This is a genomic window from Vibrio sp. D431a, from assembly GCF_030248655.1.
Classification (GTDB): Bacteria; Pseudomonadota; Gammaproteobacteria; order Enterobacterales; family Vibrionaceae; genus Vibrio; species Vibrio alginolyticus.
Genome location: NZ_JAHGAP010000032.1, coordinates 1 through 57,671, shown reverse-complemented (window position 1 = coordinate 57,671; position 57,671 = coordinate 1). Strand labels below are relative to the sequence as shown.

At 44.9% G+C, this 57,671-nt stretch carries 55 protein-coding genes, 1 tRNA gene and 1 rRNA gene (1 of these 57 running past the window's edge); 29 read left to right on the top strand and 28 right to left on the bottom strand.

Annotation, left to right across the window (positions count from 1 at the left end; genetic code table 11):
* The 3 genes in view from KJB35_RS24320 to tldD are tightly spaced (at most 33 nt apart) and all read left to right on the top strand, a layout consistent with a single transcriptional unit that may run on beyond the window.
* Window positions 1-2,220, top strand: the 3' portion of a protein-coding gene (locus KJB35_RS24320) for a YhdP family protein (protein ID WP_213908219.1). It extends 1,662 nt beyond the left edge of the window; only the last 2,220 of its 3,882 coding nucleotides appear in the window; the start codon falls outside the window, past its left edge; it ends in the stop codon at window positions 2,218-2,220.
* A gap of 33 nt (window positions 2,221-2,253) precedes the next feature.
* Window positions 2,254-3,075 (top strand): carbon-nitrogen hydrolase family protein, encoded by an 822-nt coding sequence (locus KJB35_RS24315; RefSeq protein ID WP_136977044.1) that lies wholly within the window; start codon window positions 2,254-2,256, stop codon window positions 3,073-3,075.
* An 11-nt stretch (window positions 3,076-3,086) separates the two neighbouring features.
* Window positions 3,087-4,532 (top strand): metalloprotease TldD, encoded by a 1,446-nt coding sequence (gene tldD / locus KJB35_RS24310; RefSeq protein ID WP_005381134.1) that lies wholly within the window; start codon window positions 3,087-3,089, stop codon window positions 4,530-4,532.
* A 66-nt stretch (window positions 4,533-4,598) separates the two neighbouring features.
* On the opposite strand, the gene KJB35_RS24305 is transcribed toward tldD, so the two are convergent.
* Window positions 4,599-5,975, bottom strand: coding sequence for a PhoH family protein (locus KJB35_RS24305; protein ID WP_005381133.1), 1,377 nt, complete (start codon window positions 5,973-5,975; stop codon window positions 4,599-4,601).
* 561 nt (window positions 5,976-6,536) lie between these two features.
* Between KJB35_RS24305 and rapA the strand changes: the two genes are divergently transcribed.
* Window positions 6,537-9,446, top strand: a complete 2,910-nt coding sequence (gene rapA / locus KJB35_RS24300) for an RNA polymerase-associated protein RapA (protein WP_213908218.1) — start codon at window positions 6,537-6,539, stop codon at window positions 9,444-9,446.
* A gap of 108 nt (window positions 9,447-9,554) precedes the next feature.
* On the opposite strand, the gene KJB35_RS24295 is transcribed toward rapA, so the two are convergent.
* Window positions 9,555-10,820 carry an NRAMP family divalent metal transporter gene (locus tag KJB35_RS24295; RefSeq protein WP_005381130.1) on the bottom strand — a complete coding sequence of 422 codons (1,266 nt, stop codon included), beginning with the start codon at window positions 10,818-10,820 and terminating at the stop codon, window positions 9,555-9,557.
* A 342-nt stretch (window positions 10,821-11,162) separates the two neighbouring features.
* Here KJB35_RS24295 and KJB35_RS24290 point away from each other — a divergent pair, with 342 nt between their 5' ends.
* The gene (locus tag KJB35_RS24290) at window positions 11,163-11,915 is read left to right on the top strand and encodes a pseudouridine synthase (RefSeq protein WP_213908217.1); all 753 of its coding nucleotides are present in this window, start codon (window positions 11,163-11,165) and stop codon (window positions 11,913-11,915) included.
* 102 nt (window positions 11,916-12,017) lie between these two features.
* Entirely contained in the window at window positions 12,018-12,980 is a 963-nt protein-coding gene (locus KJB35_RS24285; RefSeq protein ID WP_213908216.1) for a D-2-hydroxyacid dehydrogenase, read from the top strand.
* A gap of 89 nt (window positions 12,981-13,069) precedes the next feature.
* Here the strand turns inward: KJB35_RS24285 and yjgA are convergent, their stop codons facing one another.
* The gene (gene yjgA, locus KJB35_RS24280) at window positions 13,070-13,597 is read right to left on the bottom strand and encodes a ribosome biogenesis factor YjgA (protein ID WP_005381124.1); all 528 of its coding nucleotides are present in this window, start codon (window positions 13,595-13,597) and stop codon (window positions 13,070-13,072) included.
* 110 nt (window positions 13,598-13,707) lie between these two features.
* On the opposite strand from yjgA, the gene pmbA reads away from it, so the two are divergent.
* The gene (gene pmbA, locus KJB35_RS24275; protein ID WP_206970991.1) at window positions 13,708-15,051 is read left to right on the top strand and encodes a metalloprotease PmbA; all 1,344 of its coding nucleotides are present in this window, start codon (window positions 13,708-13,710) and stop codon (window positions 15,049-15,051) included.
* A gap of 64 nt (window positions 15,052-15,115) precedes the next feature.
* Here the strand turns inward: pmbA and mgtE are convergent, their stop codons facing one another.
* The 11 genes from mgtE to KJB35_RS24220 form a co-directional block, all read right to left on the bottom strand.
* Window positions 15,116-16,474 carry a magnesium transporter gene (mgtE, locus tag KJB35_RS24270; protein ID WP_005381121.1) on the bottom strand — a complete coding sequence of 453 codons (1,359 nt, stop codon included), beginning with the start codon at window positions 16,472-16,474 and terminating at the stop codon, window positions 15,116-15,118.
* Window positions 16,475-16,622: 148 nt separating this feature from the next.
* On the bottom strand, window positions 16,623-16,898 hold the full coding sequence (locus KJB35_RS24265; protein WP_005381120.1) for an HPr family phosphocarrier protein: 276 nt from the start codon (window positions 16,896-16,898) through the stop codon (window positions 16,623-16,625).
* A 2-nt stretch (window positions 16,899-16,900) separates the two neighbouring features.
* The gene (rapZ, locus tag KJB35_RS24260; RefSeq protein WP_005388424.1) at window positions 16,901-17,764 is read right to left on the bottom strand and encodes an RNase adapter RapZ; all 864 of its coding nucleotides are present in this window, start codon (window positions 17,762-17,764) and stop codon (window positions 16,901-16,903) included.
* 14 nt (window positions 17,765-17,778) lie between these two features.
* Window positions 17,779-18,225 carry a PTS IIA-like nitrogen regulatory protein PtsN gene (ptsN, locus tag KJB35_RS24255; protein ID WP_005381116.1) on the bottom strand — a complete coding sequence of 149 codons (447 nt, stop codon included), beginning with the start codon at window positions 18,223-18,225 and terminating at the stop codon, window positions 17,779-17,781.
* Window positions 18,226-18,227: 2 nt separating this feature from the next.
* Window positions 18,228-18,515, bottom strand: a complete 288-nt coding sequence (gene hpf, locus KJB35_RS24250; RefSeq protein WP_005381114.1) for a ribosome hibernation promoting factor — start codon at window positions 18,513-18,515, stop codon at window positions 18,228-18,230.
* Window positions 18,516-18,539: 24 nt separating this feature from the next.
* Window positions 18,540-20,009, bottom strand: a complete 1,470-nt coding sequence (locus tag KJB35_RS24245) for an RNA polymerase factor sigma-54 (protein ID WP_005381112.1) — start codon at window positions 20,007-20,009, stop codon at window positions 18,540-18,542.
* A 50-nt stretch (window positions 20,010-20,059) separates the two neighbouring features.
* Window positions 20,060-20,785, bottom strand: coding sequence for an LPS export ABC transporter ATP-binding protein (lptB, locus tag KJB35_RS24240; protein WP_005381111.1), 726 nt, complete (start codon window positions 20,783-20,785; stop codon window positions 20,060-20,062).
* Window position 20,786: 1 nt separating this feature from the next.
* Window positions 20,787-21,281: a lipopolysaccharide transport periplasmic protein LptA gene (gene lptA, locus KJB35_RS24235; protein ID WP_005381109.1), complete on the bottom strand. Its 495-nt coding sequence runs from the start codon at window positions 21,279-21,281 to the stop codon at window positions 20,787-20,789.
* Window positions 21,262-21,825, bottom strand: a complete 564-nt coding sequence (lptC, locus tag KJB35_RS24230) for an LPS export ABC transporter periplasmic protein LptC (protein WP_005381106.1) — start codon at window positions 21,823-21,825, stop codon at window positions 21,262-21,264. Before lptC ends, lptA begins: the two co-directional genes overlap by 20 nt.
* An 86-nt stretch (window positions 21,826-21,911) precedes the next feature.
* Entirely contained in the window at window positions 21,912-22,883 is a 972-nt protein-coding gene (gene kdsD / locus KJB35_RS24225) for an arabinose-5-phosphate isomerase KdsD (protein WP_005381104.1), read from the bottom strand.
* Window positions 22,884-22,912: 29 nt separating this feature from the next.
* A complete protein-coding gene (locus KJB35_RS24220; protein ID WP_005381102.1) occupies window positions 22,913-23,878 on the bottom strand; it encodes a calcium/sodium antiporter in 966 nt (321 codons plus the stop codon).
* A 374-nt stretch (window positions 23,879-24,252) separates the two neighbouring features.
* On the opposite strand from KJB35_RS24220, the gene mlaF reads away from it, so the two are divergent.
* The 8 genes from mlaF to KJB35_RS24180 all read left to right on the top strand — a co-directional run bounded on the left by mlaF (window position 24,253) and on the right by KJB35_RS24180 (window position 29,694).
* A complete protein-coding gene (gene mlaF, locus KJB35_RS24215; RefSeq protein ID WP_005388422.1) occupies window positions 24,253-25,056 on the top strand; it encodes a phospholipid ABC transporter ATP-binding protein MlaF in 804 nt (267 codons plus the stop codon).
* Window positions 25,046-25,837, top strand: coding sequence for a lipid asymmetry maintenance ABC transporter permease subunit MlaE (gene mlaE, locus KJB35_RS24210; RefSeq protein WP_005381100.1), 792 nt, complete (start codon window positions 25,046-25,048; stop codon window positions 25,835-25,837). The genes mlaF and mlaE overlap by 11 nt, the downstream gene beginning before the upstream one ends.
* 2 nt (window positions 25,838-25,839) lie before the next feature.
* A complete protein-coding gene (gene mlaD, locus KJB35_RS24205) occupies window positions 25,840-26,328 on the top strand; it encodes an outer membrane lipid asymmetry maintenance protein MlaD (RefSeq protein ID WP_005381099.1) in 489 nt (162 codons plus the stop codon).
* Between the two features lie 2 nt (window positions 26,329-26,330).
* Window positions 26,331-26,969 carry a phospholipid-binding protein MlaC gene (mlaC, locus tag KJB35_RS24200; RefSeq protein WP_005381098.1) on the top strand — a complete coding sequence of 213 codons (639 nt, stop codon included), beginning with the start codon at window positions 26,331-26,333 and terminating at the stop codon, window positions 26,967-26,969.
* On the top strand, window positions 26,969-27,289 hold the full coding sequence (locus KJB35_RS24195; RefSeq protein ID WP_005381093.1) for a lipid asymmetry maintenance protein MlaB: 321 nt from the start codon (window positions 26,969-26,971) through the stop codon (window positions 27,287-27,289). The genes mlaC and KJB35_RS24195 overlap by 1 nt, the downstream gene beginning before the upstream one ends.
* Before the next feature lie 3 nt (window positions 27,290-27,292).
* A complete protein-coding gene (gene ibaG, locus KJB35_RS24190; protein WP_005381092.1) occupies window positions 27,293-27,547 on the top strand; it encodes a BolA family iron metabolism protein IbaG in 255 nt (84 codons plus the stop codon).
* A gap of 9 nt (window positions 27,548-27,556) precedes the next feature.
* Window positions 27,557-28,813, top strand: coding sequence for a UDP-N-acetylglucosamine 1-carboxyvinyltransferase (gene murA / locus KJB35_RS24185; RefSeq protein WP_005388419.1), 1,257 nt, complete (start codon window positions 27,557-27,559; stop codon window positions 28,811-28,813).
* 155 nt (window positions 28,814-28,968) lie between these two features.
* Entirely contained in the window at window positions 28,969-29,694 is a 726-nt protein-coding gene (locus KJB35_RS24180) for a 1-acylglycerol-3-phosphate O-acyltransferase (RefSeq protein ID WP_005381088.1), read from the top strand.
* Between the two features lie 85 nt (window positions 29,695-29,779).
* Here KJB35_RS24180 and KJB35_RS24175 read toward each other — a convergent pair whose 3' ends face one another.
* From KJB35_RS24175 to arcA, 6 genes are all read right to left on the bottom strand, one after another.
* Window positions 29,780-30,169, bottom strand: coding sequence for a RidA family protein (locus KJB35_RS24175; protein ID WP_005381087.1), 390 nt, complete (start codon window positions 30,167-30,169; stop codon window positions 29,780-29,782).
* A gap of 130 nt (window positions 30,170-30,299) precedes the next feature.
* Window positions 30,300-30,761, bottom strand: a complete 462-nt coding sequence (pyrI, locus tag KJB35_RS24170; protein ID WP_005381086.1) for an aspartate carbamoyltransferase regulatory subunit — start codon at window positions 30,759-30,761, stop codon at window positions 30,300-30,302.
* Window positions 30,762-30,776: 15 nt separating this feature from the next.
* Window positions 30,777-31,706 carry an aspartate carbamoyltransferase gene (pyrB, locus tag KJB35_RS24165; protein WP_005381085.1) on the bottom strand — a complete coding sequence of 310 codons (930 nt, stop codon included), beginning with the start codon at window positions 31,704-31,706 and terminating at the stop codon, window positions 30,777-30,779.
* A gap of 86 nt (window positions 31,707-31,792) precedes the next feature.
* Complete coding sequence (locus tag KJB35_RS24160) at window positions 31,793-31,888, bottom strand: hypothetical protein (RefSeq protein WP_005381084.1); 96 nt, start codon at window positions 31,886-31,888, stop codon at window positions 31,793-31,795.
* 99 nt (window positions 31,889-31,987) lie between these two features.
* Window positions 31,988-32,992 carry an ornithine carbamoyltransferase gene (locus tag KJB35_RS24155; RefSeq protein ID WP_213908215.1) on the bottom strand — a complete coding sequence of 335 codons (1,005 nt, stop codon included), beginning with the start codon at window positions 32,990-32,992 and terminating at the stop codon, window positions 31,988-31,990.
* Between the two features lie 156 nt (window positions 32,993-33,148).
* A complete protein-coding gene (gene arcA / locus KJB35_RS24150; protein WP_005381082.1) occupies window positions 33,149-34,369 on the bottom strand; it encodes an arginine deiminase in 1,221 nt (406 codons plus the stop codon).
* 583 nt (window positions 34,370-34,952) lie between these two features.
* Between arcA and rraB the strand changes: the two genes are divergently transcribed.
* Entirely contained in the window at window positions 34,953-35,366 is a 414-nt protein-coding gene (gene rraB / locus KJB35_RS24145) for a ribonuclease E inhibitor RraB (RefSeq protein ID WP_005381081.1), read from the top strand.
* Window positions 35,367-35,520: 154 nt separating this feature from the next.
* Complete coding sequence (locus KJB35_RS24140; protein WP_104975633.1) at window positions 35,521-36,321, top strand: hypothetical protein; 801 nt, start codon at window positions 35,521-35,523, stop codon at window positions 36,319-36,321.
* A 19-nt stretch (window positions 36,322-36,340) separates the two neighbouring features.
* On the opposite strand, the gene KJB35_RS24135 is transcribed toward KJB35_RS24140, so the two are convergent.
* The 5 genes from KJB35_RS24135 to pepA form a co-directional block, all read right to left on the bottom strand.
* Entirely contained in the window at window positions 36,341-37,246 is a 906-nt protein-coding gene (locus KJB35_RS24135; RefSeq protein WP_213908214.1) for a bifunctional helix-turn-helix transcriptional regulator/GNAT family N-acetyltransferase, read from the bottom strand.
* 115 nt (window positions 37,247-37,361) lie between these two features.
* Window positions 37,362-37,766 carry a DUF2061 domain-containing protein gene (locus KJB35_RS24130; RefSeq protein ID WP_169628884.1) on the bottom strand — a complete coding sequence of 135 codons (405 nt, stop codon included), beginning with the start codon at window positions 37,764-37,766 and terminating at the stop codon, window positions 37,362-37,364.
* Between the two features lie 203 nt (window positions 37,767-37,969).
* A complete protein-coding gene (locus KJB35_RS24125; RefSeq protein WP_285469857.1) occupies window positions 37,970-40,828 on the bottom strand; it encodes a valine--tRNA ligase in 2,859 nt (952 codons plus the stop codon).
* Between the two features lie 94 nt (window positions 40,829-40,922).
* A complete protein-coding gene (locus KJB35_RS24120) occupies window positions 40,923-41,372 on the bottom strand; it encodes a DNA polymerase III subunit chi (RefSeq protein WP_005432852.1) in 450 nt (149 codons plus the stop codon).
* Between the two features lie 115 nt (window positions 41,373-41,487).
* On the bottom strand, window positions 41,488-42,996 hold the full coding sequence (pepA, locus tag KJB35_RS24115; RefSeq protein WP_005381073.1) for a leucyl aminopeptidase: 1,509 nt from the start codon (window positions 42,994-42,996) through the stop codon (window positions 41,488-41,490).
* Between the two features lie 200 nt (window positions 42,997-43,196).
* On the opposite strand from pepA, the gene lptF reads away from it, so the two are divergent.
* Window positions 43,197-44,297, top strand: a complete 1,101-nt coding sequence (gene lptF / locus KJB35_RS24110) for an LPS export ABC transporter permease LptF (RefSeq protein WP_005381072.1) — start codon at window positions 43,197-43,199, stop codon at window positions 44,295-44,297.
* Between the two features lie 3 nt (window positions 44,298-44,300).
* Window positions 44,301-45,371: an LPS export ABC transporter permease LptG gene (gene lptG, locus KJB35_RS24105; RefSeq protein ID WP_005381071.1), complete on the top strand. Its 1,071-nt coding sequence runs from the start codon at window positions 44,301-44,303 to the stop codon at window positions 45,369-45,371.
* Window positions 45,372-45,458: 87 nt separating this feature from the next.
* Here the strand turns inward: lptG and KJB35_RS24100 are convergent, their stop codons facing one another.
* Window positions 45,459-45,938, bottom strand: coding sequence for an RDD family protein (locus KJB35_RS24100; protein ID WP_005381070.1), 480 nt, complete (start codon window positions 45,936-45,938; stop codon window positions 45,459-45,461).
* Between the two features lie 184 nt (window positions 45,939-46,122).
* The gene (locus tag KJB35_RS24095; protein ID WP_205461577.1) at window positions 46,123-47,391 is read right to left on the bottom strand and encodes a DUF2254 domain-containing protein; all 1,269 of its coding nucleotides are present in this window, start codon (window positions 47,389-47,391) and stop codon (window positions 46,123-46,125) included.
* A gap of 227 nt (window positions 47,392-47,618) precedes the next feature.
* Between KJB35_RS24095 and KJB35_RS24090 the strand changes: the two genes are divergently transcribed.
* Together KJB35_RS24090 and KJB35_RS24085 are read left to right on the top strand one after the other, a co-directional pair.
* Window positions 47,619-48,284, top strand: a complete 666-nt coding sequence (locus KJB35_RS24090) for an SDR family NAD(P)-dependent oxidoreductase (RefSeq protein ID WP_033906213.1) — start codon at window positions 47,619-47,621, stop codon at window positions 48,282-48,284.
* A 190-nt stretch (window positions 48,285-48,474) separates the two neighbouring features.
* Window positions 48,475-48,559: transfer RNA gene (locus KJB35_RS24085), tRNA-Leu, on the top strand.
* 246 nt (window positions 48,560-48,805) lie between these two features.
* Here the strand turns inward: KJB35_RS24085 and KJB35_RS24080 are convergent.
* Window positions 48,806-50,089, bottom strand: a complete 1,284-nt coding sequence (locus tag KJB35_RS24080) for a carbohydrate-binding protein (RefSeq protein WP_005381066.1) — start codon at window positions 50,087-50,089, stop codon at window positions 48,806-48,808.
* Window positions 50,090-50,336: 247 nt separating this feature from the next.
* Here KJB35_RS24080 and KJB35_RS24075 point away from each other — a divergent pair, with 247 nt between their 5' ends.
* From KJB35_RS24075 to KJB35_RS24040, 8 genes are all read left to right on the top strand, one after another.
* A complete protein-coding gene (locus KJB35_RS24075; protein ID WP_025767645.1) occupies window positions 50,337-50,642 on the top strand; it encodes a PTS sugar transporter subunit IIB in 306 nt (101 codons plus the stop codon).
* An 88-nt stretch (window positions 50,643-50,730) separates the two neighbouring features.
* The gene (locus tag KJB35_RS24070; protein WP_005381064.1) at window positions 50,731-52,065 is read left to right on the top strand and encodes a PTS sugar transporter subunit IIC; all 1,335 of its coding nucleotides are present in this window, start codon (window positions 50,731-50,733) and stop codon (window positions 52,063-52,065) included.
* Between the two features lie 51 nt (window positions 52,066-52,116).
* Window positions 52,117-52,428 (top strand): PTS lactose/cellobiose transporter subunit IIA, encoded by a 312-nt coding sequence (locus KJB35_RS24065; RefSeq protein ID WP_031777269.1) that lies wholly within the window; start codon window positions 52,117-52,119, stop codon window positions 52,426-52,428.
* Between the two features lie 12 nt (window positions 52,429-52,440).
* On the top strand, window positions 52,441-53,763 hold the full coding sequence (locus KJB35_RS24060) for a 6-phospho-beta-glucosidase (protein ID WP_005381048.1): 1,323 nt from the start codon (window positions 52,441-52,443) through the stop codon (window positions 53,761-53,763).
* Between the two features lie 18 nt (window positions 53,764-53,781).
* Window positions 53,782-54,537 carry a chitin disaccharide deacetylase gene (chbG, locus tag KJB35_RS24055; protein WP_005381046.1) on the top strand — a complete coding sequence of 252 codons (756 nt, stop codon included), beginning with the start codon at window positions 53,782-53,784 and terminating at the stop codon, window positions 54,535-54,537.
* A 104-nt stretch (window positions 54,538-54,641) separates the two neighbouring features.
* Window positions 54,642-55,640 carry a LacI family DNA-binding transcriptional regulator gene (locus tag KJB35_RS24050; protein WP_213908212.1) on the top strand — a complete coding sequence of 333 codons (999 nt, stop codon included), beginning with the start codon at window positions 54,642-54,644 and terminating at the stop codon, window positions 55,638-55,640.
* Window positions 55,641-55,770: 130 nt separating this feature from the next.
* A complete protein-coding gene (locus KJB35_RS24045; RefSeq protein WP_005381029.1) occupies window positions 55,771-57,024 on the top strand; it encodes an HD-GYP domain-containing protein in 1,254 nt (417 codons plus the stop codon).
* Window positions 57,025-57,590: 566 nt separating this feature from the next.
* Window positions 57,591-57,671, top strand: a 16S ribosomal RNA gene (locus KJB35_RS24040); the annotation flags it as partial.

The window sequence follows — 57,671 nt, the reverse complement described above, 5'->3', positions numbered from 1 at the left end:
GAACATAATGGCATGTTCCAAGCTTGGGTTGGATTAAAAGACGCGAAATTTAGCTTTGATACGGCATGGCCAACCATCACGGATTTGCAGCTAGACTTGCTGTTTGAAAATGATGCCATGTATTTGGATTCAAAATCAGCCACACTAAATGGCGTTCATGCCAAGCGTATCACTGGGCGAATCCCTGAGTTGGCAGAAGGTGGACACATCGAGATTGAAGCGAAAGCAAGCGCGCCGGGTAATGAAGTCCGTGACTACATGATGGCGACGCCATTAGTGGATTCAGTCGGTGCCGCATTGACAGCGCTGCAAGTGAGTGGGCCCGTTTACTCTGAGTTTCAACTCAACATACCGTTTGATTTTGAGAAAGACTCTCGCGCTTGGGGTTATGCCGATTTAACAGAAAATCGTGTTGATATTGAAGCGCCGCCAATGACGCTTGAAAACGCCACAGGACGTATCACCTTCGACAATGATGTGGTTACCACATCGGGTTTGTCGGCCGAATTATTACAACAGCCTATCTCTCTTGATTTCCATGGAGAGAGTGCGGAGCAAGGCTACAACGTGACAATTAATACACTAGGAGATTGGGATGTCGAGCCGCTCAAACCCTATGTCGGTGAGCGTTGGTTAAACCTTGTTTCTGGCCATGCGCCGTGGCAAATGGATATTGACTTGCAACTCAATGATGTTGGTTTCACTTATCAGCTTGAAGTGCTGGCGCAGCTAAATCGTCTGGCTAGTCAATATCCTTATCCTTTAGCGAAAAAAATTGGTGAGTCTGGGCAAGCGAAACTGCAAGCATCCGGCAACCAAGAGAGTATTTCAGCACGACTACAGATCCCAAATGTGAAGTATCAAACTGAGATAGATATCGCTGGCGATGTCCCGGTTCTGACTGCGACTCATTTAATGGTTGGCAAAGGTGGCTTCCGGATTAGTCCTATTGTCGGGTACGATGCTTCGGTGCGTGTCGAAGAACTGAATTTAGACCAATGGGCGGAGCTTGCGCAGGTCTCTGAGAGCAAGCCTTCATCGTCTGTTTTGGCAAGCATGAAAACGCCGACCATTCCATTGCCGACACGCATTGAAGTTGAAACGCCAAACTTACAGCTCGGTGGGATTGAGTTTCATGATGTGGATTTTTCAGCAAGCAAGAAAAATTTGAGTTGGCAACTCGATGTGGACAGTCAAGAGGTTAAAGGGAAAGCTAACTATCTGAAACCCTATGATCTATCGGTCTCTCTAGAGCACTTGCATCTGTACATCCCAGGGTTTGAAGAGATGACCAAAGAGCGCAGTTCAATCTTTGCGAGTGAAGATCAAAACGCACCTTTGATTACCAATTTTGACCGCAAGTTTCACGCAGAGATGCCAAACTTAACTTTGAACATCGATGATTTTTGGCTGCAAGGTTACAAAGTGGGCAAAGTTAATGTTGATTTGCAGCGTCGCGAGAACCGCTTGGAGTGGAAAAATATCACCTTTAGTAGCGGCAAAAACCGCATTGATATGAGTGGTTGGTGGGACCTGACGAAAGAGAGTAGTCATTCCAACTTAACCATGAAAATGAAAGGTGATAACAACACCGATCTTATGGAGCGCTTTGGTATTACATCAGGCATTCAACAAGCACCATTTGAGATCAATGCCAATATGGAATGGGACGGCGCACCTTGGTCAATGAAGACACAAACCTTGCAAGGAAACGTCTCAACGGAATTTGGTAAAGGCGTGATTAGTGAAGTTAGTGGTGCGGCACGCTTGTTAGGCTTGTTTAGCTTGGATTCTATCATCCGTAAGATGCAGCTCGACTTTACCGACGTATTCGATAAAGGCATGGCATTCAACTCGATCACGGGAACGGGCAAAATCCAAGACGGTGTGTTTATCACCAATGATATCGTAATGGATGCGTTAGCAGGGGAAATGCAAATCCGCGGCATCGCTAATATGAACAGCAGAATGGTTGATGCGGAAGTGAAATTCACACCAGACATCACATCAGGCCTACCAATGCTGACCGCGTTTGCCGTTGCGCCTCAAACTGCTTTGTATGTCTTGGCCATCTCTACGGTGATATCTCCGGTGGTTGAGGTCTTCACTCAAGTCAATTATGAAGTGAAAGGCCCACTAGATTCACCAACGGTGAAAGAAATTTCGCGAAGTAAAGGTGAATACAAGCTGCCAGAAAAACTGCGTGAACAGGCCAAATAACTCACCGAATATAATGGAATAGGGAGGAAACACATGGAGCGTGTTGGCATTATTCAAATGACTTCGGGTCCGGATATTAACGCGAATTTGGACTTCATTGAAAAACAGTGTGCTTTAGCGAGCAAGCAAGGTGCCAAACTTGTTCTTACTCCTGAAAATACAGTGCTATTTTCCAGTCGCGAAGCTTATCATCAACATGCAGAGCCACTTGGCAGTGGCATGATTCAACAGCGGCTCTGTGAAATCGCTAGAAAGAACCAGTTAACGCTAATTGTCGGAAGCATGCCCATTCAAACCGCAAAAGGTGTCACCACCACAACACTTGTATTTCCGCCGCACGGTAAATGCATTGCTCACTATGACAAACTGCATATGTTTGATGTCGACGTAGCCGATGGTTATGGTAGTTATCGTGAGTCGGATACGTTTATGGCGGGTAATCAAATAGTCGTTGCGGAAACTGATATCGGCAGTGTTGGATTGAGTATTTGTTATGATTTACGTTTCCCAGAACTTTATAAAGTATTGCGTCAAGAAGGGGCGGATATCATTGTGGTGCCCGCTGCGTTTACCGCTGTGACGGGGCAAGCTCACTGGGAAGTATTATTGCGAGCTAGAGCGATTGAGACACAATGTTGGATTTTGGCAAGCGGACAAACTGGAATGCATCCATGTGGACGAAAAACATGGGGACACTCAATGGTCGTTGACCCTTGGGGACGTATCCATAAACAGCTTCAGGATGAAGTAGGCTTATTGGTGACAGAGATAGATTTGTCACAAAGCCAACAAGTAAGGCAGAATATGCCGCTGACTCAACACAGTCGCTTTCAAAATGAATTGAGACGGAAATAAAAGAGCTAACTATGAGCACAAACCAAATAGAACAGGCACTCCTTGCCCCAAATGGTCTGACAGAACAAGACATTGCTGACACGCTTGCCAGCATTGCGACGCGCCAGATCGATTATGCGGACATTTACTTTCAGTCCAGCTGGCATGAGTCTCTGGTTCTAGAAGATAGCATCATCAAAGATGGCTCTTTTAACATTGATTGTGGTGTTGGTGTCCGTGCAGTAACTGGCGAGAAAACAGGCTTTGCCTACTCTGATCAAATCCAGCCTGAAGGCCTGAAGCAGAGTGCAATGGCGGCGCGCGGTATTGCTCAGCAAGGGCAAAATGGCAAAGTCCAAGCGTTTAAACGCACCGAAAACCAAGCGTACTACGCCGCTGTGAATCCACTAGCTGAATGGGAAAAGCAGCAAAAAACAGAATTGCTCAAATCTCTAGATGCTTACATCCGCACTAAAGAACCATTGATTAAAGAAGTCTCGATCAGCATCAGCGGTGTGCATGAGCAGATGCTTGTTGCGGCAACAGACGGTACTTATGCAGGCGATATTCGTCCTTTGGTGCGTTTGTCTATTAGCGTGCTCGCACAAAAAGGCGAACGACGTGAACGCGGTAGTGCTGGTGGCGGCGGCCGTTTCGGTTACGATTTCTTTTTAACGGAAAGCAATGGTGTGAAACAAGCTTTTCATTACGCAGACGAAGCGATTCGCATGGCGTTAATCAACCTTGAAGCAGAAGCCGCACCAGCTGGCATGATGCCAGTGGTATTGGGTTCTGGCTGGCCTGGCGTGTTGCTACACGAAGCGGTAGGTCATGGCCTAGAAGGTGACTTTAACCGGAAGGAATCTTCGGTTTTCTCTGGCAAAATGGGTCAACAAGTGACGTCTTCGTTGTGTACCATCGTCGATGATGGCACGTTAAAAGACCTTCGTGGTTCACTGAATGTGGATGATGAAGGGGTAAACGGTCAGTACAACACGCTTATCGAGAATGGTGTGCTGAAAGGCTATATGCAAGACAAGCTAAACGCGCGGCTAATGGGTGTAAATCCAACGGGTAACGGTCGTCGTGAATCGTATGCACACTTGCCAATGCCTCGTATGACCAACACTTACATGCTTCCAGGTGAACATACGCCAGAAGAAATTATCTCGACGGTCGAGAAAGGGTTGTATGCGCCAAACTTTGGTGGCGGCCAGGTGGACATTACTTCGGGTAAGTTTGTGTTCTCTGCATCGGAAGCGTACTTGATTGAAAACGGTAAAATTACGCGCCCTGTTAAAGGTGCGACGTTGATTGGCTCAGGTATCGAAGCAATGCAGCAAGTGTCTATGGTCGGTAACGACCTAAGTATCGACAAGGGCGTTGGCGTATGTGGTAAAGCAGGTCAAAGTGTGCCAGTTGGTGTTGGTCAGCCGACCTTGAAGCTGGACTCACTGACAGTGGGTGGCACGGAGTAACTCAGTCGAATCGTTATAAAAAGAGCGCTCATTAGAGCGCTCTTTTGCTTTGTGAGTCGGTGTCAATTACAGGTTTTCTTCAGCAAATTCCGCCAAGCGGCTACGAACCACGCCGTTGAGGTGAATATTTGCGCTGCCTTCAAAGTTCTTGAAGCGCTCAACCATGTACGTCAATCCTGATGTCACTGGGGTGAGGTAATGAGAGTCAATCTGCGCCAAGTTACCGGAGCAGACGATTTTGGTTCCTTCGCCACAGCGGGTAATGATGGTTTTGATTTGTGATGCAGTGAGGTTTTGACACTCATCAAGCAGTACAAACGCATTTTGAATCGAACGGCCACGCATAAAGTTGATCGATTTAAATTGAATGTTGGCTTTATCGCAGATGTACTTCAATGAGCCTTCAGTGCAGTGATCGTGTTTATGTAGTGCTTCCAAGGTATCGGTCACCGCCGCTAACCACGGCATCATTTTCTCCTCTTCGGAGCCGGGTAAGAAGCCGATGGATTCACCGATATCTGGCGTGTTACGTGTTACGATAATTTTATCGAACATGCTTTTTTCAATGGTTTGCTCCAATGCTGCTGCCATTGCCAGTAATGTCTTACCACTACCCGCCGCACCCGTTAGAATCACCAAGTCAATTTCTGGATCGAGTAAGGCATCTAACGCCATTCCCTGGTAGATATTTTTAGGTGTGATGTCCCAAGCCTTACGATGCATTAGACGTTCGCGGCTCAGGTCGAGAAGCGTTAGCTTGTCTTCATTGATGGTTTCTACGCGACCAGCAAAGTCACTGTCTTCATCAATAACGTATTGGTTGATAAAGGTTGGGTCGAAGGGTTCGCGACTGAGTTTGTGGTAAGTTTTTCCGCCCAGAGCATAGCTTTCTACTTCCTCAATACCGCTCCAGAAATCACCTTCACGCAATTGAAAGCCTTTGGTTAGGTATTGAATGTCGTCAATCAGTTGGTCGGTTCTATAGTCCTCAACAAAGCGTACACCAGCCCCTTTGGCTCGCAGACGCATGTTGATGTCTTTCGTGATCAGTACCACTTCACGTGGTGCACGTTTATTTTGCAGATAAAGCACCGCGTTGAGAATACGGTTGTCACCGGCTTTGTCGGCGAAGGCTTTGACAGTTTCCTGCAGTTCAAAATCCGCCAAAATGGAAATAGTACCTTGGTCGGGGTTGTCTTTAGAAACAGGAATGCCTTCAGAGATTTCATCTGGCGTTGCTTCTTTAAACAAATCTTCCAAGGTGCGAATAGCCACGCGCGCATCTCTTGCAACGTCGCGCTTACTGTCTTTGATTCGGTCGAGTTCTTCCAACACGGTCATGGGGATAACGACATCGTGTTCTTGGAAAGAGAAGATGGCAAAGGGTTCATGAAGAAGAATGTTGGTATCGAGTACAAACAGTTTCCGATCGGTATCGCCCATAGCGTCTCCTTGCCGTAGTACGGCTCTGCATGCGAGTTGTTAGGTCGTTTCCAAATAGGTGTGAAGTGACCTAACTCTGATTGCTTGCAATAGAGGTTGTCGGGCTGATGTCGGCTAGTGTGCAACCGAGTAGCAAGACAACTTACTGCAAACCCGTGTTGATCCTAATCGTGTACTAACGCGCTTAAATCATATGCAATGGTTTTAAACGCCCCTCATTAGAAGTATACGTAATATTTACGTTCTACAACTTAATAATTGGCATGAGTATTTTACAATTTGATTGCATTTAGAGTTTGGGAAAAAAAGTTTCTGCTTGGTGCGGTTTCGGCGTGACCTAAATCACAGCTTCAAGTAAGATTAGCGACCTTTTTCTGCGTATAGGCTACGTCCGATTTATCATGTTGAGCTGGCTTAAAAAATACTCAGTTCATACTGGAATGACGAATGCTATCGGCATAGCAGAAGCCAGAATCAGATCTAAACTATTATCCGTGCCTACGGGCATGAGTAGACCAACAAGAAATACGAATCAAGAACTAATAACGAGGTAGTCAATTCATGACATTTGCTTTGGGGCAGCGCTGGATTAGCGATACGGAAAGCGATTTAGGTTTAGGTACCGTTGTAGCAATGGATGCTCGTACTGTGACATTGATGTTTGCAGCGTCAGAGGAAAACCGAGTTTACGCACGTAACGATGCACCTGTTACCCGAGTCACCTTTAATGTTGGGGATGTCATCGATTGCCAAGAAGGTTGGTCTCTAAAAGTAGAAGAAGTACTGGAAGATGAAGGTCTTTACACCTATTTCGGTACTCGTGAAGACACGCAAGAAACCGCTGTTGTTCTGCGTGAGATTTTCCTTAGCAACCAAATTCGTTTTAACAAACCTCAAGATAAGTTGTACGCCGGTCAAATCGACCGTATGGACAACTTTGTTCTGCGTTACCGTGCGCTAACCAACCAGTTTGAGCAGCATAAGAGCCCAATGCGTGGCCTATGCGGTATGCGTGCAGGTTTGATCCCTCATCAGCTTTACATCGCGCACGAAGTTGGCCGTCGTCACGCGCCACGCGTCTTGTTGGCGGATGAGGTAGGTTTGGGTAAAACCATTGAAGCGGGTATGATCATCCACCAACAAGTTCTGTCTGGTCGTGCCGAACGCATTTTGATTGTGGTGCCTGAAACACTGCAGCATCAATGGCTGGTTGAGATGATGCGTCGTTTCAATCTGCATTTCTCTATCTTTGACGAAGAGCGCTGTATCGAAGCGTTTGCGGATGCAGAAAACCCATTTGATACTCAGCAATATGTGCTGTGTTCTTTGGATTTCCTACGCAAGAGCCGCAAGCGTTTTGAACAAGCACTGGAAGGTGAATGGGACCTACTGGTTGTCGATGAAGCGCATCACCTTGAATGGAGCCAAGATAAACCGAGCCGTGAATACCAAGTGGTAGAAGGCTTGGCTGAACGTACTCCAGGTGTGTTGCTACTGACTGCAACGCCAGAGCAGCTTGGTCGTGAGAGTCACTTTGCTCGTCTGCGTTTGTTGGATCCAGACCGCTTCTATGATTACGAAGCATTCGTTGAGGAAGAAGAGCAATACGCGCCCGTAGCAGATGCGATTACTTCACTCTTTTCCGGTGAAAAGCTACCTAATGAAGCAAAAAACCAGATCACTGAGTTGTTGTCTGAACAAGACGTAGAACCACTTTTCCGTATTATTGAAAGTGAAGCGGACGAAGAAGCTAAAGCGTCGGCACGCCAAGAGCTGATCGATAACTTGATGGATCGTCATGGTACAGGGCGTGTTTTGTTCCGTAACACGCGCGCGGCCATCAAAGGCTTCCCTACGCGTAACGTGCATCTGATGCCAATGGATATTCCACCGCAATACACTACATCAATGCGTGTTGCTGGAATGATTGGCGGTAAGATGAGTTCTGAAGCACGTGCGATGAAGAACCTTTACCCGGAAGAAATTTTCCAAGAATTTGAAGGCGATGACGCGAGCTGGTGGCAGTTTGACTCGCGTGTGAATTGGTTGCTTGAAAAAGTAAAAGAGAAGCGCAGCGAGAAAATCCTCGTGATTGCTTCTCGTGCGAGTACCGCACTGCAATTGGAGCAAGCACTGCGTGAGCGTGAAGGTATCCGCGCCACCGTTTTCCACGAAGGTATGTCGATTCTTGAACGTGACAAAGCGGCGGCTTACTTTGCGCAAGAAGAAGGTGGAGCACAAGTTCTTATCTGTAGCGAAATCGGCTCTGAAGGTCGTAACTTCCAGTTTGCCAACCAACTTGTCATGTTCGACTTGCCATTTAACCCAGACTTGCTTGAGCAACGTATTGGTCGTTTGGACCGTATCGGTCAAAATCGCGATATCGACATTCATGTTCCTTACCTGAAAGGCACATCGCAAGCGATCCTAGCACGTTGGTTCGATGAAGGCCTGAGCGCTTTTGCGGAAACCTGCCCAACAGGCCGTGCTGTTTACGATAAGTACTCCGATGATCTGATTGAAATTCTTGCCTCTGGTGATACCAGCACGCTAGATGAGATCATTGAAGCGTCAGCAAAAATGAATAAAGAGCTGAAATCCCAATTGGAGCAAGGCCGTGATCGCCTATTAGAAATGCATTCAAATGGCGGGGAAAAAGCACAACAAATCGTTGAGAAAATTGAATCGACCGACGGCGATACCAATCTGGTCACCTTCGCACTTTCTCTTTTTGACACGATTGGCTTGAATCAAGACGATAAAGGTGAAAACGCCCTGATTGTGACCCCATCTGAGCACATGATGGTGCCAAGCTACCCAGGTCTGCCATACGAAGGAGCGACGATCACGTTTGATCGTGATACAGCGTTATCTCGTGAAGATATGCACTTTATCAGTTGGGAACACCCAATGATCCAGGGTGGTATCGATCTTCTTATGAGTGAAGGGGTGGGGACGTCTGCGGTATCTCTATTGAAAAACAAAGCGTTACCAGTCGGGACTATTCTTCTTGAGTTGATTTACGCGGTAGATGCGCAAGCGCCAAAACGTAGTGGTATCGCACGCTTCTTACCGAAAACGCCAATCCGTTTAATGATGGACTCGCGTGGTAATGATTTGTCTGCTCAAGTGGAGTTTGAAAGCTTTAACCGCCAGCTCAGCCCTGTAAACCGTCACTTAGGTAGCAAGTTGGTTACGTCGGTACAGAAAGACGTACACCGCTTAATTGAAGCCGGTGATGTTCTTATTGAAGAGAAGGTCGAAGAAGTACGCAAACAAGCTCATCAAGATATGCAGCACAGTTTGAATGCAGAGCTTGAGCGTTTGCAAGCACTGAAAGCGGTGAACCCAAATATTCGTGACGAAGAAATTGAAGCTATCGACGCACAAATTAAAGAGCTCACTGGTTACATCAACCAAGCTCAGGTTCAGCTCGACTCGCTGCGTTTGATTGTGGTGAGCCACAACTAAGTAAGTATTTATTGCTCATTAAAAAAGGTCTTCAGTTGAAGACCTTTTTCTTTATTTACGGTTTAGTTTCTTTAAGCGGAATGCATTAATCACTGATAGCTATCTCATTTACATCAACCACTTCCACCAGATAAATACAGCCAAGAAGCCAAACAAGTAAATCAGGCCTGCAATCGACAACCACTTTAGTTTAGGTCCAACAGCCAAAGGCTCAGGTAACTCAGTTTTGCTCACTAATGTGTAATTTAGCAGAGCAAAGAATGGCGTGGTCATAAAGGCGAGGATCATCGCAAAGTTCAGCATAGGCAATAACGCAGAAGCCCAGAAAACCACAATACCCAATGCAAGTAAGGAGACTACCAGCATGATCGCTGAAGTGGTTTTAGGGTTAGTGTCTGGTTGCGAGCGCAGTAAGCGTTGAGAATCCGAAATAACGCGCGAATAGCCATCAATAACGGTAATCGTGCTGCCAAAGATACAGAAAAACGCAATTACCGCGATCAAGTAACGAGACCATTCGCCAATCGTTGCCGCATATAAACCAACCAATTGGTGGGAGAAGCCAACGCCAGAGCTTTCAAGCGCAACGCCAGAACCATAAAGCATCAAAGAGCCTAGCGATACAAAGATAATGGCAAGAAACGCCGTGCCAATATAACCGACATTAAAGTCAAATAGAGCAGAGCGGTATGTTACTTCTTGCTGGCTTGATTGGCGTTTTAGCCATGCTGAGGTTAAACAGGAGATCTCTATCGGTGCAGGCATCCACCCCATTGTCACGACGATAAAACCAATAGCCGCAATAGACCAAGGTGACGGCGGCTCGAAGTTGGCTACTTGCTCAACAGGGTTACCAAAGGCGATAGAAACAGCGAGTAAAGTCGCGATGGTTAACACCGACATGATCACCTTAGATAGCGTATCGAGCGCTTTGTAATGGCCAGCAAATAATATGATCAGGCAGGTGACAATCACAATGATGCTGAGTGATGCCATTGATAGTGAAAACGGAATGAAGTAGCCCAGCAAGCTAGCGCTAAACATCAACAAAGCGGCGGTATTGATGACGGCCGATACCACGCTAAGAAATAGAAATAGCCATAGATAAGGCCGACCTAATTTCGCGTAGCCCTCAACCAAGGTGAGCCCTGTCCCCATGGTGTACTGTACGCCCGCTCGGAAAAAAGGGTATTTAAACAGGTTTACGAGCAGAATCAGTGCAGCCAATTGCCAACCATAAATCGCACCAGCCTTGGTTGATGCCACGAGGTGAGAGCCACCGACCGCAGCAGATGCCATTAATATGCCGGGGCCTAGCGAACGAAAAAATAAGGAAAGTTTGGATTGGGGTTTATCTATAACGGCGGAGTCCATTGCTTATTGTCCTTTTTATCTTATGTATCTTTCTAAAGAGATACATACCGCAGTACATGACAGGCTGAGCGATCGCCCTATACTGCGCAACGGTAATGTCTTTTAAATGCTGTGTTTTGGTGTATTTATTTTAAGTATTCTTTGCGAATATCATGCTGTGTGCATCTAGCACTCTATTCAGTTATGCGTCTTGTTGTCAAACTAAATTTACAACGTGCTATTTTTAGTTTTTATGCTAAAGGATTGACTTTGTTTTATTGGGTTGAACTTTTCTTCCGAACCCTGCATCTGGGTGCTATTTGGGTATATAATCGCGGCGTTTTTATTTTGTAGAGATCTCCCATGGCAATGCTTGAATATACCCCTCCCACCGACCCTTGGGTTGATATCGTTTTTGAGGATGACGACATTCTGGCAGTGAATAAGCCATCAGGGCTGCTGTCTGTCCCTGGTCGCCTTGCAGAGCATTACGACAGCATGTGGAGCCGCCTCAAAGAGTTGCATCCAGAAATTCAAGTTGTGCATCGCTTGGATATGTCGACATCAGGGTTGATGTTGCTGGCGAAAAACAAACCCACGGAGCGAGCATTAAAAAAGCAGTTCCAATATCGTCTCACTCACAAGGTGTATTACGCACGTGTTTGGGGACATGTTGAGCCGCAAGAAGGGAATATTGATCTTCCATTAATTTGTGATTGGCCAAATCGTCCACGACAAAAAGTATGCTTCGACGACGGCAAGCCATCTCAAACTTTATTCCAAGTGGTGAAGCGTGAAGTGCACCCAGATGGCGCCCATACGACCGTTGTGCGGTTACTCCCCATTACTGGTCGATCGCATCAGTTACGCGTGCATTTGATGGCGATTGGTCATGCGATTGTGGGTGATGAGTTTTATGCAAGCGAAGAGGCGTATCAGTTTTCAGAACGTTTAGAGTTGCACGCTGCGGAGCTAAGTTTTTATCATCCAGCTACGGATCAGCTGAGCAGTATTTTTGTACCCTGTGACTTTTATTCTGAAGCCGAGGCGATGATCTTTAACTATTTTTCGCCAGAGCGTACATTGCCTGATTATAAAACGTTGCCACACCCTTAATGCCAATTGCACTAACAGCGGTTCTTTCTAGTTCGCTATTTTTGGCTATTTCGTTACTGTGGTTGATGTATCCTGTCTTTCAGCCGTGAACAAGGAGTTGTTATGTCTTTGCCAAGCATCGTATTTTTAGATCGAGCGACCATCCCAGAACATATTGAGATCCCACGACCTAGCTTTCCGCACCACTGGCGTGAGTACGACCTAACTGCGCCTGGGCAGGTAATAGAAAGGTTAGCCGATGCCGATATCGTGATTAGCAATAAAGTCCTGCTTGACCAACATGTATTAGAGCAACTACCAAAATTACGGATGATCGCGGTTGCCGCAACTGGTTTTAACAACGTCGATGTGAACTACTGTGCTAATCATGATATTGCGGTTGCTAATGTACGTGGTTACGCGACGCGTTCGGTGCCCGAGCACGTGATGGCAATGTTATTCGCTTTAAGACGGAATTTATTTGGGTACCACCAAGATATTGCCGCAGGTGAGTGGCAGCGTAACCAGCAGTTTTGTTTTTTTACTCACCCAATCGGGGATATTGGTGGTAGCACGTTAGGTGTTGTTGGTAGTGGGGCACTAGGGCAAGCGACGGCGAATCTGGCTCAAGCGTTAGGAATGACCGTCTTGTTTTCTGAGCGTAAAGGGGCGGCAGAATGTAGACCAGGTTATGTGTCGTTTGAGGAAGTATTAAAACGCTCCGATGCGCTGACCTTGCATTGCCCGCTCAACGATCATACTCAGAATTTAATTGGTCAAGCAGAGTTGCAACAAATGAAGTCCAACTCCATTTTGATTAATACAGGGCGTGGAGGTTTGGTGGATGAGAGCGCACTGGTGGATGCCTTAAAACAGCAAGAAATTGCAGCGGCTGGTTTTGATGTTTTTACACAAGAACCGGCTGATGAGAGCAATCCGCTGATTGCCAATATGAGTTTACCTAATTTGTTACTGACACCGCATGTTGCATGGGGCAGCGACTCATCTATTCAACGTTTAGCGGAAATCTTGATTGAGAACATTAACGCTTTCGAGCGCGGAGACCGCGTGAATCGCTTAGTGTAACGCTGACTGTAAAACCAAAGATAAAAAAAGCAGACATTGACGTCTGCTTTTTGCGTTTAAATCGAATGCTCATTGCGTGAGCCCTCGAATTAAAACTCTTCTTCGTTTAGACCTTTAAGGATCTGAAAGATTTCGCGGTACGCTTTTGCTGGTTTCCCAGCTTTTTTCTCTTTCGCTGCTTGGCGAGCAAGTTGGCGTAGACGCTGACGATCCGCTTCTGGGTACATTTCCATTACGTCATCAATGGCTTTGTCACCTTCTTCCACTACGCGATCACGCAACGCTTCAAGTTTGTGGAATACAGCCGTTAATTGAGAGTGCTTATTACGAATTTTATCCAGTGCGGCTTGGATTGGCTCTGGATCTTCGTAACGCATCAATTTACCAATACGTTGTAATTGGCGACGACGCGCTTCATTTTTAAAGCGTTGCGCGTCAGCAATTGCTTCTCGCAAATCTTCGCTCAATGGAAACTTTTCTAGAACTGAAGGTTTGAGGCCGACAAGCTCCTCACCTAGCTTTTGCAGTTCTTCCATGTCTCGCTTCATCTCGGATTTACTTACCCAGATGATCTCTTCTTCTGGTTCCCATGGCGCTTTTTGATTCTTACGTGCCATTTCAGTTGCCTGTGTTTTGATTAATATTATGACTATTTTAACAAGAATCATGGGGAGAAAGCGAAATTCTTGTTATCCTATTGTTCATCAAAGACAAGATGTGAAAGACAATGGATATTAAACAGCAGGTTGCTGAGCAACGTACCGAGCTAGAGCAAGCCGTCGCAAGAGCCTTAAAGCTTGCATCGGCAAAATCTGACGCCGCCGAAGTCGCAATTACTAAAAGCACTGGTTTAAGTGTTTCAACTCGTATGGGTGAAGTAGAGAATGTCGAGTTCAACAGCGATGGTGCGCTGGGCATTACCGTTTACCGAGGTCAACGCAAAGGCAGTGCTTCCACGTCTGATTTAAGTGAAGCGGCAATCGAGCAAACCGTTATAGCGGCGCTAGATATTGCACATTACACATCTGAAGACCCATTTGCAGGCCCTGCAGCAAAAGAATACATGGTGCAAGATATCCCTGAGCTTGATCTTTTCCACCCTGACGCACCCGATCCAGACTATGCTGCCAATGTGGCGATTGCAGCAGAAAAAGAGGCGCTAAATTATAATAGTGCAATCAAACAAAGTGATGGCGCGAGTTATGATAGTCATTACGGCGTGAAAGTGTATGGCAATAGCCATGGCTTATTAGCTAGTTATGCGTCTAGCCGACATAGTACTAGCTGTTGTGTAATTGGCGTTGGTCAAAACGGCGAGATGGAACGTGATTACAGCTACACCGTGGCACGTCATCGTGATGACTTATGGACCCCAGAAACGGTGGGTCGTAAGGCGGCAGAGAATACGGTTAACCGCCTAGATGCGCAGCGTCTAAAAACAGGTCAATACCCAATCATGTTTGCGGCTGATGTTGCGACAGGCTTGATTGGCCATCTCGTTATGGCGATCAGCGGTGGTAACCTGTACCGAAAATCTTCTTTCTTACTTGACCATCTAGGCAAACAAGTGCTTCCTGAATGGTTCAATATCTCAGAACGTCCGCATGTATTGCGTGGTTTGGCATCAAGTCCATTCGATAGTGAAGGTGTGTACACTCAAGACCGTGAGATCATTACCGACGGTGTGCTAGCAACTTATCTGTTAACCAGTTATGCCGCACGTAAAATGAAGATGACGCCGACAGGTCACGCTGGTGGGATTCATAACTGGTACGTGAAGTCGACAGGCCAAAACTTCGAGCAAATGCTTAAAGAGCTCGGTACTGGTCTTCTAGTGACAGAAGTCATGGGACAAGGTGTGAACGTGGTAACGGGTGATTACTCTCGCGGTGCCGCAGGCTTCTGGGTTGAGAATGGCGAAATCCAATACCCAGTATCAGAAATTACCATCGCAGGTAATCTAAAAGACATGTTCACCAAGATTGTGGCGGTTGGTAGTGATATTGAAACGCGCTCACAAATCCAAACGGGCTCTATCCTACTGGATAGCATGAAAGTGGCGGGTGAATAAGCTTTTCTAGCAATTCAGAATCAAAAAAGCCTGATGTGTTCATCAGGCTTTTTCGTTTTTTCTGTTAGGTAATCAGTATTGTGGCAAGCCCTAAGAAGACAGATAAACCAATCACATCCGTCACCGTTGTTAATGCCATACCACCAGCTAAAGCAGGATCGATGTTCATTTTTTTCAATAGGATTGGAATCGTTACTCCGGCAATACCTGCGACCAATAAGTTGGTCAGCATGGCGGCGGAAATGATTCCTCCGAGCATCCAGTTACCTTTCCAAGCAACAACAATACCACCAATAATCAGCGCCCACATGATACCGTTGAGTAAGCCGATCGAGGCTTCTTTCATTAACAGTTCACGTTTGTTTGAGTCACCGATATGACCAAGAGCAAGACCACGAATCACTAGTGCGACAGTTTGGTTACCAGCGACACCACCCATGGACGGAACAATCGTCATCAATACCGCAATGGCGGCCATTTGGTCTAATGTGGCCTCAAACATATTAGAAACGGAAGCAGCAGCAAGAGCGGCTAATACATTAGCACCAAGCCAGATACTGCGTTTGCGAGCTGATTTTACAACAGGCGCGAAAGTATCTTCGTCATCGTCCATACCCGCCATACTCATCATCGAGTGTTCCGCGTCTTCACGAATAACGTCAACCACGTCATCGATGGTGATACGACCGACCAAATGCAAGTTTTCATCAACAACAGGTGCAGATACCCAATTACGGCGTTCGAACAGACTCGCAACATCTGAGTCGCTAGTATCGACGGTGATGGCCTCGTCCGCGTCTTCCATTACATCAATGATTTTTACGTCTGGCTGAGTGGTAATAAGCGTCGTGATCGGCAGTTCACCGATGAGCTTACTCTCTTCATCGATCACATACAGGGCATCCGTAGCTTCTGGAAGCTCGCCTTTCATACGTAGATAACGCAAAACTACGTCCACATCGACGTCACCACGAATTGTGATGACGTCGGTGTTCATCAGTCCACCCGCAGTGTCTTCTGGGTAGGATAGGGCGGTTTCGACCCGTAGACGGTCAGAGGAGTCCATTTGCGACAGGACTTCGCGTGACAGGTTGTCAGGCAAGCTACGTAGTACGTAAGCCACGTCATCGGTATCCATGCCTTCTGTCGCTTCTGCAAGCGCTTCTGGTGCCATTTTGGATACGAGGCTGTCTTTGACATCTTCGTTCAGCTCGTCAAGGATTTCACCATAATCTTCAGGGTCGGTGAGTTGCCAAAGAACTTCACGGCTCTTCCGTGGGGAGGCTTCTAAAAGGTGAGCGATATCCTCAGGTTCCATGTCCTGTAATTGACGACGAACATGGACGAAGCGACCATTTTCTAGCGCTTCTGTGACTTCTTGGAGGGCTTGGTGAGCTTGGTCGAATTCAATTTGCTCTGCCATTCATTCCTCCCAATTCCTGATATTTACAATGCGTTGAATAATAACTTAATTCTAGGCGCCTTTTAATAACAACTTATGATACTAAGCAAATTTATTTATTAGGTCAGGGAAGAGAAAGATAATGGGAGGTAAGAAAAAAGCGAGTAAACTACTCGCCTTCATCAAATTTATCTTCGATCAAGTGGCAAACGGCATCCAGTGCTTCTTCCGCTTGCCCACCCGTTGCGTGGATCGTGACGTATTGTCCTTGAGCGGACTCTAGCATTAACAGGCCCATTACGCTGTCTGCTGTGGCGGTTTTGTCTTCTTCATTGTCGATGGTGATGACCGCTTCAAAGCTCTGTGCCAGTTCGACCAGTTTGACTGCTGCACGAGCATGTAAGCCAAGGCGGTTTTGAATCAATACTTTACGACTTAACTCCACGGCTACTCCTTAGCGTTTTTCTCTAGTGAGGTATGGCGAATTTGTACTTGGTGTCCTTTGTTGGCGAAGTATTCACCGATTTGCTGAGTTAAGTACACCGAGCGGTGCTTACCACCAGTACAACCGATTGCAACGGTCAGGTAGCTGCGGTTGTTTTTCTCAAGCAGAGGTAACCAATTCTCTATAAAGCTTTCAATTTGATATTTCAAACTTAACACCGATTGGTGTTGCTCTAAAAATGCGGCGATAGGAGCATCCAGACCTGTAAGCGGGCGTAGTGCTGGTTCCCAATGTGGGTTAGGTAAGAAGCGAACGTCAAATACGTAATCGGCATCGGAAGGCAGGCCGTATTTAAAACCAAAAGACTCAAATACCATAACGAGCCCTTTGCGATCTCTGCCTTCAACGCGCATACGCACGGTTTCACTCAATTCATGCAAAGACTGCCCACTACTATTTAGGACCAGATCTGCATGCGCTTTGAGTGGCGTCAAAATTTGTTTCTCACGCTCGATGGCTTGATCGAGCGAGAGGGAGGTGCCACCTAAAGATAACGGGTGAATTCGGCGTGTTTCGCTGTAGCGTTTGAGTAGCGTTTCTTTATTGGCGTCCAAGAAAAGCATGGTCACATCAAGCTCAGTTTTTAACTGTTCTAGTGTACTCGTCAGTTCTTTTAGCTTTTTAGGAATATTACGAATATCAATGCTGACTGCAACATTCTGTTTGCTGTCAGCAACAGAATGAACAAATGCGTCCAGCAAGTTAACTGGCAGGTTATCAACACAGTAGTAACCTAAGTCTTCCAGTACACGAAGCGCAATACTTTTACCGGCACCTGAGTGCCCGCTAACAACGATTAGTCGCATGGAGTTAGTCCTGCTTATTGGTGAATCATGATGTCGTAAAGTTCTTCATCACTCTGAGCATTACGCAGTAGTTTTAATACTTGCTTATCGCTCAGACGTTCTGCCATAGAGGATAGAGTCTTGAGGTGCTCTTTGCACTGTTCTTCTGGTACAAGGAGCGCAAAAAGAAGATCGACAGGTCGATTGTCAATCGCATCAAATTCGATTGCTTCATCACATTGCAGTAAGACAGCAATGGCCTTGTCGCTTGATTGCATTCTCGCGTGAGGGATCGCAATACCGTTTCCGATACCGGTACTGCCCATTTTTTCTCTATTGAGCATGCATTCGAACAGCTCGGTAGAATCTTGGCCCGTTTGATCAGCCACGATACGGCTGATCATTTCAAGGGCGCGTTTTTTACTCGTGCAGTGGACCGCACTTTTGGTGCAGTCCAATGACAGTATTTCGCTCAGTTGCATGATTAATGACTGTTTAGTTTTTCTTTGTGCTTATTAAGTTGGCGAACCAATTTATCTACCAGCGAATCGATCGCGGCATACATATTTTCGTCATCGGCTGATGCGTGGATTTCGCCTTGATTTATGTGAAGCGTAGCTTCCGCGATTTGAGTAATTTTTTCAACTTTTAGTACAACATGCACTTGATTGATATGGTCGAAGAACCTTTCGAGCTTCTGAAACTTAGAATTTACATAGTCTTGCATTGAATCGGTAAGATCAACGTGATGGCCTTGAATATTGATTTGCATAGACTTTCCTTTTCAGTTAGTGCCTTATAATAGGCGTTTACGCTGACTTGAAGGGGCAATTCCCAAGGATTCGCGATATTTGGCTATCGTACGTCTTGCGACCTGAATCCCTTGGTCAGCCAGAAGAGCAGCAATCTTGCTATCACTCAGTGGTTTGGCAGTATTCTCTGCTGCGACCAGTTTTTTAATGAGTGCACGAATTGCTGTTGACGAACATTCTCCGCCGTTGTCAGTACTAACATGGCTAGAGAAGAAGTACTTCAATTCAAAAATACCACGTGGTGTATGCATAAATTTTTGCGTTGTTACACGAGAAATCGTGGATTCATGCATGTCCACAGCCAAAGCGACATCATTGAGTACCATTGGCTTCATGGCTTCCTCACCATACTCGAAGAAATCTTGTTGATGTTCAACAATACATCTTGCAACTTTGAGTAGCGTCTCGTTTCTACTCTCTAAGCTCTTAATTAACCATTTTGCCTCTTGCAAATTGCTGCGGATGTACTGGCTATCCGCGCTATTACCTTTGCCTAATTGAGCATATTGTTGATTTACTTTTAATTTTGGCACGCTATCCGGGTTTATAGAAACGGTCCATTTGCCATTGTCTTTAAAAACGGATACGTCTGGAATTACGTACTCGGTATCATCAGGAGTGATGCGACTACCTGGACGAGGATCTAACTGTTGGATAAGCTTTAAGACTTCACGCAGATCGGCTTCTTTCAGCTTAGTCTCTTTGATGACGAGCTTGTAGTCACGGTTGCCTAGGTGATCAATATGATCCGCAAGTATCATTTTGGCTTCAGCAAGCCATGGCGTGTCTTCTGGGAAGGTCGTCAGTTGCAGTAACAAACATTCTTGTAAGTTACGCGATGCAACGCCAAGAGGATCGAATTGTTGAATGCGTTTACGAACGGCTTCTACTTCGTCTAACTCTATCTCTTCATTATCGAAGCTCTCATGAATCTCTTCAGGCGACAAAGTTAAATAGCCGTAGTCGTCAACAGCGTCAATAATCGCTAATGCAATCGTGCGGTCGGTTTCACTGAATGGTGTTAGGTCAAGCTGCCACATGAGGTAATCATGTAATGATTCAGTGGTTTCGCCCTGGTAGACGGGCATATCATCATCAAGAGCTAAGCCAGTGCTACCAGTATTCGCGCTGTAGACGTCATCCCAAGTCGTGTCGATTTCAAGTTCAGAGCTAATTTCTGATTTCTCTATCACATCGGAGCTATCTGGAACGTCAATTTCTGTTGGTTCGCTAGCACTGTTGCTATCAGCAGCCTCGACCGCTGACTTATCTTCACCGTTTGCTAGAGGCTCGTCTTGGCCTTCTTCAACTTCCAATAATGGGTTTGAGTCCAACGCTTCTTGGATTTCTTGTTGAAGATCGAGTGTCGACAATTGCAATAAGCGAATCGCTTGCTGCAACTGTGGCGTCATGGCTAACTGCTGACCTAGCTTGAGTTGTAATGAAGGTTTCATTCAGTGTTACTTACCTTGTAATGCTCAGAATCTTACCGTTCCTAATATAATCATAGACGGAATTGTTCGCCGAGATAAACTTGTTTCACCTGTTCATTATTGAGAACTTCTGCCGGAGTTCCCGATGCAATTAGGTGCCCTTGGCTCACGATATAGGCTTTTTCACATACGTCCAGTGTTTCACGTACATTATGGTCAGTGATTAACACTCCGAGACCACGATCGCGCAGATGCTCAATGATTTTCTTGATGTCATTAACCGAAATTGGGTCAACACCAGCGAAAGGTTCATCCAATAAAATGAACTGAGGGTTGGCCGCTAAAGCTCGAGCGATTTCCACCCTGCGTCGCTCACCCCCTGATAGTGCCATACCAGCACTGGTTCTGATGTGCTGGATGTGGAATTCTTCCAACAAATCTTCCAGTTTATCTTGGCGCTCTTCCCTCGTCATTTCTTGACGAGTTTCAAGTACGGCCATGATGTTATCTTCTACTGAAAGCTTACGGAAAATCGACGCTTCTTGCGGAAGATAGCCAATGCCAAGTCGTGAACGGCTATGCATCGGCAAAATACTGATGTCATTGTCGTCAATGGTAATGGTGCCTTCATCGCGAGGTACTAAGCCGACAATCATGTAAAACGAGGTGGTTTTACCCGCACCGTTTGGACCGAGCAGCCCAACAATCTGACCAGATTCAACTTCTAAGCTAACATCAGTGACGACTTTGCGTTTTTTGTAGCTTTTCGCCAAGTTTTTCGCACTCAGTACTGCCATATTAGTTCTCTATCTGATTGGGTTGCAAAATGGTCGTAACGCGCTCTTCCTTAGAGCTATCTGCGACTAGCTTTTGTTTACCAATTTGGTAACGAATCGAAGAACCTTTGATGGTGTTGTTGTCTTGCGCCAGCTGCGCTTGACCTTTCATGGTCAGTTCGTCTGTAGAAATACGGTAATCCAACTCCGTAGCTTGACCACTAAGTGTTTTACCATCGTCCATCAGCTGAGAAAACTTCGCAGGTTTACCAAATGCTTGAATCTGTTTAATTGCTTCGGTTTTAGGATCGCGAGTTACCACGATTCTATCAGCATCGATATTGATGCTCCCTTGCTTAAGAGATACATCGCCTTCAAAAACAACCTGGTTACTCTTCATATCCACCTGTTGGGTGTCAGAGTTTATGTAAACCGGCTGTTGAGTATCCGACTTGAGTGCCAGCGCTTGAGGCGCCGCCAATACCAGTGCCAGTAGGCTAAGGTGTAACGGTTTCATATCGACCTTGAACTTCATCTGTCAGAGTCGCAGTATGCTGTTTTAAGTTGCCTTGCATTGCGCCTCCAGTAGTTTCAAATTGTGGTCCAACCAACATCACTTGTTGGTCAGCTTTAAAATCACGATTGGTTAGATTAATGACCAATTTGTCTGTTGCCATGGTATCAAAACTCGCACCAGGCAGAAGATTTTGCATTAAGACTTTGTCATATAAAGTCAAAACTTGGTCTTCATCTAACACTGCTCTTGTGGCAGTCACCTTCCATTCAATGACGCTACCTTCACGGTAAACCATCAAAGTCGGGTTATTAAAAATAGTATCTCCACTCTTAGCATAATGGTCTAAGTTAGTGGAGCGAATGATGTAACTGCGGACACCATCTTCACCGTAGGTGATGTTTTCTAATCCAGAACCACTGAACATGGGCAGTTCAGAATCTGGTGCTACTTGAATTGCGTCGTTGCCTTTAGGGGTTAGTAGGTAATAACCGCACCACGCTACAACGAAGATCAAGAGCAAATAAATAAGGCGAGTAAAACTCATATAATGAAGGCCTATCGTTTAGCTCAGTACTTCCCTGACCATTGCCTTTATTCGTCTAATAAATGATTTAAATGTTTGTGCTGATATTACATCACGCCAGCTTTTAGTAAATCGTGCATGTTCAGTGCACCCACAATTTTTTCGTCTTTACATAAAATCAGAGCGTTAATGTTTTTATTCTGCATCAAGTTCAAACCTTCAACCGCCAGCATATCAGGGTGTGCTGTGGTTGGGTTTGTCGTCATGACCTCGCCAATTGCCGTCGTATGAATATCGATACGCTTGTCTAAGGTACGACGTAAATCACCATCGGTGAATATACCAAGCATAGCATCGTGCTCATCGACGATGGCTGTCATGCCTAACCCCTTTTCTGAAATTTCAAGAAGGGCATCGCGAATTAATGCGTCAGGAGAAACTTTAGGTAACGCTTCTCCAAAGTGCATAATATCAGACAACTTAAGTAGCAGTTTTCTCCCCAGTGCACCACCTGGATGAGATAGGGCAAAATCTTCGGCAGAAAAACCACGAGCTTGAAGCAGAGCTACGGCTAATGCATCTCCCATCACTAATGTGGCAGTCGTACTGCTAGTTGGTGCCAGGCCTAACGGACAAGCTTCTTGAGGTACCGTAATTTGCAGGTGTAAGTCAGACAGCTTGGCCATATTTGATTCTGGCTTACCTGTCATGCTGATGATCTTAATATTCAGGCGCTTTAATACTGGAAATAGAGACAGAATTTCGTTTGATTCACCAGAGTTAGAAATTGCCAGCACGATGTCACCAGGGCTGATCATACCCAAGTCACCATGTGCGGCTTCGCCTGGATGAACGAAAAACGCCGAAGTTCCAGTGCTTGCCAGAGTGGCGGCAATCTTGTTACCAATATGGCCTGACTTGCCAATACCCATAACGACAACTTTGCCGTTGTTGGAAAGGATAAGTTCACACGCTTTTTCAAATTGATCATCAAAGTAGGTATCTAGCTCTTGCAGAGCAGCAACTTCGATATCAAGAACTTGTTTAGCAGCAGCGCGAAAATCAAATTGATTGGACATATCAGATCTCTACTTATTGATCGTGGTAATTAAGCGGTCATGTTTGCGAATAAGTACACTTGGTAACCTAAGAAGCACACAAACAAGATGGCACCTTCAATACGGTTAATACTGCGTGATTTACCCAAACACATCGCGACAAGTAACAATGAAACGCCTAACATGACCCAGAAGTCACGTCCCATCGCGTACTCACTGAGCACCGATGGATTAATGATGCCAGGAATCCCCATTACCGCCAGAATGTTAAACACATTCGACCCGATAATGTTACCGACAGCCATGTCGTCTTCACCCTTTAAAACTCCCGCAAGTGATGCGGCTAGTTCAGGCAGGCTAGTGCCAATGGCGATAATAGTTAGGCCGATAACAAGGTCGCTCATACCAAAGTGTTTAGCAATGATTACCGCGTTATCAACCAGCATGCTGGCTGCCAAAGGAAGCAGTATCAAGCCAATAACCACCCACATGATTGCTTTAGGGTTACTGACGCCTTCTGGGATCTCTGACTCTTGGTCATCAAGAAAAACATCACCTGATTTTTGCTCTTTGCGGCTGATTTGCAACATAGCAAATAAAAATGCCCCAAAGAGTACAAACAATAAGACACCCTCATAAAAACCGAGATGGCTATTCCAAAGCAGAATACCAGCGAGTACGGTTACGGCTATCATGAGTGGAAGTTCTCGGCGGATGACGGCGGAGCTAATCGACAAAGGCTTGATCAGCGCTGTAATACCTAGGATTAACGCAATGTTCGCTATGTTTGAGCCTAATACGTTACCCACCGCTGTATCTGTTTTGCCATCCCAAGCGGCGGTTGCAGATACCATCATCTCAGGGGCGGATGAGCCCATCGCAAGGATTGTCATGCCGATGACAAGCGGGGAAATACCGACGTTGCGGGCTATCGCTGCAGAGCCAAAAACAAGTTTATCTGCACTCCAAACAAGCAAAACAAGACCGACTATAAGCAACGCAACGGCTTCGAGCATGAGAATTCCTAAGTATTAAATAAGTAAAATGAATAACCGCTAATTTTGACCTTTTGCGGCCTAAAATGGAAGATAAACGAAGAATAAATTAAAGGTTAGTAACGAAAATGTATGTAAATCTCACTCATTTAAATGAGCAATTCTGGTCTAGGATTTAAACACTTCGTGCTAATTAGGTCATAAACCATGAGAAATTGCAGGGATATAGTCGACTTTATTTAATTGAACAGTGCTTTAAATTCAACGCCAATGTGCTTATGATTGCAGCCTAATAAATGTACCGACGTTACTTTATTAAACGTAGAATTCAACTCCGATTAGTATCTGCTTGATGATTCCGTGAGTTGCAACGCTCCTACAGTAGAAGAGATGATATGTCGAACAACGATTTAGTCACCGTGAACAACCTCACTTTTTCACGGGGAGAACGCATGATCTTTGATGATATTGATCTGCATGTTCCTGAGGGCAAAGTGACGGCCATTATGGGACCATCGGGAATTGGTAAAACAACACTGCTGCGTTTGATTGGTGGTCAGTTGTATCCCGAGCAAGGAGAGATCTGGTTTGATGGCGACAATATTCCCTCTCTCTCGCGTAAAAAACTCTACCATGCTCGAAAGAAAATGAGCATGTTGTTCCAGTCAGGGGCTTTATTCACTGATTTGAATGTTTTTGATAATGTCGCCTTTCCATTGAGAGAGCATACCGATTTATCGGAAGATTTGATTCGCACCATGGTGTTACTCAAGCTCGAAGCTGTCGGTCTACGCGGCGCGGCGCAATTAATGCCGAGTGAGCTTTCAGGTGGTATGGCAAGACGCGCTGCTTTGGCTCGTGCAATCGCACTTGATCCTGACCTGATCATGTACGATGAGCCGTTTGTGGGGCAAGACCCAATCACTATGGGCGTTTTGGTTGAGCTAATTAGCAATCTAAACCAAGCGTTAGGTTTGACCTCTATTGTGGTTTCTCACGACGTACCTGAAGTCATGAGTATTGCTGACTGGGTATACCTGATGGCCGATGGAAAAATCATCGCCTATGGTACGCCAGAAGAGCTGACTCAAAACTCTGATCCTCGTGTCCAGCAGTTCTTACAAGGTGATGCCGACGGTCCTGTACCGTTTCGTTTCCCTTCTCAAAGTATCGAAAAGGACTTATTTGATGGTCGATAACTTCATTCACTTTGTCGCCTCGCTGGGTCGACGCACGCTTTCTATTTGCGGAGCATTTGGTCGTGCGACTTTCATGTTGATTGGGGCGCTATTTTCTAAGCCACAACCGATCAGAAGCTTTCCTCTGCTTGTTAAGCAACTTTATTCTGTTGGTGTTCAGTCGCTGGCGATCATCGTCGTATCTGGTCTGTTCATTGGAATGGTTTTGAGTCTACAAGGCTATGTTGTGTTGGTGGATTACGGCGCAGAAGGCAGTTTGGGGCAAATGGTAGCGCTTTCGTTACTCCGTGAATTAGGACCCGTTGTTACTGCACTTTTGTTTGCTGGTCGTGCCGGTTCTGCGTTAACCGCAGAGATAGGTCTAATGAAAGCAACGGAACAACTGTCTAGCCTTGAAATGATGGCGGTAGACCCATTGAAACGAGTGATTGCACCACGGTTTTGGGCTGGGGTTATCTCAATGCCTTTACTGGCTATGATTTTCATGGCTGTGGGAATTTGGGGCGCTCAGCTTGTTGGTGTTGACTGGAAAGGCGTTGATCACGGTAGTTTTTGGTCAGCGATGCAGTCCTCTGTTGAGCTAGGACAAGACATTGGTAACAGTATGATCAAATGTTTTGCGTTTGCAATTACGGTTACTTGGGTCGCTCTATTTAACGGTTATGATGCTATTCCAACATCGGAAGGGATCAGCCGAGCAACTACGCGCACTGTTGTGCATTCTTCTTTAGCAGTACTAGGATTAGACTTTGTACTGACCGCATTGATGTTTGGGAATTAATCATGCAACAAACACGTAAAACTGAATTATGGGTTGGCAGCTTTGTATTAGCGGGAATTTGCGCGATTCTTGTGATGATTTTTCAAGTTGCTGACGTAAAAAGCATTGGCTCTGGTGATACTTATACCCTCAAAGCCGAGTTCGATAATATTGGCAGTTTAAAAGTTCGTTCTCCCGTAAAAGTGGGGGGCGTTGTGATTGGTCGAGTAAGTAGTATTTCGCTTAACCCAGACAACTTATTGCCAGTTGTAACACTATCTATCAATAGCAAATACAATCAGTTCCCAGAAACGTCGAGCGTACAAATTTTGACATCTGGCCTGATTGGTGAGCAATACATTGGTTTAGTACCTGGCTTCGTTTTTGATGATGAAGTCATGCTGGTGGATGGTGATACCATCGAAGACACCAAATCGGCGCTTGTGCTTGAAGACTTAATTGGTCAAGTACTATACAGCGTAGGTGGTTCAGACGACTCAAGTAAGGAATAACTATGTTAGCGAGATTACTACTTTCAGTTTGTGCTGTGTTTAGCGTTTTTGGAGCAACAGCAGCAGAGGTGGATAAAACTGAACCTTATAAGATGATGAAGCAGGTAGCTGAAGTCACGTTCGAAAGATTGAAAGCCGAACAGCCGAAAATCAAACAAGATCCAAATTTACTTAAAGTGATCGTTGAAGAAGAGCTAATGCCTTACGTCAACTACCGCTATGCAGGGTTAAAACTTCTTGGTCCAAACTTAAAAGGTGCTAAGCGTGAAGATGTACTTGAGTTTATCGATGCATTTCGTGCGTACCTGATTGCGTCTTATGCACAAGTGTTGACGCAATACTCTGACCAAAAAATTGAGTTTGGTCCTGAGCCTAGCATTGATGACTCTAAGCGTATTACAAGCATTAAAGTTGATATCATCGATACTCCGCGTCCAAACATCAAACTTGAGTTTAAACTGCGTAAAGACAACCAGTCTGGTGAGTGGGAAGCATTCGATATGATTGCAGAGGGCATTAGTTTGCTTTCTAGTAAACAATCTGAATGGAACAGTAAAATTCGTCAAGAAGGTATTCTATCTGTTGCTAAAGACCTAGAAAAATTGGCCGCAGAACCGATCCGCTTCGAGGCGAAGAAATAATGGCCCAGACTCCCGCTCAGTGGCAATTGGATCAAAACATTCTTAAGCTAACAGGGGCACTTGATAGAGATACAGTGCCTTCATTGTGGGCGTATGCACAGCAATGGCAACCTGCTCAATCGGAGCTGGAATGCTCGCTAAAAGAGATAGAGCGCGTCGACTCTGCAGGAATGGTGATGTTAATCCACTTATTAGAGCATGCAAAAAAGCAAAACTGTCATATAATGCTCAGTTTCGTGCCGGCGCAACTGCGCACTTTGTTTCAACTGAGCAATGTTGAATCTTTAGTGGCCAAACACATACAGAATTATCAGGGGTAAATTGTGGATAGCGCAAAAGTACAACAGTTATTAGAAGAAGCACTAAACCTTCAAGAAGTGCATGTGAAAGGTGAAGGTAGCCACTATGAAGTGGTTGCTGTTGATGCTTGTTTCGATGGAATGAGCCGCGTTAAGAAGCAGCAGCTAATTTATGCTCCTCTGATGGAATACATCCAGCGTAACGACATTCACGCATTATCAATCAAAGCGTTCACACCAGAAGAGTGGGCTCGTGATAAGAAATTGATGTCGCTTTAAGGTTTATTGATGGAAAAGTTTCGAGTTATTGGGTCAGATAAACCACTAGTTGGTGAAGTGACCATTTCAGGTGCAAAAAACGCAGCACTGCCGATTTTATTTGCGTCTATCTTGGCGGAAGAGCCAGTAGAAGTGGCAAACGTACCACACCTTCGTGATATCGATACAACCATGGAATTGCTTAAGCGTTTAGGCGCGAAAGTAAGCCGCAATGGCTCTGTTCATGTTGATCCAAGCAGTATTACAGAATACTGTGCGCCTTATGACTTGGTGAAAACCATGCGTGCTTCTATTTGGGCTTTGGGTCCTTTGGTGGCGCGCTTTGGTCAAGGTCAGGTTTCTTTACCAGGCGGTTGTGCTATTGGCGCTCGTCCTGTGGATCTACATATTTCTGGTTTAGAGCAGCTTGGCGCAACCATTACATTAGAAGATGGTTATGTGAAAGCAGAAGTGGATGGTCGTCTAAAAGGCGCGCACATCGTGATGGATAAAGTCAGCGTAGGCGCGACGATTACCATCATGTGTGCCGCAGCGCTGGCGGAAGGCACAACAACACTAGATAACGCTGCGCGTGAGCCTGAAATCGTCGATACCGCTGATTTCCTAAATAAGCTTGGCGCAAAAATCTCTGGCGCTGGCACAGATACCATTACGATTGAAGGTGTTGAGCGCCTAGGCGGTTGTAAACACAACGTGGTTGCTGACCGTATTGAGACGGGAACATTCCTTGTCGCAGCAGCAGTATCTGGCGGTAAAGTGGTATGTCGCAACACTAATGCTCATTTGCTTGAAGCGGTTCTCGCCAAGCTGGAAGAAGCTGGCGCGCTTGTCGAAACGGGTGAAGATTGGATCTCCGTTGATATGACCGACCGCGAGCTAAAAGCGGTAAGTGTACGTACTGCGCCACATCCTGGTTTCCCGACGGATATGCAAGCTCAATTTACGCTTCTGAACATGATGGCGAAAGGTGGCGGCGTGATCACAGAGACTATCTTTGAAAACCGCTTTATGCACGTACCAGAACTCATGCGTATGGGCGCTAAAGCTGAGATCGAAGGCAATACGGTTATCTGTGGTGATGTTGAGTCACTCAGCGGTGCGCAAGTGATGGCAACCGATCTACGAGCTTCGGCTAGTTTGGTTATTGCAGGTTGCATTGCTAAAGGCGAAACCGTCGTTGATCGTATTTACCATATCGACCGTGGTTACGACAAAATCGAAAATAAACTGGCTGCACTTGGCGCAAATATTGAGCGAGTGAGCTAGGCAAGTTAAACTGCACCGCAGGTAACTTGGATATCAAGAGAGCCGAAACCTGAGTTTCGGCTTTTTTATATCACTCTCATGACCATATTTTCCCTTTATGGAAAGAGAGATATTAATAGCTGTATCTGGCAAAAGCCGGTTCCTGGAGAACAAGAATGATTGCACTGTTACGTGTATTTGCTGTCGCTATCTTTGCGATTGTTATGTTTATTGGTGGTTGTGGTTACTGCCTATTAAGCCCTAGAAACCCTAAGCACGTTTTCACTTTTGGCCGTTTGTTTGCCAAGATGTCTCGTGTGTTTGGGATTAAGTTAGAGTTACGTATCCCTGAAGATGCGTATTCACGCGGCCAACATGTTTACATTGCTAACCACCAGAACAACTGGGACATGTTTACTGTTTCTGCGGCTGTGACTCCGAAAGTTGTGACAGTAGGTAAAAAGAGCTTGGCTTGGATGCCACTGTTTGGTCAGCTTTACTGGCTTACGGGTAACATTCTGATTGACCGAGCGAATCGTTCTAAAGCAAAAGGTACTATCGATCAGGTCGTGAGCAGCATGAAAGAAAGTGATGTTTCGGTGTGGATGTTCCCAGAAGGCACGCGTTCTCGTGGGCGTGGTTTGCTGCCATTCAAAACAGGTGCTTTTCATGCGGCAATTGGTGCAGGTGTGCCAATCATTCCTATCGTATGTAGCTCGACGAATAAAATTAAGCTGAACCGTTGGAACAATGGTCATGTGATTGTTGAAATGCTACCTCCAATCAGCACTGAAGGCTATGGTAAAGAGGGCATTCGCGAGTTAGCGAATATCTGTCGTGAACAGATGAAAGAGAAGCTTGAATCGTTAGATGAAGAAGTCAAACAGCGCAACGCTGCTTAAGTTTTACTGCGATATCATCACGAAAAGACAATAAAAAACGGGTAGCCTGAGCTACCCGTTTTTTTATGTTTGTCAGCAAGTGCAATTATTTGCGAACAGCGATTGCTTCAATCTCGATGCCAACATCTTTTGGTAGGCGAGCCACTTCTACACAAGAGCGTGCAGGGTAGTTTGCTACGCCGTGCTCATCAAAGAACTTGCCGTAAACTTCGTTCACTGTGCCAAAGTCATTTAGGTCTTTAACAAAAACCGTTAGCTTTACAATATCAGATACTTTAAGACCTGAAGATTCAACTACAGCCTTTACGTTTTCTAGAGACTGACGAGCTTGTTCTGCGATATCAGCAGACACTTCACCTGTCGCTGGGTTTACTGGGATTTGGCCTGAAGTAAGAACCATGTTACCTAGATCTACGCCTTGAACGTAAGGACCGATTGCTGCTGGTGCAGACTCAGTGTGAAGTACTTTCGTCATTTGATTTTTTCCATCAGTTGTAGGGAATAAAGATTCTCAGTTTGCCTCTAAACCCTCGGTAGGTAAAGAGCAAAATACCCTGACATTGCAGGGTATTTTAAACGTATCACAGCCTAGTCGTGCGGCGTGTTTATCGCTCGGTTACGATCTCGCGTGAGAACACTTTCTCGCAGTATTTACACTTTAGGCGGATTTCTTGTTTCTTCTCGAACACGCTAAAGCTGCTTTCTACTGGTTCATTATGAGAAATACAGTTTGAATTCGGGCATTCAAATACATCATTGATGCGCTCAGGAAGCTCTAACGCGAGCTTTTTCACCACTTCATAATTCTCGATTTGATTCACGGTCGCGTGAGGAGCATACAACGCTAGCTTGCTCGCTTGCTCTTCATTGATAAACACATTTTCGATTTTGAGTAGATCTTTATGACCGAGTGCTGATGATGGCAAGTTCAGTCCAATCGTTACGCGTTGTGATGAATTGTGCATATCGAACAGTCTTAATACTTTGATACCGATTTGCGCAGGGATGTGGTCGATGACCGTACCATTTTTGATTGCTTCTACCTGCAATTGAGTTTCTTTAGCCATGATTTTTCCCCTCGATTACAGTGTTTCGTTTAGAACAAGCGCCAGCAGTGCTTGGCGAGCATACACGCCATTTTGAGCTTGCTGGAAGAAGTAAGCATGAGGCGTTTTATCAACATCAGTTGTGATTTCATCCACACGTGGTAGTGGGTGCAGTACTTTCAAGTTCTCACGCGCGCCTTCTAGTAGTGCCGCCGTTAGGATGTAAGCCGACTTAATATGTGCGTATTCCGATTCGTCAAAGCGTTCTTTCTGTACGCGTGTCATGTACAGAATATCCAGTTCAGGAATCACACTTTCCATGTCTGTGTGTAGGCTATATTGAATGCCAGCTTCGTCTAGTTCTTCGCAGATGTAATCTGGCATTGCCAGCGCATCTGGTGCAACAAAGAAGAAGCGGATGTTGTTAAACTTTGCTAAGGCTTGAGTCAGTGAGTGCACTGTGCGGCCATATTTTAGGTCACCTACGAATGCGACGTTCAGGTTGTCTAGACGCCCTTGTGTTTCCGCGATGGTGTATAGGTCGAGTAGCGTTTGAGTTGGGTGTTGGTTTGCACCGTCGCCCGCGTTGATCACTGGCACGCCATTTGAAAATTCAGATGCCAAGCGAGCGGCGCCTTCTTGTGGATGACGCATCACAAAGGCATCGACGTAAGAAGAGATGACTTGTACTGAATCTGCGAGTGTTTCGCCTTTCTTCGCCAGAGAGGTATTACCATCATTATCAAAGCCAATCACGTCACCACCAATGCGCTGAATCGCTGTTTCAAACGATAAACGTGTACGTGTTGATGGTTCAAAGAAACAACTTGCAACGACTTTGTTTTTAATCAGTTCTGGTCGAGGTGCTTTTTTAAGGCTACCTGCTGTTTCTACGATAAGTTCCAGTTCTTCGCGTGAAAGCTCTGGAATAGAGATGATGTGCTTCTGGTAAAGCGAGTTCGCCATGATCTTCTTCCCTATAACATTGATGACTACATCCAAATAACCGAAAGGAATTTTGGACATAAAAAAACCTCCCCAATGGGGAGGTTTTAAAATTCAATAGAATTAACGAAAATAACACCACGTAAGCGTAGTCGCTTAGCGAGAGCAAATCGCGTTTTTACGTCAGCAATCAGCGTGGTCATTTCTTAATCCTCAGACAAATTGCCGAGCATTATACGCTTAACTTTCGTGAGCGCAAGCGATTACATCATGGTTTTTATCGGCTGTTTTTGCGCGCTGGTTTAGCTTCCTAGCGTCGCAACCATCACGGCTTTGATGGTATGCATACGGTTTTCAGCTTCGTCGAATACGATGGAGTATTCCGATTCAAATACCTCTTCTGTTACTTCAAGGCCTTTCATACCGTATTTTTCAGCGACTTCTTTGCCGACGGTGATTTCATCATTGTGGAAAGCTGGAAGGCAGTGCATGAATTTCACATGTGGATTACCCGTTTGCTTAATCACGTCCATATTGATTTGATAAGGTGTCATTAACGCTACACGTTCATCCCATGCCTCGGCAGACTCACCCATAGACACCCAAACGTCGGTGTATAGGAAGTCACAACCTTTCACACCTTCCTCAACGCTTTCTGTTAACGTGATTTTTGCACCGGTTTGTTGCGCGATAGTTTGACAAGTTGCCACGAGATCTTCTTCAGGCCAGAACGCTTTTGGCGCGACAAGGCGAATATCCATGCCCATTTTCGCTGCGCCCACCATAAGTGAGTTACCCATGTTGTTGCGCGCATCACCTAGGTAAGCGAAGGTTACTTCATGTAGCTGTTTACCACGGCCGTGCTCTTGCATGGTCAGGAAGTCAGCAAGGATCTGGGTTGGGTGGAACTCATCCGTTAAACCATTCCACACTGGAACACCAGCATAAGTACCAAGCTCTTCAACAATGGATTGGCCAAAGCCTCGGTATTCAATCCCGTCATACATACGACCAAGGACGCGAGCGGTGTCTTTCATCGATTCCTTATGACCGATTTGCGAGCCAGAAGGGCCGATGTAAGAGACTTGAGCACCTTGGTCAAAGGCAGCGACTTCAAACGCACATCGGGTACGAGTCGAAGATTTCTCAAAGATTAGTGCGATGTTTTTACCTTGAAGTTTCTTCTGCTCTGTTCCTGCATATTTAGCTTTTTTTAGCTCTGCAGACAGTTCGAGCAAAAACTGGATTTCTTTGGTTGAGAAGTCCAATAGCTTCAAAAAGTTGCGGTTACGTAAATTGAAAGCCATAGCTCGTCCCTTAGTACATGTGATTAGATTAATAGAATTCATTAAAACATATAAATGCCTTTATTGTGAATAATTATTTTTAATTAAAGCTAAAAAAGGTTGATGTATTCACATCAACCTTAGTTTTGATTCACCTAATGTAAAGGGACGAGTAAGTTATATATCGTCTCGTTCTATTGGACAGCTCATACAGCGAGCGCCACCGCGACCACGACCAAGCTCGTTACCAGGTACTGTCAGTACTTTGATGCCAGCTTTATCGTATTTTTCGTTGGTGTATACATTGCGTTCGTAACCAATTACTACGCCCGGTTTTACAGTTAGAACGTTATTGGCATCATTCCATTGTTCGCGTTCCGCTTCATAGCTGTCACCACCCGTGGTGATGATTTTCAGCTGATCTAAGCCAAGAGCGGACTCAATCGCGTGCAGATAGTTATGTGAGGCTTCAACATGCATTTCACCGTTGCCTTTTGGTGTTAAGCGCCATGTGTCGAGATCTTTGCGCATGATCTCTGGGTAGACAGAGAAAGTATCTACATCCATATGGGTCATCACAGTGTCTAAATGCATACATGAACGGTGTTTAGGCAGATCAATTGCAATAACTTCGGTAGCTTGGCCTGCTTTAAATAGGCTCGCTGCAAGGTTCTCTACACCTTGCGCAGTCGTACGCTCAGACATACCGATAAGAACTGCACCTTTACCAATAACCAACACATCACCGCCTTCGACATTCGCGTTATCATAATGCAGATCATCGTCACCGAAGTATTTGATAAAATCTTGGCCAGCAAAAATTGGGTGCCAACGATAAATCGCACGTAGGTGGTTTGTTTCACGTTGACGTGCAGGCATCATCATCGGATTAAGAGAAACGCCGCCATAAACCCAACACGAGGTATCACGCGTAAATAGGTGGTTAGGTAGCGGCTCAATAACAAAGTCGAGAGGACGCTTCATTTTTGGAAGCATAGAAGATGAGGAGATCGGTAGCTCTGAGTAAGCTAAGCCACCTAAAAAGATGCAGGCAAGATGTTCATCATCCATTTCTGAAAAGTATTGGCGTAGGTCTCGCGCAAATGTTGGCCCGTAGCGAAAGTCAGAAATCTGAGTGTTCAGCAGCCATTGTTTTGCTTCTGGAACGGCGAGGGTTTCGACCAGTAAATCGTGGAGGAGAAGCACTTCAACGTCTTGCTCGCGCAGCGTACGTGCGAATGCATCGTGCTCTTCACCTGCCGCTTCTACAGCAAGAACGTCATCAAATAGCAACTCATGACAGTTTGACGGAGTTAAGTGGGTTAGGGCGCGTTCAGGGCGATTTAATAGAACTCGTCGAAGTTGACCAACTTCTGATCCAACGTACAGCTTGCTCATTTTGTATCCTTACAAATTTTCCAGCCATTAGTTATGACAAGCTTCCTAGAAAGATGCAAGTTATCAAGCTTTGTTTATATTCTGGTGTTTCTGGTTTTGTGAGTTTTTTATTTTTATTTTTATTCTTATGAAATTTATTATTAGATATAAATGCTATTTTACTAAAATTAGAGTGCGTGCGTTTTTATTCTAATTTTCCCGTTGAGAAAGAATACACGCACAGTGCATAAAACGTGCATTTTTATTCTAAATTATGCATTATTAAAGTGAATTTATTCGTTATGCTTCTTCGTTTTACACGTGAGTGTATTCAAGAAAGCATCATAAACACGCATAGAAAGAGAAAATAACCACATTAAGTGTCAATTAGGATGTTCTGAATATTAAAAAATGCCATTCTTTGTTAATTTTTTGTTTCTTTGTGTGGTCGGTTTAATATTTAGATTCAAATAACCGATAAGAATCGCAGTGGTATGATGTTTGTTTGTGGCTTTTCATCGCAATCCATGCCATATTTCACCGGATCAGCATACTCAGTATCGGGTATTGTGTTTCCATCAAGTAACTAATCTGGAGCCAAAACATGTCTCACGAAGATGAATATCTATCAGTAGAAGAATTAATTGAGATTCAAAAGGAAGAGACTCGCGATATCATTGCAGCATTGCTAGAAGATGGCAGCGATCCAGATTCGCTATACGAAATTGAGCACCACCTGTTTGCCGAAGATTTTGACACGCTAGAAAAAGCGGTAGTTGAAGCATTCAAGATGGGCTTTGAAGTTCTTGAAGCAGAAGAAACTGAAGATGAAGATGGTAACAAGTTGCTTTGCTGTGATGCGACTATGGAGTCCGCACTAGACGCAGAAGCGATTGATGCGCAAGTTGAAAAATTGATTCACTTGGCAGAAAAATACGACATCATCTATGACGGTTGGGGTACGTACTACGAAGGCGAAGATGCGCTTTACCCTGAAGAAGATGAAGACGACGAGTAATCAAAGCTCACTACTTTTGGAAAAACCAGCGTTTAACGCTGGTTTTTTTATTCCTTGAAAAACTGACGAATGTGGAGGCGATAAATAATTCACATTGAGTTTATAGGGGATTTCTCCCTATAATGCGTGAAAATTGATCTAGCTCAAGGTGTATATGCAACTCTCACTCGCCGGTTTATGGCAAGTCTCTCCACTGACGGACCTTTCTATCCCACAGGATGACATTACTTTCCCTGCTCCTTTGAGTCAGGTATTGCCAGCTGAACTGACAGAAGAAGCAATTCGTCAGCAAGAGTGGCACCTGATGCATGACATTGAAGTGGATGAATCCATGATGGCATTCCCAGCGGTAGAAATGGTGTTGGGTGGTGTGGATTACCATGCAGAAGTGCGTTTGAACGGAGTAGCATTGTTTGACTGTGACGGTTCTCAAAATGTCTACAAGAAAGACATTCGCCCGTTCATGCAGATGGGGCGCAACCGTTTTGAGATCCTATTCCTTGAGGAAGAAGAAGATCTTCTGTTGGATGAGGATAAACCGGAGTTGTGTTCACTTGCAGATCATGAATACCAAAAGAGTGACGAGCGCTTAGGGGTATGGCAAGAGCCGTATCTGCAGTTTATTCGCAATGTGCGTTTAGACCGCGTGGCTACTGAACAGATTTGGCACCACGGTGGTGGTTGTGAGTTTAAGGTGGATTTGTACTACCAAACTTTTGCGCCGGGTTTAGTATCGGCATCGGTTAAGTTCAATGGCATGACTTACCATATTCCTATTGATGTCCGAGCGGAGCATGCGAGCGCTTTATTCCAGATCGAAGCGCCAAAGTATGCCGATCTTACTGATCCTGATCCAAGTGATCTCTACCAGTTGTCTGTTGAGTTGGATGGGCAGCACCAAAACTTCACTGTTGCCTTGAGCCAGGAGCTTTGTGTTACCCATGTTGTGCTTTAACGTCTAATAATATTATCTATTACAGCATCTTAAGCATTACGACTTCACATGCATCATGCCCTGTTTGTCCAAGCGGGGCATCGAGATGCTCAAAGCCTAGCTTTTCATACAAGCTTACCGCTTCTCTCAGACATTCAGTTGTCTCTAAATAGCACTGCTGATACCCAAATTGTTTCGCCAATTGTAAGCTCAATGCGACGATGCGTTTGGCTAAACCGTGTCCTCGTGTTTGAGGTAAGAAGTACATCTTTTGTAGTTCACACACATTTGGCTCGCCCGCTAAAGGGGCAAAGCCACCGCCACCAACGATCTCTCCGCGATGTTCAATGACCCAATAGGCGGCCCCGCATTGATTGTAAACCGAATACATATCATCAAGCGTTGGATCGGCCACACCATAACCTTTGTCTGCGGTTAAGCCGTATTCTGCAGAGACTTTACGAATCACATCTGCGACTTGCGGGTTGTCTGCTTTAGTAAGAGGTCGAAGAACGTATTCCTCAGACTGACACACTTTTGTTAGCCCTTTTAGGTAAGTCTCTAGACCAAGTTTGAGTTGCTCTTGCTCGCTGTCATCGAGTTGGGTAAGCAGTTGTTCAAAGAAGTGGTTTTGCTGTTGGTCCAGTTGTGATAACGCCTGTTGGCCTTGCTCTGTAATCGCTACGAGTTGACTACGTTTGTCTTTTGGGTTTTCGATGCTCTCGACCAAACCTAATTTAATCAAACCAGTAACGGTTCGGCTCGCGTTGGACTTGTCGACATTAAGCTGCTGTGCCAGCTGATTGATGGTCAATGGCTGCAATTGGATTTCACCCAATGCGTGCGCTTGCACTGGAGTGAGAGCGACATCGCTGCATTGTTTATCAAGCATACCAAGCAATCGGACGGCTTGACGGGAGTAGTGTCGAAGTTGACGAGCGTTCATTATCACTTACCTCTAAAAATAAAGTTGCGCACCGCAATTAAATTAATTGCGGTGCGCAACCTTGTCAATGGTAAATGTCATTTTTCTCGTTAGGAGACGTAGTGAGCCTCCATGTTTAAGCGTGGTGATGTAAACAAAACTGCGGTGCTGGAGTTTTTTCTGATGATTTACGCATCCATACTTTCTCGTGGAAGTAGTAAGCCACCGTGTTCAAACTTGGCTCTAACATCGCCATTACGCCGCCGACAAATGCATCACCTGTTAGTAAGTAAACCACGGTAAAAGCGACGCTGAAGTGCACGGTCGCAAAGCTTGCGGTTTTTAATTTGGTCATCCACTGACGAGCTTTAAGTGCTGGGACTTTTGCCCATGCCTTTTCATGAAAGTAGAAGGCTACGGTGTTCACTGAAGGCTCAATCATGGCAATTAAACTACCAATTAGAATGTCGCCTGTGAGTACGTAAGCGACACTAAATGCGATAGTAAAATGCAGTGCTGCGAAAGTTAGTGTCTTTTTCATGATAATTACTCAATCGTGTTTGTTTCGATGAGCTTATTATCGATAATAATTCTCATTAATGCTAATGGGTAATGAGTATTGTTGTGATAGGGGGAAGCTATTGATGATGGTTTTGGTGAAATGTATACAAAAAAGGTTGGCCATGATGACCAACCTTTTGAACCAAAAAGTGAGAAGTGCTAATTCTTCTCTTTCACTGAGGCTTAAAGCGCAGCGATCGTTGTCTTCTGCTCTTCTAGCTTAGCTAGCGTTTCTTTGTAGCCTTCAAGCTTCTCACGCTCTTTAGCAACAACTGCTTCAGGTGCTTTCGCTACGAAGCCTTCGTTACCTAGTTTGCCTTCGATACGCTTGATTTCGCCGTGAGTCTTCTTGATTTCGCCATCTAGACGAGCAAGCTCAGCATCTTTGTCGATCAGACCTGCCATTGGGATCATCAGCTCAGACTTACCAACCAGTGCTGTCGCACATGCAGGAGTTTGTTCGCCAGCTTCAAGCACGCGTACTGCTTCTAGCTTCGCTAGTGACATCAGTACTTGCTTGCTTGCTTCTAGACGAGAGGCATCTTCTGCATTTGCTGCTTTCAGCATAACGTCAAGCGGCTTACCAGGGTTGATGTCGTATTCAGCACGTAGGTTACGGATGCTGGTAATGAACGCCTTCACCCATTCGATATCATCTAGCGCTTCTTGGTTGAAGTTTGCTTCGTCGAATTGAGGCAGTGCTTGAAGCATGATTGTCTCACCTTCTACACCTTCAACTAGTGGCTTGATGCTTTGCCAGATAGTTTCAGTGATGTAAGGAATCACAGGATGAGCCAGACGTAGAGTCTTCTCAAGTACCGTGATTAGTGTACGGCGAGTACCACGCTGTTGCGCTTCAGTACCTTTCCATAGAACGGGTTTAGTTAGCTCTAGGTACCAGTCACAGAATTGGTTCCAGATGAATTCGTAAAGCGTGTTCGCAGCCATATCTAGACGGAAGTTGTCGATATGGTTGTTGAACGCTTTCGCTGCAAGTTCAAACTGAGACTCGATCCATTTGTCTGCTAGTGAGTATTCAATCTCACCACCGTTGAAGCCACAATCTTGCTCTTCTGTGTTCATCATTACGTAACGGCTTGCGTTCCATAGTTTGTTACAGAAGTTACGGTAACCCTCAAGACGCTTCATATCCCAGTTGATATCACGACCTGTTGATGCCATTGCTGCAAGAGTGAAACGTAGTGCGTCTGTACCGTATGCTTCGATACCGTTTTCAAACGTCTTACGAGTGTTCTTCTCGATCTTCTTCGCTAGCTGAGGTTGCATCATGTTGCCACAACGCTTCTCTACTAGAGACTCTAGGTCGATACCATCGATCATGTCGATTGGGTCAAGTACGTTACCTTTCGACTTAGACATCTTGTCGCCGTTTTCATCACGGATTAGACCAGTAACGTAAACCGTCTTAAATGGTACTTGTGGTTTGCCGTTTTCGTCTTTCACGAAGTGCATGGTCATCATGATCATGCGCGCAACCCAGAAGAAGATGATGTCGAAACCAGTTACTAGAACGTCTGAAGGGTGGAATACTTTCAGGTCGTCAGTTTGCTCTGGCCAACCTTGAGTACCGAACGTCCATAGTGCAGAAGAGAACCACGTATCCAGTACGTCTTCGTCTTGGTGCAGTTCAATGACTGACTCTAGGTTGTTGTTCTTACGAACTTCTTCTTCAGTGCGACCTACGTAAACATTACCTTGGTTGTCGTACCAAGCTGGGATGCGGTGACCCCACCATAGCTGACGAGAGATACACCAGTCTTGAACGTCACGCATCCAAGAGAAGTACATGTTTTCGTATTGCTTAGGAACGAATTGGATGTCGCCGTTTTCTACTGCTTCAACTGCGGTTTTCGCTAGAGGCGCAGTACGTACGTACCATTGGTCAGTTAGCATTGGTTCGATAACTACGCCACCACGGTCGCCGTAAGGAACTTGTAGATCGTGATCTTTCACTTCTTCAAGTAGGCCTAGCTCGTCGAATTCAGCAACGATAGCTTTACGAGCGGCAAAACGTTCCATACCGTGGTATTTAGCTGGTAGCTCAGTGCTGTAAGCGTCGCTTGCTTCGCCGTTGGTGTTGAATACTTCAGAAGCGTCACGGATGTTCGCGTCGAAAGTCAGAATGTTGATCATTGGTAACTGGTGGCGCTTACCAACTTCGTAGTCGTTGAAGTCGTGCGCAGGTGTGATTTTCACACAACCAGTACCTTTTTCCATATCTGCGTGCTCATCGCCCACGATTGGGATGCGACGATCAACGATAGGAAGAATGATTTCTTTACCGATAAGATCTTTGTAACGTGGATCTTCTGGGTTAACTGCAACACCAGTATCGCCTAGCATGGTCTCTGGACGAGTCGTTGCAACAACGATGTAGTCTTTGCCATCCGCTGTTTTAACGCCATCTGCTAGTGGGTAGCGGAAGTGCCACATGTTGCCTTTAGTGTCTTTGTTCTCTACTTCTAGATCTGAAATCGCTGTGTGTAGCTTTGGATCCCAGTTAACTAGACGCTTACCGCGGTAGATTAGGTCGTCTTCGTATAGACGTACGAATACTTCTTGAACAGCGTTAGATAGACCATCGTCCATCGTAAAGCGCTCACGATCCCAGTCGACAGATGCGCCAAGACGACGAAGCTGCTTAGTGATAGTGCCGCCAGATTCGCCTTTCCATTCCCAGATTTTGTCGATGAAAGCTTCACGACCGTAATCGTGTTTTGTTTTGCCTTCTTCTGCAGCGATCTTACGCTCAACAACCATCTGAGTTGCGATACCTGCGTGGTCCGTACCTACTTGCCAAAGAGTGTTTTTACCCTTCATGCGCTCACAACGGATAAGCGTATCCATGATCGTATCTTGGAACGCGTGGCCCATGTGTAGGCTACCAGTGACGTTCGGTGGCGGGATCATGATGCTGTATGATTCTTTAGTAGTGTCACCGTGTGGCTTAAAGTAGCCTTTCTCTTCCCAAGTCTGATACAGAGCTTGTTCGATTGAAGTTGGGTTGTATGTCTTTTCCATAGCGCTCTTTTAATGGATACGTTGATGGTTGAATCTAAGTCAATCTTTATAAGTGAACTCTCTGAGTGGAGAGCTTAACTATAAGGATTGACCGTTAAGGATATTGAATTTCGATCGTTTGCAGCTGGTAACCTGCTTGACGGTAAATTTTATACCTTTCTCTTGCGAGCTGTTTAGCTTTTTCTTCGCAAGGCACGAAGTCTACCACTTGAGCAAACTTGTTCGCAAAGGTTGTCTCATTTTCCGCCAAATTAATTACCAGCTGACGGTTCCAATTAGGTTTTACACCTTCATGGCCAATTTCAATATTGGTGGCGTATTTCGGTCCTTCGCCTACAAGATTATGTGCCATGAACTTGTCTGCATCAATTTGCCAAAAGGCTTCAGCGAGCTGCTCGGCATGCGGTTTGTCTTGGCAGTTCAGATATACTTTTGCGCCTTGGCGAGCAAAGTGCTGAGCCAAAAAAACAATGTATTCTTCAAAGCCAGCCACCGTTGCTTGCGGGCTCTCTTCGTTAATGATGTAGAAGGTTGCAGTTTGCATCATTCTCTCACTTGCCGTTGGTCTCTTCCTGAAACCATATTAAATCCGATTTTCATTTTAGAAAATCGAGGTAATAAAAAAGGGCCTTGCGGCCCTTTTAGATGTTGTTCAGAAATTACTCTTCTGTCTCTTGGCCGCTGCGGTTCAAAAGGAATTGGACAAGCATTGAGACAGGGCGGCCCGTTGAGCCTTTCGCTGCGCCTGATTTCCACGCGGTACCTGCGATATCGACGTGTGCCCAGTTGTACTTCTTCGCGAACTTAGATAAGAAGCAACCCGCAGTAATTGTGCCACCAGGGCGACCACCAATGTTTGCCATATCCGCAAACGGGCTCTTCAACTGTTCGTGGTACTCGTCTGCCATTGGTAGACGCCATGCACGGTCACTCGCTTGCTCAGAAGCGTTTACTAGCTCATGAGAAAGAGGGTTGTGGTTAGAGATTACGCCGCTGATATGGTGGCCTAGTGCGATAACACAAGCACCAGTTAGCGTTGCAACGTCTACTACGCAGTCTGGTTCGAAACGCTCTACGTAAGTCAGTGCGTCACAAAGAACGAGACGACCTTCCGCATCCGTGTTCAGAACTTCTACAGTTTGACCAGACATGGTTGTAAGGATGTCACCTGGACGGTAAGCGTTGCTGCCAGGCATGTTTTCACAGCCCGCTAGAACACCAATAACGTTGATTGGTAGGTTTAGCTTCGCCAGAGCTTTCATTGTACCGAATACCGATGCCGCACCACACATGTCGTACTTCATCTCATCCATACCTTCGCCCGGCTTTAGAGAGATACCGCCTGAGTCGAAGGTTAGACCTTTACCTACGAGCACAATCGGTTTTGCATCCGAGTCAGGGTTACCTTTGTACTCGATGATAGACATCATAGATTCGTTTTTAGAACCACGGCCTACTGCTAGGTAAGAGGTCATACCCAGTTTTTCCATCTCTTGCTCACCAATGATTTTGGTGGTTACGGTTTCGTAATCGTCCGCTAGACGACGAGCTTGAGAAGCAAGGTAAGCTGGATTAGCTACGTTTGGCGGCATGTTGCCAAGGTCTTTTGAGGCTTTGACACCTGATGCGATAGCAAGACCATGAGTGATTGCTTTTTCACCCAAGTTCAATTCACGACGCGTTGGTACGTTGAAAACAAGCTTGCGCAGTGGGCGGCGAGTCTCAGGTTTCACGCTCTTGAATTGATTAAATGTGTATAGACCATCTTTAGTCGCTTCTACAGCCTGGCGCACTTTCCAGTATGTATCACGACCCTTAACATGCAGTTCAGTTAGGAAACATACTGCCTCCATTGAGCCTGTCTCGTTAAGTGTGCTGATCGTCTTTTGAATGATTTCCTTGTACTGGCGCTCGCCAAGTTCACGCTCTTTGCCGCAACCGACAAGTAAAACGCGCTCTGACAAAACACCTGGTACTTGATGCAGTAGCAGCATCTGACCAGGTTTACCCTCTAGATCACCACGGCGAAGTAGTGAACTGATGTAACCGTCACTGATTTTATCAAGTTGTTCGGCTACTGGAGAAAGGCGACGTGGTTCAAACACACCAACAACGATACATGCGCTACGTTGTTTCTCTGGACTGCCACTTTTTACACTGAACTCCATGCGTACTCCTACATCCTGAAGACAAATTGCTCTAAATGTTAGATAATGATCGCTTACTTGTTGAATTTTAGCTCCAAGCTTACATGCAGAGCTGATTAAGCGACTAACATCTAGTTTATAATTTTTAAAAAAATAAATGGTTCAACGGGAAACTATAGTGATTCGACCAAAAAAACAAGTTTTGTATAGGTAATTTCAGCGTGATTATTGTTAGATATTTGATCCGCGAAACACTCAAGAGCCAATTTGCGATTTTTTTCGTGCTTTTTTTGGTGTTTGTAAGCCAGAAATTCATAAGTGTTCTTGCTGATGCTTCTGATGGGGATATTCCTGCTGGATTGATTTTCTCTATTGTTGGTTTGAACATGCCAGCAATGGGTCTGTTAATGCTGCCTTTAAGTCTGTATATCGGCATATTGATCACATTTGGTCGTCTGTATGCAGAGAGCGAAATTGTCGTAATGAACGCGACAGGTATTGGTAATAAATTCTTGGTTCAAGCGGCCTTATACCTAGCGTTGATTACTTCAGCGGTGGCGGCTTTCAATGCGTTGTGGCTATCGCCGTGGTCTCAAGACCGCGTTGAGCAGCTTTATGAGCAGGTAGCGTCAGAAAACAGCGTTGACCTACTTAAAAAAGGTCAGTTCCAAGGTACACCAGACGGTTCATCGGTTGTGTTCATCGATGACATTAAAGACAATACCTTGAGCAACGTTTTTGTTGCGCAGATGCGCCCTCGAGATTCAGTGTTACCGAGTGTGATGTTCTCATCTTCTGGTGAAGTAAAAGAGCTTTCGGACGGTCGTCAGATCATCACTATGAAAGAAGGTACGCGTTATGAAGGTGTGCCTACTCGCGTTGAATATATGATCACGAAATTCGATGAATACGAAGGTGTTATCGGCCAACGTGAGGTCAAAAAGAAAGGGCGAGACTGGGAAGCATACCCAACGGTTGACTTGATAGGTCACCCAGATCCAGAGGCGCAAGCGGAGCTACAATGGCGAATTTCGTTATTTGTGTGTATTCCACTCTTAACAATGCTCGTTATTCCTTTGTCTGCGGTGAATCCGCGTCAGGGACGGTTTGCCAAAATGGGGCCTGCGATTCTGATCTACCTAGCGTATTTCTTGGCGATCAGTGCAACCAAATCTGCATTAGAAGATGGTGACATCCCGGCTGCTATTGGTATGTGGCCAATCAATGCGATGTTGCTGATTGTTGCTATCATGGCGAATATGATGGACAGCGTTGCTGCTAGACGAATAAAAGACAAATTCCGCAAGAAGAGGCTCGCGTAAGCTGTGTTCAAAATCTTAGACCTTTACATCGGTAGAACCATCATCTCTACCACTGCCTTGGTTTTAGCGACGTTTGTTGGCTTATCGGGCATCATCAAATATGTAGAACAGCTACGTAAAGTAGGGCGAGGTGTGTACGACCTCACTCATGCGTTGTACTTTGTGTTACTCAGTGTGCCGCGTGATATCGAAATGTTCTTTCCAATGGCGGCATTACTCGGTGCCCTGATCGGCTTAGGTATGTTGGCTTCAAGCTCTGAGCTGGTGGTGATGCAAGCTGCTGGTTTCTCTAAGCTGGATATCGGGTTATCGGTACTCAAAACGGCCGTCCCGCTCATGATTGTCGTTATGGCGTTAGGTCAATGGGGCGCTCCTGAGGCCCAGAAGATGGCCCGTGACTTACGTGCGTTTGCGATATCAGGTGGTAGCATTGTGTCTGTGCGCTCAGGTGTGTGGGCTCGTGACGCAAACGACTTTATCTTTATAGGTAAAGTCGAAGACGACAAACTTTATGCTTTAAATATGTGGCGTTTTGATGATGATAAGAATCTACAAAAAGTTATTTTCGCCGAAGAAGTCGACTACCAACAAGATAACAACTGGCTGATGCGCTACGTACAAATTACGGACATGGAAAATGAAAACGTAATTTCAAAGCAAGACATCGAACAGATGGAGTGGCACACCTCTTTGGCACCGGATAAGCTAGCTGTGGTGACCGTGAAGCCAGAAGAACTGTCACTGAGCGGTTTGTATGATTATGTGACTTACCTAAAAGCATCGGAACAAGACGCATCTCGCTATGAGTTGGCGTTTTGGCGTAAGTTGACTCAGCCGCTTTCAATTGCTGTGATGATGTTAATGGCGCTATCTTTTGTTTTCGGTCCACTCAGAAGCGTGACCATGGGGGCAAGGGTATTGTCGGGCGTGGTTGCCGGGTTTACTTTTTACATATCCAGTGAGTTCTTTGGTCCATTAAGCTTGGTATATGGCATATCCCCAGTGTTTGGTGCTTTGGCCCCGAGTTTGGTGTTCTTAGCTATTGCGATTGCACTGCTACGAAGAAAGCTATAACTGAAGCATCATCGAATAAACCAAGTTTTACCGAACCAAATGTAAAAGGAAGGCATTACGCCTTCCTTTTTTGTGTTCCCGGATAAGTTAGTTTGCCTTAGGCAACACAACAACCTCTGTTTTGGCCCAAATGTCGTGGAAACCACGTTTCTTCGGATCAATCGGTACAGTCAAATTTGCCAAGCCAAAGCCAGATGTCGAAATACGAATCAGAGCTTGAGTTACCGTAATTGGTGCTCCGTCTTTGGCATTGCGAACTCGAAGCTTCCAAGCGCGCATCCCAAGAGTTTGTCCTGCTCGCGTCCAGAAGAACACAAAGAAATATATCCACACACCCGCAAGATAAAGTGTAAATAGAGGGCTCAATACAGGGTGCTTTCCGAGCATATCTGCGGCATCAGCGTACTCGCCATAGCTCAACAATCCTGCTGCATTTAGTGCAAACACAACGGCCATAACAATACCAGCGGCCATCATTTCAATTGCGATAATAATCAATGTGTCGTAAATCAACGCTGCAAGTCGACGAAAGAGACCAGCAGGTGGAAGAGTTGTAGACGTTGTCATTATTCCATCACTTACCTTAAAAATTGTGCGTCAGAATATAGATTCCCTCACCAAGAGAAAAGAGACCTAACGCACAGAGTCTTTAATTGTGTATAAACGAAGAGACTTTTCTGCCCTACGTTATCAGCACATGTCATGATACACGAGGCCGTGCAGCAATATGTTTCGACTGAATTCGACTCTCTTAACCATTGGCTTTTTGGTCTGTGACCAGATTAGATAGCTGAGAGAGTTGGTGTTTCTCATCTTCGGTATAATGTTGGCTTAATGAAAGCTCTAAAGCTTTTTCTGACAGCTTGATTGCTGGTGACAAAAATAACTTAGGGTGCATACTAGAGAGAGCTAGCAAGGCCTTTTGTAGGCGAATCTGTATTTGGAGTTGCGCTGCACCATCGTGTGCTATCGGCAAAAAGACATCATCAAACAAATCCTGGTAGCTCAATGCGGGCACAAATAGTCTAGGATATCGAGTTTTGGCTGGCGGCTCACTGAGTAGGTCTCCCCATAATGAAAGTGCTCGTACAGAACGCCCAAGAACGTCAATCGCGGTGCCATTATCATTTACAGCCGGAGATAGTGCTCGTGAGGCGATTTCCGCCATAACGACTAAACCAAAGCGAGGGTCCTGATCATATGAACGCTCCGTTCGAATCGTGAAGGCTGCCGTTACTTCGCTTTCGTCTGGCAATTCTCCACAAACCCAAGCCAATGGTTGACCTACGTACACAAAACTTCCCGGTTGTCGCTCAAGGTAGATGGTGCATTGGTTTGCTTCAGCAATACTATCGAGGTGATGCATATCAACATGCTGTAAGTAGCCAATTTCTTGGCTCAAAATAGGTTTACTTCCTCTGGGCTTATGCTCTGGGTGGCTCCATGGGTGAGCACCTAGCCAGCGCTCTTTGCCCCGTTTTCTTATCGCATCTAACAAGGCTTGCTCTACGTATGAAGTGGTTTCACTGACCCTTCCTAGTACGGAAAGGTGCTGAATCCAACGTAGCAGAGTGAGTATGATCATCACGATTACGGCGATAGTCACGATGAATAGATAAATTTGTGCTTGTTGATGATAGGCCCCAATACCTAGCGCGATAATTCCTACCAAACTAAATAGAAAAGAGCCAAGAAAGGTTGCTAAGGCATTTTGTGTTGTGCTGTCTTCCATCAACAGTTTTGTCGCTCGCGGCGTTACCCCTGCACTAGCGGCACTGTACGCTGAGACCATAATATTGAGAGAGAATGTAGTCACTGCAAGCATGGAGGTTGCGAGGATATTTAATATGTTGTTCAACAAATCCTTGCTGACGTTGATGGCAGGGGGCAGAGTAATGAACTGGTTTAAAACAATCGACATTAAGGCGGTAGCAACAGCTAGTAATGCGTAGAGTGACGTCCGGACCCACAGTTTTCGTGTCATCTGTTTCAGTAACCACTGCCATTTTGCCCCAGTCATTCTTTGCTCCTATTCAGTTCTCACTAGAAAGTCGATAGAAAATTCAGAAAGTTATTCTTGCTTAAGCATAGGTTAAATGCCCGTCGTTCTGCTTGATATTTCATGCATCACGAAAGTAAGAAAGCTGCTTGCTTCAAAGAATGGTGCTCTTGAGGTGTGAATTACCACGATTCTGTTACCTTAATTGATAGATGAATTAAAAGTATGTGATTGAAAAGAGGTAGCGCATGATTGTAATTACAGGTGCAAGTAGCGGCTTAGGGGCGGAACTAGCAAAGCGTTATGATGCGGAAGGCAAAGAGACGTATGTAATAGGAAGAAATACAGAAAAACTATCCGCACTAGCAAAACAACTCTCTCATAACGTCGGCTATCAAGCTTGCAACCTCTCATTACATCAAGGTGTGAAACAGCTCTTTGATGGGATGAAACAGCCGCCTGAAATGGTCATTCATAGTGCAGGAAGTGGTTATTTTGGCTTACTGGAAGAGCAGGAGCCGGAAGAGATTCAAAAGTTGATTGATAACAACCTGAATTCTGCGATTCATGTGTTAAGAGAGTTAGTAAAGCGTTACAAAGATCATCCAATAAAAGTGGTCATGATCATGTCCACTGCCGCGCAACAACCTAAAGCGCAAGAGTCTACGTATTGTGCAGTGAAATGGGCCGTCAAAGGATTAATTGAGTCGGTTCGTTTGGAGCTAAAAGGAAAACCTATGAAAATTATCGCGGTTTATCCTGGTGGAATGGATACGGAATTCTGGAAAACAAGCGGCAATACGATGGACACGAGTCACTTCATGCAAGCAGAAGATGCCGCAGAGATGCTCCATAATGCGTTGTCGAGCATTGGGAATGGTTATGTTTCTGATATTACAGTGAATAGAATTTAAAAAGAGTTTCGTATACTCACTTTCATCTGGAAGAGTAGTAGAAAATGGAGCGTACGTTTCTTATGAGTACAGCTTTGTCACACTTTGTGGCGAAATTATCAGCAAACGATAGTTATTTAAGGTATTTCTGCTTGCGCAGGTCAAAAGCTTACGTATAATGCCAACCATCAAAGGGCAATAGCCCAAAGATGCCGGTGTGGTGAAATTGGTATACACGACGGATTCAAAATCCGTTGCCTTCGGGCGTGGCGGTTCAAGTCCGCCCACCGGTACCATATTAGAAAGGTCGCTTTTATAGCGGCCTTTCGTCGTTTTAGGTGCTCGTAAATATCAAAAGGAAGTTAGCGTTGCCTTCGCGGTGGCGGCAGGAATGCCAGTCCAATCAACTCCGTCTACCGGTACCATATTTTAAGACAGAGCCTCGATGAAAGTCGGGGCTTTGTTGTATCTGGATCTTCAAAACAAAAAAGCGCGAGGGGTATGCCTCGCGCAAACTACTACATGGTGATAGTAGGAACAGCCTATAGAGCTGTGAACAAGGTATTTTGAGTGTTCGGAGTCCAGTCTGCTTGGGACACGTGCGGTACATCAACTAGATAACGCAAACCTTGATAAGTCACCACATCACCTTGTTTATAGGAAACATTCTGAGTCCAGTTAGTGGCTGGGTCTGCATTTGTCCAAAGGCTAGAGGTTGGAGATGGTGCCCAATCTTGTTGCGCAGTATGGTTTGTTACAGCCTGGTATACAGTACCTAGGTGTAAGACGTAATCGCCAGCGTCGTAGTTATGACCAACTTGCCAGTTCGGTGTGTAGTTATCCATTGTGTCGAAGTCATAACCCGCTTGTTTTGCTAACTGTATAAACTTAGCGAGCTTAGGTAGGTTTTGCGTTGCCCCCATGCCACGCTTACCATCTTCAAATAGGAACTCGTGAGTTAATACGATAACTTTATCGGCGTGTAAAGGTGTACCACATGGGAACTCTTGAGCTTTGGAGTTGATCGGGTTAATCGTTGTTGGTGCACAAGTGTTTAACGCGGAATCCACATATCCAAGAAATGCTTCTGCTTCTGTAAGGCTGTTTGCTGGCATTTCAATGCCCCAATTTTCGGGTGCCCAGTCCACATCCCAACCGTGAGTTTGATAGCCGTTATTCGCTAGGATATTTTGAACCTCGATAGCTGCTTTTACACTGTTGGATGGGTTGGATGTATCGCATACATATCCTGGTTCCCAAGGTTTCAGGTCATCAGACGTGGCACATAACCCATCTGCTTTGAAGTCTTTCGTCACGCGCCAACCGTTGGTGTAGGGCAGTCTAGCAAACTCTGTTGCCTTGTAGTTCGGGTAGCTTGTAATGTTCGGCAAATACTTTGCTAACACAGATAAGTTTTCCGTAAACATTGAGGCATCGTAAACAGGGTCTTGATACGAGTTAAGCTGGTGGTCCCCGGTCGCATTACACTCCGCAGCACTGTTCGGTCCAAACTCATCCACGCAGTTGTGCACCATGTGATCGTAACTGTGGTTCGCAACAATATGACCAGTGTCTAATGCGAGCTTTAAGGCTTCTAGGGAACGGTCTTCATTCTCATCACCAATTCCATCTAAATGCCAAGCATTAAAGTAAAACGTCGCTTTGATATCTTCCTGGTTAAGTACTTGAATAACGTCAATAGATGCATTGATTGGTCCATCATCAAACGTTAGATAAATTGTGCCTTTAGAGTCGGTTTGAGCAAATGAGTGTTGTGATAGTGCGGCACTTACAAGCGTTGCAATAGCCAATTTATTAAATTTCATTCTCTATTCCTTTTAAGAAATTAATAACGACGTTGTCAGTAGTAAAATATTGATAATTTGAAACTTAATGTGATGTCTTAAATTATTTTATGACTTTTATCCTAGACCTAAATAATTACAAAAAAATAGGTGGTATTTTCTAAATTGGGATTGTGTTCACGAATAATGCAACCGGTTGCGCTTTTTTGTCTTGGTTATTTTTGCTACAGTTTTTGCAGGTTGAAATTTACACAACGGGAGTAAGGCTATGAAAAAGATCCTTTTATGCTGTAGCGCAGGGATGTCCACCAGTATGCTTGTTAAGAAAATGGAGCAAGCTGCTGAAAATAAAGGAATTGAATGCAAAATTGATGCGATGTCAGTGAATGCATTTGAAGATGCAATTAAAGAGTACGATGTTTGTCTTCTCGGGCCTCAAGTACGTTTTCAGCTAGAAGAGCTAAGAAAAACGGCGCAAGAGCATGGTAAAAACATTGACGCGATTTCTCCTCAGCATTATGGAATGATGAAGGGAGAGGAAGTACTAGAGCAAGCATTAGAATTAATTAACTAAACCATAGTTTTAAATTAAAAAAGATAACTGTACATCAAATATAAATATTTGATGTGGGATTCTTTTGCCTAAAATAAGGATGGATTCTATGAAGCTTTATGACGCAATTATAGGCGCAGTCGAAAAGCATATAGCCCCTATAGCAGCTAAAGTGGGGAATCAGCCCCATGTTCGCGCAATGAGAGACGGTTTTATTGTCGCAATGCCGTTTATTATTGTTGGTAGTTTCATTTTGATTTTTGCATTCCCCCCATTTGCCGAAGATACAACCTTTACTTTTGGTCGAATTTGGCTCGATTTCGCCACTACACATTTTGATACCATAATGATGCCCTACAACATGTCGATGGGGATCATGACCATTTTTGTTTCGCTGGGCGTTGCTTATAGTTTAGCGAAGGCTTACAAGATGGATGGGATCACGAGTGCTGTATTGTCACTAATGTCTTTTTTACTCATTGCGGCCCCAGCTAAAGATGGCGCGTTGTCTATGTCTCACATGGGCGGAACCGGGATCTTCACCGCAGTGATGTGTGCATTTTTCTCGGTGGAGCTCTACCGTTTTATGAAAAAGCACAATATTACGATTCGCATGCCAGAGCAGGTGCCACCGGCGATTGCGCGATCATTTGAAGTATTGCTACCAGTCTTAGCGATATTCATTACCTTATATCCACTTAGCCTTTTCGTACAAACCCAGTACGACATGCTGATTCCAGATGCTGTTATGGCTATCTTTAAACCGCTAATCAGTGCGTCTAACTCATTGCCTGCCATTATTGGCGCTTTATTGCTTTGCCAGCTACTTTGGTTTGCGGGTATTCATGGTGCTGCAATTGTTGTTGGACTGCTTTCTCCAATCTTTTTGACCAACATTGGTGCCAACATTGAAGCCTTTGTTGCAGGTGAACCGATTCCAAACGTATTTACTCAACCGTTCTGGGATTTTTACATCTTTATTGGCGGCTCTGGTGCAACACTTGCTCTTGTTATGCTGATGTCGTTTAGCCGTTCTGTTCACCTTAAGAGCATTGGTCGAATGAGTGCGGTGCCTGGCTTTTTCCAAATCAACGAACCAGTGATCTTCGGTAGCCCAGTTGTGATGAACCCGACCTTGTTTATCCCGTTCGTCTTCGCTCCAGTCATCAACGCTACGATTGCGTATTTTGCTGTGCATGTCGGCTTTGTGGGTATGGGGGTCGCTACAACACCTTGGACAACACCGGCACTGATAGGTGCTTCGTGGGGTAGCGGTTGGACCTTTGCGCCAGTATTGCTCGTCATTGGTTTATTAATTCTTGATCTAATCATCTACTTCCCATTCTTCAAAATGTTTGAGAAGCAAATGTTGGAGCAAGAACTACCAACGACGAAGGAAACTAAAGGTGATACGCAGCCGTCAGGCGAAGGCGTTACTGCTTAACTGTGCTTAATGGGCCGCAATTACCGCGGCCCGATTTTCGGAGAGAAAATGATGGAACAAGAATTGGTTGTAATGGAGATCATTTGCAATGCTGGTGAAGCCAGAAGTTTAAGCTACGAGGCATTGCGTTTATCTCGAGAACAAGATTTTGAAGCGGCTGATGAGAAGCTCTCTCAAGCAAGAGAGTGCATTAATAAAGCCCACTTAATACAGACTCAGCTTATTGAAGAAGATCAGGGAGAAGGGAAAGTCCCGATGACGTTAGTGATGGTGCATGCTCAAGATCACCTAATGACTACGATTTTGGCTCAAGAGATGGCTGTAGAAATCGTCGCACTGAACAAAAAAATCTCGAACAAATAAAGGGGGATGAAAATGTCTAGAGAGGCGATCAAGCTTGCCATTATTGGCGGTGGTAGTAGCTATACCCCGGAATTGGTTGAAGGGGTTATTAAGCGCTTAGAATATTTACCCGTTAAGAAAATCCATTTTGTGGACATTGAGTCAGGAGCTGAGAAGCTTGAGATCATCAAAGGATTGGCTCAGCGAATGGTCGATAAAGCCGGAGCAAAAATTGAGATAAAAGCCGGTTTCGATCGCCGTGCTGCGATAAAAGATGCGGATTTTGTGATGACGCAGTTTCGTGTTGGTGGCCTTGCTGCACGCGCTAACGATGAGCGAATCCCAATCAAGTACGACGTCATCGGCCAAGAAACAACGGGCCCTGGTGGTTTTGCTAAAGCACTGCGAACCATTCCGGTCATTCTTGATATCTGTAAAGACATTGAAGAGTTGGCTCCAAACGCATGGATGCTCAATTTCACCAACCCAGCGGGTTTAGTTTCCGAAGCGGTCAGTAAGTACACCAAAGTAAAGAGTATTGGTTTATGCAATGTGCCCGTTTCAATGGAAATGATGATTGCAGAAATGATGGAGTGCGAGCCAAAAGAGCTGCAACTTGAGTTTGCTGGGTTAAACCATCTCGTGTGGGTACACAAAGCATGGCTCAATGGGGAAGATATTACTCAAACGGTATTAGAGAAAGTCGGTGATGGTGCCAACTTCAGTATGAAGAATATCTGGGAAGAGCCGTGGGATCCGGCATTTCTAAAAGCACTGGGGGCGATACCATGTCCTTATCATCGTTACTTCTACCAAACTGATGCCATGCTTGCTGAAGAGAAACAAAGTGCCGATGAAAAAGGCACTCGTGCTGAGCAGGTAATGGAAACAGAAAATGCGCTATTTAAGCTCTATCAAGATCCTACCCTCGATCATAAGCCGAAAGAGTTAGAGGAGCGGGGTGGTGCTTATTATTCTGATGCATCACTGAACCTAGTTGATTCAATTTATAACAATCGTAATAGTATTCATGTTGTTAACGTTTTAAATAATGGAGCGATCAACGGCCTACCTGACGATGCTGTGATTGAATGTAGTGCCGTGATTGGTAGCTGGGGGGCGAAACCTCTTGCGGTTGGCGAGTTGTCAAACAATATCAAAGGATTACTCCATCAAGTTAAAGCGTATGAGCAGCTAACAATAGAAGCTGCTGTCGAAGGTAATTATGACAAGGCGCTTATGGCATTAACCAATAACCCATTGGTGCCTGACATTGGCCGCGCCAAGTCAATCCTGGATGATATTCTGGCGGTGAACGCTCCGTATTTACCTCAATTTAAACTAACGACGTTGTAAGACTAAGGAAGGGCGCCGATGAAAGTCATTTTTAATGCTGATGATTTTGGTTTAACGAGAGGTGTAAATAACGGCATCGTTAAAGCTCATCAGCAAGGTGTGGTTCATTCAACCACCATGATGGTGGGTATGGATGCTGAGCAACATGCCTTAGAACTAGCTCGCCATAATCCAGACTTGAAAGTTGGCGTTCATCTTAGGTTTACAGCAGGTGTGCCTATAACGAAGCATCGTAACTTGACTAACGGCCGAGCGCACTTTATCAACTATGACGAACTTTGGAGTAAGCAGGACTTCGAAACACAGGTCGTTTATGATGAAGCAAAAGCTCAGGTGGAACATTTTTTATCGCTTGGGTTAGAGCTAAGCCACTTAGATAGCCATCATCACGCGCATACTCACCCTCAAATTTTGCCCGTTATTAAAGAAGTAGCGAATGAATACCGAGTGCCACTGCGGGGCACTGGCTTGTGTCAAGAATCGATGACAATCAGGTATATCTTTACTGATGAGTTTTATGATCAAAAAGTGAGCTTGGATGGCTTAATGGCACATCTATTGAGCTTAAAAGCTGACTATGACTTGGTTGAGGTGATGTGCCACCCGGCAGAGGCCGATCAGGCGCTTATCTTAAAGAGTGGCTATGCGCTTCAGCGAGAGCTAGAGTTACAAGTTCTTACCTCTCCCATTTTAAAAGAACAGTTAGCTCATCATGGTATAACTGTCACGGATTACTCTGAGCTTGTTTCTACCAATCAAATGGTCGGTGTATGATTAAAGGCTGCCAGCTTCGCCCCCTATAGCACCTTACGAATTGCTGGCAGCCGTTCTATACAAACGAATATTTAATAACAATTGCAGTTGGACCCAATAGCATTATGGCAAGGATTAAAGATGTAGCCGAACTCGCCGGTGTAAATCGCTCTACCGTTTCTCGAATTATTAATGGAGAGGGGAAATTTCGTGAGGAAACTCGAAAAAAAGTAGAGCAGGCTATGGCGCAATTGAATTATCGTCCCAGTGCAATTGCTCGTTCACTCGCAACCTCATCCAGTAATATGGTTGGGTTATTGGTGACTTACTATACGGGGGGCTTCTTTGGCGAGATGATGGAGCAGGTTCAGACCGAGCTGGATATTCATAAGAAGTTTTTGATTACAGCTCAAGGCCATCATTCTGCACAAGGTGAAAAAGAGGCAATTCAGCGTTTTAATGATTTACGTTGTGACGGCTATGTACTTCATAGTCGTTATTTGTCAGATGATGACTTACGTGAACTAGCTAAACAGCCAACACCTTTCGTTCTCCTGGATCGCTACGTGGAAGGAATAGAAGAGCGTTGTGTTACCTTTAACCATCATCATGCAAGCCGTATTGCCGTTGAGCACCTTTTAGCTGGTGGTCATCGAAAGATTGCTTGTATTGCCGGTCCATCCCAACGTCATAACAGTGTATTGAGAAAGCTTGGGTATATTGATGCAATGAAGGATGCTGGTATAGATATTGATGAAAGCTGGTGTGAAGAAGGGAATTATGGCCGGCAAAGTGGTTATGATGCAATGGCTGCAATTTTACAACGACACCCTGATGTGACGGCTGTCTTTTCGTGCAGTGAAGAAATGACGGTTGGCGCAATGCAGTACTTACACGAGCACAGTATTTCTGTACCAGAGCAAATCTCATTAACTAGCTTTGACAGTGTTGATCTTTGTGAAAGTCTTTACCCTACAGTATCAGCAGTGCACTTTCCTATCAGTGACATGGCCCGTGTAGCGGTACAAACGTTAATGGGACTAGTCAAAGATCAAGAAGTAATAGACAAGCCTGTGTTCGAGGCCAAGCTTAAAATACGCAAAGCAGATCTCTCCTTAAAGTAGCTTACTTCTATCTAATCAAGTGAGTCGCTTAGAAATAACGGTTTGATGTTTTGATAGTTACTGATGAATTTATTCACAAAATTTACTAGTATTCTAACTCTCTTAAGAAATATAAATCAGTAGTGAATAAGTGGCAGCCATTAAACTAACGGTCGATCGTATTCAACCCGGATTACATATCCGTCTTCCGCTAAAGTGGAACGATCACCCCTTTCTACTCAATAGCTTTAAGATTAAAGACCAAGAGCAAGTCGAGATGATCCGCCACCTCGGCGTAAAGTTCGTTTACTTTAATCCAGAGCAAAGCGATGCCGTTCCACTCCCTGTTGATCAAAGACAAGCTGACAGAGTAACAAATGAAGCGTCGTTAGATCATGAAACTCAAAAAATGTGGCAAGAAAAACAGAACCGCATAGAAAAGTTAAGTGCATACCGTCGACGCGTGATTCAGTGTGAAAAAGAGTTTGAGCGCTCTCTGGCACGTATGCGTTCAGTCATGACTAAAATCCGTAACCGTCCGACAGCAGCAGTTGATGAAGCAAAGCTTCTTATTGAAGATATCGTCGAGAAGTTAATGTGCGATGATAATGTTACGTTACATCTGATGAACGGAAAAAATGAGTTTGAAGATATTTATTTCCACTCATTGAACGTGGCTGTTATCTCTATGATGATTGGCCGTGCTAAAGGGTACTCAGCAGCACAGTTGAAAGAGCTTTCCTTTTCCGCACTATTCCATGATATCGGGAAAATAAAAATCCCGACTGCAATATTAAGAAAGCAACTACCTCTAACAGAGCCAGAAACCAACTACTTAAAGTTGCATACTAAATATGGCGTCGATCTTGCGAGTCAAATCGAGGCTTTTCCCGAAGTCGCGAGAATTGTGATCGCGCAGCACCATGAGCTAAGAGATGGGTCTGGTTATCCTAAAGGCCTGAAAGGAGATGAGATCAACGAGTTTGCTCAAATTATTGCTGTAGCCAATGCGTTTGATAACTTGTGCCATACCCCGATAGTCTCAGACCAAAAGATTCCTTATACCGCACTCTCTCATTTATATAAGAACTGTAAACACCTATATAAAGAAGAGAACCTGAACATCCTAATTAAGTTTATGGGCGTGTTTCCTCCGGGTACCGTAGTTCAGCTTTCTAATAATATGGTCGGCCTGGTTATCTCAGTGAATGCATCGCATCTATTATTCCCGAATGTCTTGGTTTACGATCCATCAGTACCAAGGACGCAAGCGCCAATCATTGATCTTGCCTCAAAAGATATAAAGATAGTTAACGCGATTCATCCGTCAAAATTACCGGATAAAGTAAAAGAGTATCTAAATCCGCGTTCGCGTATTTCTTATTTCTTTGATAGTGATGAGTAGTTATCCACAGCTTTTTGTGGGTAAATTGTATAAATCCTGAGTGTTATTTCTGGGTAATTTTAGGGTTGGATGGAAAGTATCCATTTGGCATGTTTTTTTAGAAAAAATGCATTTTTAGTATTGCCAAAGAAAATCTTCTCCCTATAATGCGCATCCATCGACACGGCAGACGTCACAAGGCTTCAGCAGGGTCGAAGAGGTAAAAAGCTTCTACAAAAAATTAGTTTAAAAAAGTGTTTGACACTAACGACTAAATCGCTAGAATGCACCTCCGCTTTGAGAGAAAAACTTCTCGCAAAGCAAGCTCTTTAAAAATATAGACCTATCAATCTGTGTGGGCACTCGTTGATGATAATCCAATTAGATATTTCTTTCTTAACAGAAAGCGGTATCAAATTAGGTTTCAATGAAACGAAGTGACCATTCGAATTGGGAAGCAGCCTTGAGCTGTTTTGTTTTACTTTTTCAAAAGTAAAAACCAATAAGAGCACAGTCAATTCAAACATTACTTCTGCTATTTATTAGCGAAAGGAATGTTCAGTATTCATTGAGCCGAACAAAATCTTAAATTGAAGAGTTTGATCATGGCTCAGATTGAACGCTGGCGGCAGGCCTAACACATGCAAGTCGAGCGGAAACGAGTTATC

Bases quoted from the DNA above. Each gene is read 5' to 3' on its own strand.
- KJB35_RS24160 (WP_005381084.1), bottom strand. From the start codon at position 31,888: ATGACCACGCTGATTGCTGACGTAAAAACGCGATTTGCTCTCGCTAAG.
- KJB35_RS24070 (WP_005381064.1), top strand. From the start codon at position 50,731: ATGAAGCTTTATGACGCAATTATAGGCGCAGTCGAAAAGCATATAGCC.
- rraB (WP_005381081.1), top strand. From the start codon at position 34,953: ATGTCTCACGAAGATGAATATCTATCAGTAGAAGAATTAATTGAGATT.
- kdsD (WP_005381104.1), bottom strand. From the start codon at position 22,883: ATGTCCAATCAATTTGATTTTCGCGCTGCTGCTAAACAAGTTCTTGAT.
- lptA (WP_005381109.1), bottom strand. From the start codon at position 21,281: ATGAAACCGTTACACCTTAGCCTACTGGCACTGGTATTGGCGGCGCCT.
- KJB35_RS24090 (WP_033906213.1), top strand. From the start codon at position 47,619: ATGATTGTAATTACAGGTGCAAGTAGCGGCTTAGGGGCGGAACTAGCA.
- yjgA (WP_005381124.1), bottom strand. From the start codon at position 13,597: ATGGCACGTAAGAATCAAAAAGCGCCATGGGAACCAGAAGAAGAGATC.
- murA (WP_005388419.1), top strand. From the start codon at position 27,557: ATGGAAAAGTTTCGAGTTATTGGGTCAGATAAACCACTAGTTGGTGAA.
- KJB35_RS24140 (WP_104975633.1), top strand. From the start codon at position 35,521: ATGCAACTCTCACTCGCCGGTTTATGGCAAGTCTCTCCACTGACGGAC.
- lptB (WP_005381111.1), bottom strand. From the start codon at position 20,785: ATGGCAGTACTGAGTGCGAAAAACTTGGCGAAAAGCTACAAAAAACGC.
- KJB35_RS24245 (WP_005381112.1), bottom strand. From the start codon at position 20,009: ATGAAACCTTCATTACAACTCAAGCTAGGTCAGCAGTTAGCCATGACG.
- KJB35_RS24130 (WP_169628884.1), bottom strand. From the start codon at position 37,766: ATGAAAAAGACACTAACTTTCGCAGCACTGCATTTTACTATCGCATTT.
- KJB35_RS24290 (WP_213908217.1), top strand. From the start codon at position 11,163: ATGGCAATGCTTGAATATACCCCTCCCACCGACCCTTGGGTTGATATC.
- chbG (WP_005381046.1), top strand. From the start codon at position 53,782: ATGAAAGTCATTTTTAATGCTGATGATTTTGGTTTAACGAGAGGTGTA.
- mlaE (WP_005381100.1), top strand. From the start codon at position 25,046: ATGGTCGATAACTTCATTCACTTTGTCGCCTCGCTGGGTCGACGCACG.
- KJB35_RS24050 (WP_213908212.1), top strand. From the start codon at position 54,642: ATGGCAAGGATTAAAGATGTAGCCGAACTCGCCGGTGTAAATCGCTCT.
- KJB35_RS24095 (WP_205461577.1), bottom strand. From the start codon at position 47,391: ATGACTGGGGCAAAATGGCAGTGGTTACTGAAACAGATGACACGAAAA.
- KJB35_RS24285 (WP_213908216.1), top strand. From the start codon at position 12,018: ATGTCTTTGCCAAGCATCGTATTTTTAGATCGAGCGACCATCCCAGAA.
- KJB35_RS24180 (WP_005381088.1), top strand. From the start codon at position 28,969: ATGATTGCACTGTTACGTGTATTTGCTGTCGCTATCTTTGCGATTGTT.
- KJB35_RS24195 (WP_005381093.1), top strand. From the start codon at position 26,969: ATGGCCCAGACTCCCGCTCAGTGGCAATTGGATCAAAACATTCTTAAG.
- mlaD (WP_005381099.1), top strand. From the start codon at position 25,840: ATGCAACAAACACGTAAAACTGAATTATGGGTTGGCAGCTTTGTATTA.
- pmbA (WP_206970991.1), top strand. From the start codon at position 13,708: ATGGATATTAAACAGCAGGTTGCTGAGCAACGTACCGAGCTAGAGCAA.
- KJB35_RS24175 (WP_005381087.1), bottom strand. From the start codon at position 30,169: ATGACGAAAGTACTTCACACTGAGTCTGCACCAGCAGCAATCGGTCCT.
- mgtE (WP_005381121.1), bottom strand. From the start codon at position 16,474: ATGGCAGAGCAAATTGAATTCGACCAAGCTCACCAAGCCCTCCAAGAA.
- KJB35_RS24155 (WP_213908215.1), bottom strand. From the start codon at position 32,992: ATGGCTTTCAATTTACGTAACCGCAACTTTTTGAAGCTATTGGACTTC.
- KJB35_RS24305 (WP_005381133.1), bottom strand. From the start codon at position 5,975: ATGGGCGATACCGATCGGAAACTGTTTGTACTCGATACCAACATTCTT.
- KJB35_RS24135 (WP_213908214.1), bottom strand. From the start codon at position 37,246: ATGAACGCTCGTCAACTTCGACACTACTCCCGTCAAGCCGTCCGATTG.
- rapA (WP_213908218.1), top strand. From the start codon at position 6,537: ATGACATTTGCTTTGGGGCAGCGCTGGATTAGCGATACGGAAAGCGAT.
- KJB35_RS24065 (WP_031777269.1), top strand. From the start codon at position 52,117: ATGGAACAAGAATTGGTTGTAATGGAGATCATTTGCAATGCTGGTGAA.
- hpf (WP_005381114.1), bottom strand. From the start codon at position 18,515: ATGCAAATCAATATTCAAGGCCATCACGTTGATCTTACCGATTCAATG.
- KJB35_RS24220 (WP_005381102.1), bottom strand. From the start codon at position 23,878: ATGCTCGAAGCCGTTGCGTTGCTTATAGTCGGTCTTGTTTTGCTTGTT.
- KJB35_RS24080 (WP_005381066.1), bottom strand. From the start codon at position 50,089: ATGAAATTTAATAAATTGGCTATTGCAACGCTTGTAAGTGCCGCACTA.
- pyrB (WP_005381085.1), bottom strand. From the start codon at position 31,706: ATGGCGAACTCGCTTTACCAGAAGCACATCATCTCTATTCCAGAGCTT.
- KJB35_RS24295 (WP_005381130.1), bottom strand. From the start codon at position 10,820: ATGGACTCCGCCGTTATAGATAAACCCCAATCCAAACTTTCCTTATTT.
- KJB35_RS24075 (WP_025767645.1), top strand. From the start codon at position 50,337: ATGAAAAAGATCCTTTTATGCTGTAGCGCAGGGATGTCCACCAGTATG.
- lptC (WP_005381106.1), bottom strand. From the start codon at position 21,825: ATGAGTTTTACTCGCCTTATTTATTTGCTCTTGATCTTCGTTGTAGCG.
- KJB35_RS24100 (WP_005381070.1), bottom strand. From the start codon at position 45,938: ATGACAACGTCTACAACTCTTCCACCTGCTGGTCTCTTTCGTCGACTT.
- KJB35_RS24125 (WP_285469857.1), bottom strand. From the start codon at position 40,828: ATGGAAAAGACATACAACCCAACTTCAATCGAACAAGCTCTGTATCAG.
- ptsN (WP_005381116.1), bottom strand. From the start codon at position 18,225: ATGCAACTGAGCGAAATACTGTCATTGGACTGCACCAAAAGTGCGGTC.
- tldD (WP_005381134.1), top strand. From the start codon at position 3,087: ATGAGCACAAACCAAATAGAACAGGCACTCCTTGCCCCAAATGGTCTG.
- mlaF (WP_005388422.1), top strand. From the start codon at position 24,253: ATGTCGAACAACGATTTAGTCACCGTGAACAACCTCACTTTTTCACGG.
- mlaC (WP_005381098.1), top strand. From the start codon at position 26,331: ATGTTAGCGAGATTACTACTTTCAGTTTGTGCTGTGTTTAGCGTTTTT.
- arcA (WP_005381082.1), bottom strand. From the start codon at position 34,369: ATGAGCAAGCTGTACGTTGGATCAGAAGTTGGTCAACTTCGACGAGTT.
- KJB35_RS24120 (WP_005432852.1), bottom strand. From the start codon at position 41,372: ATGCAAACTGCAACCTTCTACATCATTAACGAAGAGAGCCCGCAAGCA.
- pepA (WP_005381073.1), bottom strand. From the start codon at position 42,996: ATGGAGTTCAGTGTAAAAAGTGGCAGTCCAGAGAAACAACGTAGCGCA.
- KJB35_RS24060 (WP_005381048.1), top strand. From the start codon at position 52,441: ATGTCTAGAGAGGCGATCAAGCTTGCCATTATTGGCGGTGGTAGTAGC.
- pyrI (WP_005381086.1), bottom strand. From the start codon at position 30,761: ATGGCTAAAGAAACTCAATTGCAGGTAGAAGCAATCAAAAATGGTACG.
- rapZ (WP_005388424.1), bottom strand. From the start codon at position 17,764: ATGCGACTAATCGTTGTTAGCGGGCACTCAGGTGCCGGTAAAAGTATT.
- KJB35_RS24315 (WP_136977044.1), top strand. From the start codon at position 2,254: ATGGAGCGTGTTGGCATTATTCAAATGACTTCGGGTCCGGATATTAAC.